This window comes from Aurantimonas sp. Leaf443, assembly GCF_001425575.1.
Taxonomy (GTDB): Bacteria; Pseudomonadota; Alphaproteobacteria; order Rhizobiales; family Rhizobiaceae; genus Leaf443.
Map to the genome: position 1 here is coordinate 615,021 of NZ_LMRD01000006.1, position 57,075 is coordinate 672,095.

Genomic DNA, 57,075 nt, shown 5'->3' on the forward strand with positions numbered 1-57,075 from the left:
GTGGCGCGCGAGGCCGCCGCGCTCGCCGCCGAAGTCTCCGGCGAGATCCGCCTCGGCTGCTTCCATACGCTGGCCGCCTTCTATATGGCCGGGCTCGTGCGCTCGCATCTCGACGCCTATCCCGGCGTGCGCATCCGGGCGCAGGAACTGGGGCTCGCCCCGCTCGCCGACGCGCTGCGCGAGGGCAGCCTCGATGCCGGGCTGACCTACGATCTCGGCGGCGACCTTCGCGGGCTGGACCTGACGGAACTCGCCGCCATCCGCCCGTCGGTCGTCGTGGCGGCGGATCATCCCGTGGCGCGCCTGCCCTCGGTCTCGCTCAACGATCTCGGACGCGAGCCCTATGTCATGTTCGACGGGCCGGGCAGCCGCGGCTATTTCGAGGCGCTCCTCGCCGAGCACGCGATCGACCCGCCCGTCGCCTATGTCTCGACCTCGCTGGAGGCCGTGCGCAGCGCGGTCGGCAACGGGTTCGGCTTCACGCTCCTCGTCATGCATCCCGATTCGAACCTCAGCTACGACCGCAAGCCGCTCGCCGTCGTGCCGATCCGCGACGCCGTGCGCCCCCTGCGCATCGTCCTCGCCACGCGGGGCGGAGCGGCGCAGAGCGCGCTCGCCAGGCGCTTTGCGATCCACGCGCGCCAGCATTTCGAAAGCCGGCACGGATAGGCGCGCCGGCGCATCGCCGCCTGCCGCTCCCGCGCGCGGATCGCCATGCGCCGATTGCGTCCTGCGGAGCGCGCGGTCTAGAAGTCGGGTCCAATGCCGCGCCGAGGCTCCGGGAGGGAGCCGAGGCGGCGGCCTGTCTCGGGAGGACGGTGCATGGGCCTTGCCACGATGAAGGGGCCGGGGATCTTCCTCGCCCAGTTCGCAGGCGACGACGCGCCGTTCGATTCCTTCGACGCCATCTGCCGCTGGGCGGCCTCGCTCGGCTACAAGGGCGTGCAGATCCCGACCTGGGACGCGCGGCTCTTCGATCTCGACAAGGCCGCGGCCTCCAAGACCTATTGCGATGAGATCGCGGGCATCGCGAGCGGGCACGGCCTCTCCATCACCGAACTCTCGACGCATCTGCAGGGCCAGCTCGTCGCCGTGCACCCCGCCTACGACGCGGCCTTCGACGGTTTCGCGGCTCCCGCCGTGCGCGGCGATCCGAAGGCCCGGCAGGAATGGGCGAGCGAGCAGGTGAAGGCGGCGCTCACCGCCTCTCTGCATCTCGGGCTGGAGGCGCATGCCACCTTCTCCGGCGCGCTCGCCTGGCCCTATGTCTACCCCTGGCCGCAGCGTCCCGCCGGTCTCGTGGAGGCGGCCTTCGACGAGCTCGCGCGCCGCTGGCGCCCGATCCTCGACCATGCCGAGGAGGTGGGCGTCGACATCGCCTACGAAATCCATCCCGGCGAGGACCTCCATGACGGAGCCTCCTACGAGATGTTCCTGGACCGCGTCGGCCATCACGAGCGGGCCAATCTTCTCTACGACCCCTCGCATTTCGTGCTGCAGCAGCTCGACTACCTGCAATATATCGACATCTATCATGAGCGGATCCGCGCCTTCCACGTGAAGGACGCCGAGTTCAACCCGACCGGCCGGCAGGGCGTCTACGGGGGGTTCCAGTCCTGGGTCGACCGGGCCGGGCGCTTCCGCTCGCTGGGCGACGGGCAGGTCGACTTCTCCGCCGTCTTCTCCAAGCTCACGCAATACGGCTATCGCGGCTGGGCCGTGCTCGAATGGGAATGCGCGCTGAAGCATCCGGAGGACGGCGCGCGCGAGGGCGCCCCCTTCATCGACGCCCATATCATCCGCGTCACCGAACGCGCCTTCGACGACTTCGCGGGCGCCGGCGTCGATGCGGCCGCCAACCGGCGGATGCTGGGACTGGACTGACGTTTCGAGTAGCCAGAGGGAGGGCAGAGACATGGCCAACGAGGCAGGCGGCGTCGCGCCGCGCATCCGGCTCGGCATGGTGGGCGGCGGGCAGGGCGCCTTCATCGGGGGTGTCCATCGCATCGCCGCCCGCCTCGACGACCGCTACGATCTCGTGGCCGGCGCCTTCTCCTCGAACCCCGAACGCGCCAAGGCCTCGGCCGCCGATCTCCGCATCGACCCCGCGCGCGCCTATGCCGATTTCGCCGAGATGGCGCGGGCCGAGAGCCGGCGCCCGGACGGGATCGAGGCCGTCTCGATCGTCACGCCCAACCATGTCCACGCCCCGGCGGCCAAGGCCTTCCTGGAAGCGGGCATCCACGTCATCTGCGACAAGCCGCTCTGCGTGACGCTGGAGGAGGCGCGCGCGCTCGTCGCCCTGCAGGCGAGCACCGGGCGCATCTTCGCCGTCACCCACAACTATACCGGCTATCCGCTGGTGCGGCAGGCCCGCGCCATGGTCGCGGCCGGCGAACTCGGCCGCATCCGCCTCGTGCAGGTGGAGTATCCGCAGGACTGGCTGACCGAGCGCGCCGAGACCGGCGGCTCGAAGCAGGCCGAATGGCGCACCGATCCCGCGCGCACCGGCGCCGGCGGCGCGATCGGCGATATCGGCACCCACGCGCACAACCTCGCCGGGTTCGTCACGGGTCTGCGCACGAGCGAGCTTCTGGCGCAGCTGACGAGTTTCGTGGAGGGGCGCCCGGTGGACGACGACGCCCAGCTTCTCCTGCGCTACGAGGGCGGCGCGCGCGGCATGCTCTGGGCGAGCCAGGTCGCCGTCGGCCACGAGAACGGGCTGAAGCTGCGCGTCTTCGGCGAGAAGGGCGGTCTCGAATGGCTGCAGGCGGAGCCGAACCACCTCTGGTTCACGCCCTTCGGCAAGCCCAAGCAGCTTCTGACGCGCGGCGGGGCCGGCGCATGGGGCGAGGCGGCGCGCGTCACGCGGATCCCGAACGGCCACCCGGAAGGTTACCTGGAGGCCTTCGCCACGATCTACAGCGAGATCGCCCAGGCGATCGAAGCCAGGCGCTCGGGCGTGCCGCTCGATCCCGCCGTGACCTTCCCGACCGTCGCGGACGGTTTCGAGGGCATGGCCTTCATCGCGGCGGCCGTGCGCTCCTCGCAGGCCGGCAACGTGTGGACGCCGGTCGAGACCGCCTGAGAGGCGGCCCGCGACCTTTCCACCGCCCGCACCGTATCCGATCTTGACGGCCGCCCCGGGGCGGCCGTATATCGCCGCATCGTTCGGTGGATCGCATCCCCGACGGGCGCGTAGCTCAGCGGGAGAGCACCTCGTTCACACCGAGGGGGTCACAGGTTCGATCCCTGTCGCGCCCACCATTCCTACCGGAACAGTCCTCGACGGATCCGGGCGCCTGCAGAGGCGCATGACTGCTCTCGCGGCCTGTTTCCGGCGCGCCATCCGCTCTTCGAATCGTCCGTTTGCCGCGAAGTCTCCGGTCGATTGCCGTCCGGCACCGTGCTACGCATCGCCCGCGCAACGGAGGGCGACGATGCGGCTCGAGATCGAGCGGAAATTCCTGGTGACCGGCGACGGGTGGAGCCGACACATCGTGTCGCGGCATATCCTGCGCGACGGACTGATCAGCCAGACGGATCGCGGCAAGGTGCGCGTGCGGATCGACGCCGAGCGGGCCTGGCTGACCGTGAAGGGCGCGCGTTCGGGAATTGCCCGAGCCGAATACGAATACGAAATCCCGCTCGAGGACGCGGAGGAGATGCTGCGCAACGTCTGTCGCGGCCAGTTGATCGAGAAGACGCGCTTCTGCGTCCTGGACGCCGGACATCTCTGGACGATCGACCGTTTTCATGGCCGGCTGGAAGGCGTGGTCTGGGCGGAGATCGAGCTGCAGGCGGCCGACGAGGTCTTCGAGCGGCCGGACTGGGTCGGCGAGGAAGTGACGGCGGACCCGCGGTTCCGGCAGACGAACCTTCTCGACCTGTGCGCCAGCGGACCGCTTTCCATCACGATGGAGACGCTGTTTTCCGCAGCTTCCGACACGGCGGGGCATTCGGCGGCACCGCTCGGCGTCCTGCACGCGGCAAAGTTCTGACAGGCCTCGTCACGGTGCCTCGACCGTCGTGACGGACCGCCCCGCAGTGACCGGAGGAGCGATCCGGCCGCGACGCTCCCCCGATTCGTGCGGCGATGGTCAGCCCGTGTAGTCTTCGCCGTTCTCGTTCAGCGGCCGATCCTCGGCCTGCTGGCGGACGGCTTCCTCCAGATCGTTGAGCCCGTCCTCGGTCTCGCCGTAGCCGGACATATCGTCCGCCTCCGTGATCTCGCTCATCGGCTGCGTCGCGATATCGACGGTCACGTCCTCGTCGTCGGCGAGCGTCTCGGGCTCCACATCGGCCGGATCGCGTTCGGCCTCGGTCGTCGCGCTCTCCAGGAGGGCGCGATCTTCGGGGCTGAGCGGGCTGTCGTCGGCGAAACGGCCGGCATGGCCGGAGACGGGATCGCGCTGCTCGGGAAATTCCTTGGGCATCTTGGCTCCGTTCGGATCTGTCAGCGACGCGGGGCGCGCTTGGTCTTGGCGAGTGTCGCTCCCGGTGCTTCCGCGCCCACCGACTCGCTCTCCTCGACGTCGCGGGCATTGTCCCAGCTCGGGCCGCGGGCCGCGTCGCCCTCGTCGGTCAGGCCGGGGAACTCGCCCTGGTTCTCGAAGGCGATGGCAGGCTCGACCGGATCGTCGACCGTCTCGGCGAGCGGCTGGAGCGTGTCGGAGAAGCTCTCCTTGATCGCGACGATCTCCTTGGCCTGTTCCCAATGGCTCTGGCTGCGGCCCTCCGGGCGCCCTTCGGCTTCCCAGAGCTCGTGCGCCTTCGCGCGGATCTTCTCGTCGTCGTCCATCACCGTCTCCTCTTTCGCTCGGTGGCCGACAGGGTCCGTCGCCTTCGATCGTGGCAGATGAACACGGGGGCCGGGCCGGAGGTTCCTGCGCTGGCAGGACGGTCGGTCGCCCGGTCAGCCGGCAGAGGTCCGCCGGCCGGTGCCCGCTTCCGCCAGCAGCCGGTCGAGAAGGGCGGCGTCCAGTTGGTCGTAATGGGCGATGATCGTCGTTGCCCGCTCGCGCGCCCGCGGTTCGGGGTCGTAGCCGAAGTCGAGAAGGATGGAGGGCACGCCGGCATTGGCGGCGGCGTCTATGTCGGTGGACGTGTCGCCGATCATCACGCTGCGCTCCCTTGCGCCCCGGGCGCGATCGATCGTGCCGAGGAGATGGCCGGCGTCCGGCTTGCGCGTGGCGAACGTGTCGGCGCCGCAGACGGCCTCGAACCGATGCGACAGGCCGAGCGCCGCGATCAGCTTCACGGCGAAGCGCTCGTATTTGTTGGTGCAGATGGCGAGGCGCCAACCGGCCGCCTCCAGCCGGTCCATGGCCTGGAGCACGCCGGGAAAGGGGCGCGAGTCCACCGCGATGTTCTCGGCGTAATGCTCGAGGAAGCGGGCGACCTCGCGGTCCAGCGCCGCGCCCTCGATCGTGCGCCCGTCCCATTCGTAGGCTTTCGCGAGCATGACGCGCGAGCCGTGGCCGGCATGCGGGCGCACGCGCTCAAGCGGCAGCGCGCCCATGCCGGCGCTCGCCAGGCAATGGTTGAGGCTGGCGCACAGGTCGGGCGCGGTGTCGACGAGCGTGCCGTCGAGATCGAAGACGGCGACGGGGGGCAGCATGGGCACTCCTTTGGCGCACGAGGGCGCCCCTTCCTGCGCCGCCGCCGCGACCTCCGTCAACGCGGCGTCGGGCCGCCGTCATCGACAGGATGCGCGTTTCTCGGCTAAAGCGGGCGACGAGACCGGGAGACGAGGACAGCACGACCATGGCCGATGCCGCGGAACTGAAGACCATGGCGGCCCGGGCCGCGCTCGAGCGCGTCGAGACCGGCATGAAGCTCGGCATCGGCACGGGCTCGACGGCCGAAGCCTTCGTCAAGCTCCTCGCCGAGAAGGTGAAGGCCGGCCTTTCGATCACCGGCGTCGCCACCTCCGACCGCACGGAGAAGCTGTGCCGGGCGCTCGGCGTGCCGACCGCGACGCTGGAGCAGCTTCCCATGCTCGATCTCACCATCGACGGGGCCGACGAGGTGGACGGGCAGCTCCGCCTCATCAAGGGCGGCGGCGGGGCGCTCCTGCGCGAGAAGATCGTGGCGACCGCCTCCAAGCGCATGATCGTGATCGCCGACGCGACGAAGAAGGTGGACACGCTGGGCGCCTTCCCGCTGCCCATCGAGATCAACGGCTTCGGCATGATGGCGACCTATCTCGCCATCCGCGGCGCCGCCGGACGGCTCGGCCTGCCCGACACCGTCACCCTGCGCCGGGCGGGCGAAAGCCCCTTCATCACCGACAGCGGCCATCTCATCCTCGACGCATCTTTTGGCCGCATTCCGGAGCCAGAAGCGCTCTCGCGCGCGCTTCACGACATCCCGGGCGTGGTCGAGCACGGGTTGTTCCTCGGCATCGCCCAGGAGGCGATCCTGGCGGGCGAAGACGGGGTCGAGACGATGGTCGCGCCTTGAGCGGCGGAGCCGAGATCGCCTCGGCCGCTTGCCAGAGCCCCCGCCCATCCAATAGTGACCGGTGCGGCCGTATCCGACGCGGCGCAGTCAGCAATGGAGACCGACGTTCCATGATCTTGTGCGAATCGACGCGCCGCGGGTTCTTCGCTGCCGCGACCATCGCGATGATGGCGATCGCGCCGGCGGCGGCGCAGGACATCAGCGCCTCGCATCTCGCCGCCGCCCGTCAGGCCGTCTCCGCGATCGACGCGACCGAGCAGTTCGACTCGATCCTTCTGAACTCCGCCACCCAGATCAAGGCGGAGCTGATCGTGAACAACCCGAACCTGCAGAACGAGATCTCCAACATGGTCGACGACAAGGCGCTGGCGCTCGCCCCGCGCCGCGCCGACCTCGAGAACGAGGTCGCGCGCGTCTACGCCAAGCTCTTCACCGAGCAGGAGCTGACGGAGATCGCCCAGTTCTACTCTTCCGAGGCCGGCAAGAAGCTCATCAAGCAGGGCCCCGCCGCCACGCGCGAGATGGTGCAGGCCGCCGACATCTGGTCCACGGGCATCATGCGCGACCTGCGCTCGCAGACGCTGACCGCCATGCGCGAACTGACGGCCGGCACCGAGAATGCCGAGCCGACCGGCGCCGCCGCCCCGGCCAGCGGCAACGCCACGCAGTGACGGGCGCGCCGCAGCGCCTGTAAAGCAGGGACGGGGCGGTCGGATCGGCCGCCCTTTTTCGTGTCGCGAGGGAAGGGACATCTCGTGAGCCAGTACGACTACGACCTCTTCGTCATCGGCGGCGGCTCGGGCGGCGTGCGCGCCGCGCGGCGCGCCGCGCTCCTGGGCAAGCGCGTGGCCATCGCCGAGGAGTTCCGCTACGGCGGCACCTGCGTCATCCGCGGCTGCGTGCCCAAGAAGCTCCTCGTCTACGCCTCGCAGTTCTCCGAGGCCTTCGAGGACGCGCGCGGCTACGGCTGGACGGTGGGCGAGACGAGCTTCAGCTGGGAAGAGCTCATCGCCAACAAGGACCGCGAGATCGACCGTCTGGAGCGCGTCTACCGCACCAATCTCGACAAGGCCGGCGTCCACACGCTGGAGAGCCGGGCCGTCCTCGAGGGGCCGCACGAGATCCGCATTCTCGCCACCGGCAAGCTCGTGACGGCGGACCGGATCGTCATCGCCGTCGGCGGGCGGGCGAACCCCCATCCCGGGCTCGAGGGCGCGCAGCACTGCATCACCTCCAACGAGGCCTTCCACCTGAAACGTCTGCCCAAGTCGATCGTGATCCTCGGCGGCGGCTATATCGCGGTCGAGTTCGCCAACATCTTCCTCGGCCTCGGCTGCAAGGTCACGCTCGTCTATCGCGGCAACGAGATCCTGCAGGGCTTCGACGACGATCTGCGCCACGAACTGCATCAGGCCATGGTCAAGAAGGGCATGTCCGTGCGCTGCCGCGACACGCTGTCGAAGGTCGTCCAGAAGCCGGACGGTCGCTTCGAGGCCCATTGCCAGAGCGGCGACATCCTCGACGCGGACGAGGTGATGCTCGCCATCGGGCGCAAGGCCAACACCGAGAATCTCGGCTGCGCGGCCGCGGGCGTCGATCTCGACGATCGCGGCGGCGTGGTGGTGGACGACTATTCGCGCAGCTCCGTCCCCAACATCTACGCCATCGGCGACGTGACGCACCGCGTGCAGCTGACACCGGTCGCCATCCACGAGGCCATGTGCTTCGTGGAGACCGAGTTCCGCAACAACCCGACCAAGCCCGACTACGACACGATCCCGACCGCGGTCTTCTCGCAGCCCGAGATCGGCACCGTCGGACTCACCGAGGCGCAGGCCGCCAAGGCCTACGAGGAGGTCGAGATCTATCGCGCGAGCTTCAAGCCCATGCGCCACACGCTGTCGGGCCGCGACGAGCGCACCTTGATGAAGCTCGTCGTGGACGCCGCCTCGCAGGTCGTCGTCGGCGCCCACATTCTGGGCCCGGACGCGGGCGAACTCGCGCAGGTTCTCGGCATCTGCGTGAAGGCCGGGCTCACCAAGGCGCAGTACGACGCCACGATGGCCGTTCACCCCACCGCCTCGGAGGAGCTTGTGACCATGTACGAGCCGACCTACCGGCTGAAGCGCGGCGAGAAGATCGCCGCCTGACGCCTGACGCGCGGCCCCATGCCGTTTTGCGCCCCGGCCGGCTTGATCGGGGCGCGGCAAGGGCTCTAAGCCCTTGCCCATGGATATTCACCAAGATCATCCCGACCTTGCCGAACTTGCGCGCGAGGGCCGCGTCGTCGCCTATTTCGGCTATGGATCGCTCGTCAACAAGCGGACGCTGCGCACCAAGTTCCTGGGGATCCGCCGCGCGAGCCTCGTCGGCTGGCGCCGCCTCTGGCTGCCGCGCATCGCCAACGCGGATATGGCGCTCCTGTCCGTGCGGCCGGACGAGACGGGCGAACTCCAGGGCGTCGTCGTCTACGACCTCGCCGACCACCTGCCGGCCGTCGACGAGCGCGAGGCGGGCTATGCCCGGCGCGTGGTCGAGCTCGACCGGCTGACGATCGAGCGCGCGCCGGTGAAGGACGTGCCGCTCTATGTCTACGAGGCGCTGCGCGACGACGAGACGGCGGCCGACACGGGCGCGGCCATCCTGCAATCCTATCTCGATGCGGTGATGCAGGGCTTCCTGACGCTTTACGGAGAGCCGGGCGTGGAGCGTTTCGTGGAGGAGACCGAGGGATTCGAGACGCGCCTCCTGACGGACCGGGGCGCGGCGCGCTATCCGCGCGCCGTCGATCTCACCGCCGAGGAAGCCGGGCTCTTCGACAGGCTGGTGAGCCGGCGGGGCGCGGCGTTCGTCGCCGACCTCTGATCCCGTCGGCGAAGATGACAAATGCGCGCCGCGGTGCTTTAAGGCGCCCATCCGCAAGGGATCGAACGCCTTTTCGATGACCCTTGCCGGAAACGATCGAGACGATCGCGATCAGGAGGACGGCCGGCGACCCGGCCGGGAGTGATGCCATGGCGAAGGACTGGAACCCGTCGAGCTGGCGCTCGAAGCCCATCGAGCAGGTGCCGGACTATCCGGATCCCGCGATGCTGGCCGAGACCGAGAAGAAGCTCGCGAGCTTTCCCCCGCTCGTCTTCGCGGGCGAGGCGCGCAAGCTGACGCGCGCGCTCGGCGAAGTCGCCGAAGGCCGCGGCTTCGTGCTGCAGGGCGGCGACTGCGCCGAGAGCTTCGCCGAGCACGGCGCCGACAACATCCGCGACTTCTTCCGCGCCTTCCTGCAGATGGCCGTCGTCCTCACCTTCGCGGCCGCCCAGCCCGTGGTGAAGATCGGCCGCATCGCCGGCCAGTTCGCCAAGCCGCGCTCCTCGGGCACCGAGACGCGCGGCGGCGTGACGCTGCCGGCCTATCGCGGCGACATCGTCAACGGCATCGAGTTCGACGAGGCCTCCCGCATCCCGAATCCGGAGCGCCAGCTCGAGGCCTACCGCCAGTCGGCCGCGACGCTGAACCTCCTGCGCGCCTTCGCGCAGGGCGGCTACGCCAATCTCGACAACGTGCACCAGTGGATGCTCGGCTTCGTTTCCGGCAGCCCCGAGGCCGAGCGCTACAGCGCGCTCGCCGACCGCATTTCCGAGACGATGAACTTCATGCGGGCCATCGGTATCGACGCCGAGACGCATCCGAGCCTGCGCGAGACGGATTTCTTCACGAGCCACGAGGCGCTGCTTCTCGGCTACGAGGAGGCGATGACGCGCGTCGATTCCACGTCCGGCGACTGGTATGCCACGTCCGGCCACATGATCTGGATCGGCGACCGCACGCGCCAGGAGGCCAACGCCCATCTGGAATATTGCCGCGGCATCAAGAACCCGGTCGGTCTCAAATGCGGCCCCTCGATGGACGCCGACGGGCTGCTGCGCCTCATCGACATCCTGAACCCGGAGAACAAGGCCGGTCGCCTGACGCTCATCACCCGCTTCGGCCACGACAAGGTGGAGGCCCATCTGCCGCGGCTCATCCGGGCGGTGGAGCGCGAGGGGCGCAAGGTCGTCTGGTCCTGCGACCCGATGCACGGCAACACGATCACGCTCAACCACTACAAGACCCGGCCCTTCGACCGCATTCTCTCGGAGGTGAAGTCCTTCTTCGACGTGCATCGCGCCGAGGGCACGCATGCGGGCGGCATCCATGTCGAGATGACCGGCAAGGACGTGACGGAATGCACGGGCGGCGCGCGCGAGGTGACGGCGGACGACCTGTCGGACCGCTACCACACCCATTGCGATCCCCGGCTCAACGCCAATCAGGCGCTGGAACTCGCCTTCCTCGTCGCCGAACTGGTGAAGAAGGACCACGCCGCGACGCCGCAGGCCCGCGCCGCCAACGGCTGAACGCCATGAAAACGGTGAACGATCCGTGCGATCGTTCACCGCTTCTGCCGGTCCCGAGGGGTCGCTAGGGTGAGGTCTCCAAGGAGCCCCGCCATGACGACCCAGCCGAGCCTCTTCATCTCCCACGGATCGCCGGATGTCGCGATCGCCGAGACGCGGGCCACCGTTTTCCTGCGGCGCCTCTCCGCCGAGATCGAACGGCCGGACGCGATCATCGTGGCCAGCGCCCATTTCGAGGCCCGCGATCACGTCCTCGTTTCCGGCGACGCCGAGCCCGAGACGATCCACGACTTCGGCGGCTTCGATCCGCGGCTCCACGAGATGCGCTATCCGGCGCCCGGTGCTCCCGGCCTTGCGGCAGAGGTGGCGCAGAGCCTTGCCGATCATGGCCAGCGCGCCGGCATCGCCCGCCGGCGCGGCTTCGACCACGGCACCTGGGTGCCGCTGATCCTTGCCTTTCCCGACGCCGACATTCCCGTCGTCCAGGTCTCCGTCGATCCCGGAAAGGGGCCCGAGCATCACCGGGCGGTGGGCGAGGCGCTGGCGCCCTTTCGCCGGCGCAACATGCTCGTCGTCGGCTCGGGCTCCTTCACGCATAATCTGCGCGAGGCCTTCGCGCGCATCCGTAGCGGCGAGCGCGAGGCGGCGACGCCGGACTGGGTTTCCGCCTTCTCGGACTGGATGACGCAGCGCCTCGTCGCGGGCGACCGCGAGGCGCTGGCCGCCTACCGCACGCGCGCGCCCTTCGCCCGCGAGAACCACCCGACCGACGAGCACCTGATGCCGCTCTATGTCGCGCTGGGCGCGGCCGGCGAGGGCGCGGGCGCGCGCAAGCTGCACGAGAGCCGAGATTTCGGCGTCCTGGCGATGGAGGCCTTCGCCTTCGCCTGAACGAGGTCAGGACCCGTAGCCGCGCGCCATGGCGGCGGCGAAAACCGGCAGGAGGGCGAAGAGCGCGATCTCCAGCCAGAGGATGCGCCGCAGGCGTTCGATCTCGGCGGGCTCGGGGCCTTCGCCCGTCTTCTTCCAGCGGGCGAAGGCGCGCGTCGGGGCGATCGAGAGAAGGCCGATGACGCCGAACGTGCCGATCTTGACCCAGAAGAAGAGATTGGCGCCGTAGGTGTCCCAGCCCTTTTCGGCATAGACCGCGCGCAGGAAGCCGATGGCGAGGATGGCGACCGCGAGCGCTCCGTAGCCGGCGTCGAGCGAGGAGAGGCGACGCGCGGCCACGCCGTCCATCCCGGGGCGCAGCGCCGCGAGTTCGGCCGCCAGCACGCCGGCCAGCGCGAAGACGGCGAGGTGATGGGCGACGGCGAGCGTCAGGTCGAACATCGGCGGGCTCCGGTCGGCGCGGCGAGCGTGAGGGGCCGCGCCCGGCGCGTCAAGCCGGGCGCCGTCAGTCCTCGGAGGGCTCGTCGCCGGTGCGGCGCCGTTCGAGGAAGGCCGGCCCCCACTGGCGCCACGCGAACCAGAGCGTCAGGCCGATGGCGATCACGACGAGAACGATGCCGACGCCGCGCTCCATCACCTCCAGGCGCGCGAAGACCGAGCCGATGGAATAGCCGAAGACGTAGCCGATCGTGGTGAAGATGCCGGCCCAGAGCCCCGCGCCGATGAAGTTCAGCCCGATGAAGCGCGGCACGGAGATGCGCGACATGCCGAGCGCGATGAGGCCGGGCACGCGCAGACCGTAGATGTAGCGGTTCACGATGACGAAGAAGGCCTGGTAGCGTTCGACCAGCCGGATCGCCTTGCTGAACTTCTCCTTCTCGCGCCAGCGCCTGACCCAGCGATGGTTGGAGGAGTAGCGCGCGAAGAGGAAGACGGCGAGATCGCCGAAGAAGGAACCGACGAAGGCGAGCGCGATCATCGCCTCGAGAGCGTAGGAGCCGCGATAGGCCAGGAATCCGCCGATGATCGCGAAGACCTCGCCTTCGAAGAACGTGCCGGCCAGAACGATGACGGGGCCGAACTGCGAGATGAGCCCAAGGATTTCGTACACGGCAACTCCACACGTCCGCGGGATCGCGGTCCCGGCGCCGGGGAACCGTTGTCTCGGGGGCTTCTGACGGCGCTTCTTGCAGAGTTTTGAGGCGTGAAAAAGGGGCTTTCGCCGGTTTCGCCGCCGCTCGCCCCAAAGAGGTCTCGCCTCCGGCAGGTTCTTCCCCGGCTCCCCCCCCGGGAGCTTGAGCGGAACCTGCCGAATCAGCGCGGGTCCGCCCCGTCCCCCCGGCCGAGCCGCGCCTCGATCCGGCCGAGCCGTTCGGCGATCTCGGCGAGGAGCATGCGTGTCGTGTCCGTCTCGTCGCGTCGCATGGCGTCCAGCTTGTCGTGCAGCGCCAGGATCTCGATCTCGGCCTTCAGGTTCACCTCGTAGTCGTGGCTCATGTCGCGCCGGTCGCGCTCGGCCGCGCGGTTCTGGCTCATCATGATGATCGGTGCCTGGATGGCGGCGACCATGGAGAGGATGAGGTTCAGGAAGATGAAGGGGTAGGGGTCGAAGGGCGGCCCCAGCACGGCCGTGACGTTGACGACGGCCCAGAGAACGAGAAAGGCGAGGAAGCACAGGATGAAGGTCCAGGAGCCGCCGATGCGCGCGATCTCGTCGGAGACGCGCTGGCCGAAGGTGGAGTCGGCGGCGATGCGTTCGGAGACGTCGGTGGCGATGGTCGTGCCGGCCCGGGCGCTGTCGAGGACGCGCCGCTCCTCCTGCCCGAGCGCGGCATAGGGACGCCCGAACCGGCGCCTTGCCTCCTCGTCGTGGACCTTCGTCGTCATGGCGCTTCTGGCCTCGGCTCGCCGGGGCAGGGCTCGCCTCCCGGCCATGGGGTTGTTAAGACGACCGCAACCCGTTCGGGGCGCTTTCGTCCCGTTCCCTCTACCAGACTTCGGAGTGGCGCGTGACGACACAAGGGCGCTTGCGACTGGCGATCGCGCAGTTGAACCCCGTGGTGGGCGATGTCTCCGGCAATCTCGCGCTGGCGCGGCGGGCCCGCGCCGAGGCCGCCGCCGCGGGCGCCGATCTCGTCCTGTTCACCGAACTCTTCCTCGCCGGCTATCCGCCGGAGGACCTCGTGCTGAAGCCCGGCTTCGTCTCGGCCTGCATGGCGGCGGTGGAGACGCTGGCGGGCGAGACGGCGGATGGCGGGCCGGGCGTCATCATCGGCGCGCCGCAGCGCACCAAGGACGGGCTCTTCAACGCCGTCGCCGTGCTCGACGCGGGCGAGGTGATCGCCTGGCGGGCCAAGGTGGACCTGCCGAACTACGGCGAGTTCGACGAGAAGCGCGTGTTTCAGGCCGGGCGGATGCCGGGGCCGGTGAGCTTTCGCGGCATCCGGCTCGGCATTCCCGTCTGCGAGGACATCTGGGGCGATCTCGGCGTCTGCGAGACGCTCGCCGAATCGGGCGCCGAGATCCTGCTCGTGCCGAACGGCTCGCCCTTCTACCGCGCCAAGATGGACGTGCGGCACCAGGTGGCGCTGCGCCAGGTGATCGAGACCGACCTGCCGCTCGTCTACGCCAACTATGCCGGCGCGCAGGACGAGCTCGTCTTCGACGGCGGCTCCTTCGCCTTCGACGCCGACCGTCAGCTCGTCTTCCAGCTGCCGCAGTTCGAGACCGGGCTTTTCTATTCGGACTGGCTGCGCGAGCCGGACGGCTGGACCTGCGCGACGCGCAGCTTCGCCGAGCTTCCCGACGGCGAGGAGGCCGTGTGGCGCGCCTGCGTCGTCGGCCTTCGCGACTATGTCGACAAGAACCGCTTCAAGTCCGTGGTGCTCGGCCTGTCCGGCGGCATCGATTCGGCGATCGTCGCCGCCATGGCGGTGGACGCGCTGGGGGCGGACCGCGTGCATTGCGTGATGCTGCCCTATCGCTACACGGCGACCGAGAGCCTGGAGGACGCGCAGGGCTGCGCGGCGGCGCTCGGCGTGCGCTACGACGTGGTGCCGATCGCCGAGCCCGTCGAGGGCTTCCTCTCCGCGCTGGCGCCGCTTCTCAAAGGAACGAGCGCCGACGTGACGGAGGAGAATCTCCAGAGCCGCACGCGCGGCACGATCCTGATGGCGATCTCCAACAAGTTCGGCGCCATGGTCCTGACCACCGGCAACAAGAGCGAGATGAGCGTCGGCTATGCCACGCTCTACGGCGACATGAACGGGGGCTTCAACCCGATCAAGGATCTCTACAAGACCGAGGTCTTCCGCCTCGCGCGCTGGCGCAACGAGAACCGGCCCGCCGGCTCGCTCGGGCCGGACGGCGTGGTCATCCCGCCGCGCATCATCGAGAAGCCGCCCTCGGCGGAACTGCGGCCGGACCAGAAGGACGAGGATTCCCTGCCGCCCTACGACGTGCTCGACGCGATCCTCGAGCATCTCGTGGAGAACGAGGGCGGCATCGACGACCTCACCGCGCGCGGCTTCGACCGCGACACGGTGCGCCATGTCGAGCGTCTTCTCTACATCGCCGAATACAAGCGCCGGCAGTCGGCGCCGGGCACCAAGATCACGCGCAAGAATTTCGGCCGCGACCGGCGCTATCCGATCGTCAACCGCTTCCGGCTCGGCGCATGAGCGGGATGGAGATCCCGCCGCTGCCGCAACTGGCGCAAGGGGCCGCGCTCGTCGGGCTCCTGTTCCTCCTGCGCCTCTACCTCGCGCTGCGGCGCATCGCGGGCGCTCGCGGCACGCGCGTCTCGTTCGCCGACGTGACGGCGGTGCGCGTGGAGAATGCCTTCGGCCGCGAGAACGAGCCTGATCGGCGCTACGCCGCGCGCCAGCTGGCCGTGGCGACGGTGCTCCTCGTCCTTGCGGCCATCCTCTACGCCGTCCTCCTCTTCGCCTGGCTGCGCGGCGCGCCGCTCGGCTGAGGCTCCGCCCGCGGGCAGGGCGATTGTCGGCGCCGCGCCGGTGACGTAAGCCGGGCCCATGACCGTCATCGTCCGCTTCGCCCCGTCGCCCACCGGCTATCTCCACATCGGCAACCTGCGCCCGGCGCTGTTCAACTGGCTCTACGCCCGGCGCTTCGACGGCCGCTTCCTGCTGCGGCTGGACGACACGGACCGCCAGCGCTCCCGTCGCGACTATGCCGAGGCCATCGCCGAAGACCTCGCCTGGATCGGCATCGCGCCGCACGCGGCCTTCGCCCAGTCCGACCGCCTCGCGCTCTACGACGCGGCGGCCGAGCGGCTGAAGGCGGCGGGCCATCTCTACCCCGCCTACGAGACGGCCGAGGAACTGGAGCTGAAGCGCAAGCGGCGCATGGCGCGGGGCCTGCCGCCGGTCTACGGCCGCGAGGCGCTGCGGCTGACGGCGCAGGACCATGCGCGCCTCGCCGCCGAGGGCCGGCGCCCGCACTGGCGCTTCCGCCTGCCGAACTTCGCGGCCGACCCGTTCTCGCCCGAACGCACGCAGATCCACTGGGACGACGTGGTGCGCGGCCGCCAGACCGTCGACCTCGCCTCCCTCTCAGACCCCGTGCTGGTGCGCGAGGACGGCACCTATCTCTACACGCTGCCCTCCGTCATCGACGACGGGGAGACCGGCGTCACCCATGTCCTTCGCGGCGACGACCACGTGACCAATACCGGCGTGCAGATCGCCCTGTTCCAGGCGCTCGGCCACGGCGTGCCGGCTTTCGGGCATTTCAATCTCCTGACGACGATCGACGGCGAGGGCCTTTCCAAGCGCACCGGCGCGCTCTCGCTGCGCAGCCTGCGCGAGGCCGGCTACGAGCCGATGGCCGTCGCCTCGCTCGCGATCCTCTCCGGCCTGCCCGGCTCGATCGAGGCCATGCCCGACCTCGACGCGCTGGAGAAACGCGTCGCCTTCGACCACGTCTCGGCTTCGAGCTCGAAGTTCGACCCCGCCGAGCTCGACCGTCTGAACGCGGCGCTCGTGCACGAGGCGCCGCTCGATGCCGTCGCGCCGCGCCTCGCCGCCATGGGCGTGCCGCCGGAGAGCGCCGCGGCCTTCTGGGACGCCGTGAAGGCCAATTGCGTCAAGGTGTCCGACGCGGCGGAATGGGCGGGGATCGTCTTCTCGGACGGGTTCCGCGCGCCCGAGCCCGCGCCGCAGGACGCGGCCGTGCTGCGGGCGGCGCTGGACCTCCTGCCGCAGGGCCCGTTCGACGGCGCGACGTGGAAGGCCTGGACCAATGCGGTGAAGGCGGCCACCGGCGCCAAGGGCCGCGCGCTCTTCATGCCGCTGCGCCTGGCGCTGACCGGCCTCGACCACGGCCCGGAACTCGCCGCCCTCCTGCCGCTCGTCGGGCGCGAGCGCACGGCGAAGCGGCTTCTCGCGCAGGGCGGCTGAGCCGCCGCGCGTCGGGGCGGCCGGAGCGCGCCTTCAGCCCTCCCGGTCGCCCTGCACCACCTGCGCGACCGCGATCGCCGCCATGTTGACGAGGCCGCGCGAGGTGACCGAGGGCGTGACGACATGCGCCGGGGAGGCGACGCCGAGGAGGATCGGGCCGACATGCAGCGAGTCGGTCATCGCCTTGACGACGTTCATCGTGATATTGGCCGCGTCGATGTCCGGGAAGACGAGGAGATTGGCCTCGCCCTTCAGCGTCGACTGCGGCATGGAGCGGTGGCGGATCGCCTCGTTCAGCGCGGCGTCGCCGTGCATCTCGCCGTCCATCTCGAGGCCGGGCGCGCTCTCGCGTAGGATCTTCACGGCCTTGCGCAGCTTGCGCGAGGCCTCGGTGTCGTCCGTGCCGAAGTTGGAATGCGAGACGAGGGCGGCCTTGGGCTCCAGCCCGAAGCGGCGGATCTCGGCGGCGGCGAGGATGGTCATCTCCGCGATCTCCTCGGGGCCGGGGCTGCGCTGCACATAGGTGTCGAGGAAGAACTTCGCGCCCTGCGTGGAGATGAGCAGGCTCATCGCCGTGAGCTTGTTGACGCCCGGCGCGACGCCGATCACCTGCATGATGTCGCGCACATGCGGCGAGTAGCGGCCCTCCAGCCCGCAGATCATCGCATCGGCATCGCCGCGCGAGACCGAGACCGCGCCGATGACGGTCGTGTTGGTGCGCACGATGGCGCGCGCCGTGTCCGGGTTCACGCCCTTGCGGCCGACCTTGGCGAAATAGTGGTCGACATAGTCGCGGTAGCGCGGGTCGTCCTCGGGATTGACGACCTCGAAATCGGTGCCGGGCCGGATGCGCAGGCCGTAGCGCTCCAGCCGGTTGGCGATGACGCTCGGGCGGCCGACGAGGATCGGCGCGCAGATCTTCTCCTCCATGAGGACCTGCGCGGCGCGCAGCACGCGCTCGTCCTCGCCGTCCGAGAAGATCACCCGCTTGCCGGAATTGGCGGCGATGCGGAAGATCGGCTTCATGATGAGGCCGGAGCGGAAGACGAAGCGGTTCAGCCGGTCGAGATAGGCCGGCATGTCCGTGATGGGGCGCGTGGCGATGCCCTCGGCCCGGGCGGCCTCGGCGACGGCGGGCGCGATCTTGAGGATCAGGCGCGGGTCGAACGGGGCGGGGATGAGATAGTCCGGTCCGAAGACGGGCGTCTCCGATCCGTAGGCCTTGGCCGCGACCTCCGACACTTCCTCGCGGGCGAGCGCGGCGATGGCGTCGACGCAGGCCTTCTTCATGCCTTCCGTGATCGCCGTTGCGCCGCAGTCGAGTGCGCCCCGGAAGATATAGGGGAAGCACAGGACGTTGTTGACCTGGTTGGGGAAGTCCGAGCGCCCCGTGCAGATCATCGCGTCGGGTCGCACCGCCTTGGCGAGGTCCGGCATGATCTCGGGCGTCGGGTTGGCGAGCGCCATGATCATCGGGCGCTCGGCCATCGATTTCAGGAGCTCCGGCTTCAGGATGCCGCCGGCCGACAGGCCGAGGAAGACGTCCGCGCCCTCGATGACCTCGCCCAGCGTGCGCTTGTCCGTCTCCTTGGCATAGACCGCCATCCAGCGGTCCATGCGCTTCTCGCGGCCCTTGTAGACCACGCCCTCGATGTCGGTGCAGGTGATGTTCTCGACCTTCGCGCCGAGCTCGACGAGGAGGTTGAGGCAGGCGAGGGCGGCGGCGCCGGCGCCGGAGGTGACGATCTTGGCGTCCTCCAGCTTCTTGCCGGCCAGCATCAGGCCGTTGCGGATGGCGGCCGCGACGATGATGGCGGTGCCGTGCTGGTCGTCGTGGAAGACGGGGATCGCCATGCGCTCGCGCAGGCGCGCCTCCACCTCGAAACACTCGGGCGCCTTGATGTCCTCGAGATTGATTCCGCCGAAGGTCGGCTCGAGCGCGGCGACGACCTCGCAGATCTTGTCGATCTCGCGCGCCTCGATCTCGATGTCGAACACGTCGATATCGGCGAATTTCTTGAAGAGGACGGCCTTGCCCTCCATCACCGGCTTGGAGGCCAGCGGGCCGATGTCGCCGAGCCCGAGCACGGCCGTGCCGTTGGAGATGACGGCCACGAGATTGGCGCGGCCGGTATAGAGGGCGGCGAGCGAGGGATCGCGCTCGATCTCGCGGCAGGGCGCGGCCACGCCCGGCGAATAGGCGAGCGCGAGATCGCGCTGGTTTCCGAGCGGCTTGATCGCCTGGATCGCGAGTTTTCCATGGCGCGGGTAGCGGTGGTAGAAGAGTGCCTGCTCGTCGAGATCTCCGGTCACCGGACGCTCGGCGTGGTTCTCCGTCTCCGACATGGTGTGCCCTCCCGATCGTCGCGGCTGCGCGGGGCGCGCGATCGAGATCGCCGCCTGACGGTTCGCTTCTTAGACGAAAGTCGTCGGCGGGCAAGCGGCGCGTCCCGTCCGTTCGCGCCGGCCGCCCGGGCCCGGCGTCACACGCCTGCAATGCGCCTCGGGCATTCCCATTGCCACCGGCCGAAGAGGATGGGCGACGGGAGATGGCGACCATGCACCAGCTCGCAACGACACGGCATTTCCGAACGTTGTTCATCTCGGACGTGCATCTCGGCTCGAAGGCGGCCCAGGCCGAGCTTCTGGTCGACTTCCTGCGCTATCACGACGCGGAGAAGATCTATCTCGTCGGCGACATCGTCGACGGATGGCGGCTGAAGCGCTCCTGGCACTGGCCGCGCATCCAGAACGACGTGGTGCAGAAGCTCCTGCGCAAGGCCCGCAAGGGCGCCACGATCATCTACATTCCCGGCAATCACGACGAGTTCCTGCGCGACTTTCCCGGCCAGCATTTCGGCGGCGTGGAGGTGAAGCTCGACGACGTGCACGAGATGGCCGACGGCCGCCGCTTCCTGGTGATGCATGGCGACGAGTTCGACGTCGTGGTGCGCAACGCCCGGCTCATCGCCTATCTCGGCGACTGGGCCTATGACGCGGCCATCGCCGTGAACCATCTGTTCAACCGGGTGCGGCGCCTTCTCGGCTTTCCCTACTGGTCCTTCTCCTCCTGGGCGAAGCTCAAGGTGAAGAACGCCGTCTCCTTCATCGGGGCCTTCGAGACGGCGCTCGCGGAGCAGGCGCGCCGGCAGGGCTGCGACGGCGTGATCTGCGGGCATATCCACCATGCCGAGATCGCGGTGCGCGGCGGCATCGAATACGTCAATACCGGCGACTGGGTGGAAAGCTGCACGGCGGTGGCCGAGCGCCACGACGGCACGCTCGAGCTCATCCGCTGGACCGAGCTCGCCGAGGCCCGCAGCCGGCCGGTCGGTCTCCTCGGCCAGGACGACGTGCTGCCGGCGCGCGTGGAGGCGGCATGAACCGCGTCTTCATCGCCACCGACGCCTGGGCGCCGCAGATCAACGGGGTCGTGAGGACGCTCGCGAGCCTGACGGACGAGCTCCGCCGGCGGGGCGACGTGGTGCGCATCGTCGCCCCGCAGGATTTCCGCACCTTCGCCTGCCCGACCTATCCCGAGATCCGCCTCGCTTTGGCCCATGCCAGACGCCTTTCGGCCGAGATCGAGGCCTTCGCGCCGACCGCGATCCACATCGCGACCGAGGGGCCGATCGGGCTGGCCGCGCGCCGCGCCGCGCTGCGGGCCGGCCTGCCGTTCACCACGAGCTTCCACACGCGCTTTCCCGAATATCTGCGCCAGCGCGCCCCGGTGCCGGAAAGCCTCACCTATGCCCTGCTGCGCCGCTTCCACGCGCCCGCCGCCGCGTGCCTCGTGCCGACGGAGGCCATGCGCCGCGAACTTGCCGGGCGCGGCTTCTCCAACCTCGTCACCTGGACGCGCGGCGTCGACCGGGCGTTGTTCCGGCCGGCCGAGCCGATCGGTCTCGATCTGCCGGGCCCCGTCTTCCTCACCGTCTCGCGCATCGCGCCCGAGAAGAATCTCGAGGCCTTCCTCGATCTCGACCTGCCCGGTTCCAAGCTCGTCGTCGGCGACGGGCCGCTCCTGCCGGAGCTGATGCGGCGCTACCCGAAGGTGCATTTCGCCGGCGCGCAGACCGGCGAGGCGCTGGCCCGCTACTATGCCAGCGGCGACGTCTTCGTCTTCCCCTCCAAGACCGACACGTTCGGCATCGTCCTCATCGAGGCCCTCGCCTGCGGCCTGCCGGTCGCCGCCTATCCCCAGCCGGGGCCGCTCGACGTGATCGCGGGGACGGGCGCCGGGCGCATCGACGCGGACCTGCGGCGCGCCTGCCTCGACGCGCTGAGCCTCGACCCGGCCGCCGCGCTGGCGCGTTCGCAGGCCTATAGCTGGGAGGCCTGCGCCGACATCTTCACCGCCGCCTCGCGCGCGAGCCTTGCCGGCGGCGGACGCACGCCGCGCTCCGGCGTGCTGCAACCCGCGCATGGCTGAACGCGGCGGTGCCGAACCGGCCCGCCGCCGGCCTTTGTGATCGCGAGGCGATCTGCTAGCCCGCGGCCTCGAAGCGGCGGCGGGGTTGGGGCATGACGGACGGAACGGGGGAGGCACGGGCGTTCGAGCGTCGCATGAAGCTCGTCTTCGCGGCGGATTTCATCACGCTCGGCCTGTTCAACCCGTTCTTTCCCGTCTGGCTCGCCCATCAGGGGCTCGACGCGGACGCGATCTCGCTGGTGCTCGGCCTGCAGATCGCGCTGCGGGCCTTGAGCGTTCCGCTCGTCCTCAAGCTCGCCGACGCCTCGCGCGAGCGCGCCTTCGTGCTGATGGGCTCGGCCTTCGGGGCGGCGCTCGTCGTCAACCTCCTCTTCGTCTCGTCCGGTCTTGCGGCCATCCTCGTCTCGACCGTCCTCCTCGCGCTCGTCTGGGCGCCGCTGATCCCGATCACCGACGCGGTGGCGCTCGCCGGGCAGCGCCGGCTCGGCGCCGACTACGGCCGCGCGCGGCTCTGGGGATCGATCGCCTTCATCGCCGCCAACGTGTCCGGCGGGCTCCTGATCGGGACGTTCGGGGCGGGCTCCATTCCGGCGCTGCTTCTCGCCGCCTTCGTGATCGCCGCCGCCTTCTCCTGCTTCACGCCGCGCCTCGGGCGGCCGAGGCGCGCGAGCGCGCTCGCTGACGCGGGGCCGGGCGAGCCCGCCGGACTGCCGAAGCTGCCCAAACTGCGGCGGCGCCTCGTGCCGGGCGCCGACATCGGCCGCCTCGTGCCGGCGATGGCGGCGCTGGCGCTCGTCCAGGCCAGCCACGCCATGCTCTACGGGTTCGGCGCCATTCTCTGGACAGGGCTCGGCTATGCGCCGCTGACGATCGGCATCTTCTGGGGCACGGGCGTCGTGGTCGAGATCGTGCTCTTCCGCTTCGGCAGCGGGCTGATCGCACGGTTCGGGCCGCGCGGCCTCCTCGTCGCGGGCGCGGCGGCGGGCGTCCTGCGCTGGAGCCTGATGACGGGGGATGCGGGCGTCGGAGGCTTCGTCGCCCTCCAGGCGCTGCACGGCTTCACCTTCGGCGCCTCCTGGCTCGCTTTGCAGGCGACGATCGCCGCCCATGTGCCGGAGGAGCGGCTCGGCGCCGCGCAGGGTCTGGGCTTCCTCTTCCAGACCGGCCTGATGGCCGGCGCGACGCTTCTCAGCGGGCCGGCCTACGAGGCCTTCGGGCAGGGCGCCTTCGCCGGCATGGCGCTGATCGCGGCCCTCGCGCTGCTCGTCGCGCCCTTCTACCCCCAGAGGGCGGATATCGGCGGGGCGACGCGCGAGTCGCGGTAGACGAGCCCGTTCGGCCGGTCCGCCCTGAGGAGGAGCGGGCCGTCGAGATCGACGAAGTCGGCCTCCTGCGCCAGAAGGAGAGCCGGCGCCATGGCGAGCGACGTGCCGACCATGCAGCCGACCATGACGCCGAAGCCGAGCGCGCGCGCGTCGCGCATCAGCGCGAGCCCTTCGGTGAGGCCGCCGGTCTTGTCGAGCTTGACGTTGACCACGTCGTAGCGGCCGACGAGCTTGGAGAGATCGCCGCCGACATGCACCGATTCGTCGGCGCAGACGGGGACCGGGTGCGGGATCGCGCCGAGCAGGGCATCGCGCCCGGCGGGCAGGGGCTGCTCGACGAGGCTCGCCCCGGCCCGGGCGGCGGCCAGCATGTTGGGCAGCAGGTTCGCCTCCGTCCAGCCCTCGTTGGCGTCGAGGATCAGCCGGGCGCGGGGGGCGGCGGCCCGCACGGCCCGAATGCGCGACGCGTCGTCCTCGCTGCCGAGCTTGATCTTGAGGAGCGTGCGATGGGCGACCTCGGCGGTTGCCGCCGCCATCTCCTCGGGCGTGCCGAGGCTGATCGTATAGGCCGTCTCCACCTCGGCGGGCGCATGTCCGCAGACCCGGCGCCAGACCGGCATGCCGCTCGTCTTGGCCTCGAGATCCCAGAGCGCGCAGTCGACGGCGTTGCGGGCGGCGCCCGGCGGCAGGAGCGTTGCGATCTCGTCGCGCCCCGCACCGGCCTCCAGCGCGCCGCGCACCGCCTCGATCGCATCCGTCACGCCTTCCAGGCTCTCGCCGTAGCGCGCGTAGGGCACGCATTCGCCCCGTCCGGTCGCGCCGCCCTCGCCGAGCGTGCAGGTGACGACGGCGGCTTCCGTCTTGGTGCCGCGCGCGATGCGGAACGGCTTTTCCAGCGCGAAGCGCTCGACTGTTACTGAAACACCACGTGACATCGGCGAACCCCGGCGCGGAAGGCCTTCGGGGCCCGGCGCGAATGACAAGATGTGAGTGGACGGTTAACGTCGGTGGAGAGTAGGGCTCCCCCTGCAACCCGATTCCGTACCCTTCGGCCGGTCGCCGTGGAAGGTCAAGACAGACAGAATGCTCGATCTCGCGACCGCTGACAGGAACGGCCCGGACGACAGACCGGAGGCCGCGGCCCCGACGTTCTCGGCCGAGAAGCGGGATGGCGCCGTCGTGCTCGTCGCCGGCGGCGACTGGCTGGCGCGCACGATCGGCTCCGTCGAGACGCTCCTCCAGGACACGCAGAAGGCCGATCTCGGTCGCTCGGTGACGATCGACATCGCCGATGTCACGCGGCTCGACACGTCCGGCGCCTATATGTTCGAGCGCCTGCGCCAGGGGCTGGAGACGGACGGGCGCCGCGTGGAGATCGAAGGCGTCGGCAAGACCGACGAGGCTCTCTTCGAGGTGGTGCGCAAGGCGCTCGAGAAGGAGCGGCCCGAGCCCAATCCCGACGAGACGGGTTTCGTGACGCGATTCCTCTCCGGCATCGGCGGCGGCGTCGTCGCGGCCAAGGACGAGGCCATGGTCGGCCTCAGCATCGTCGGCGGCGCGCTCTACGCCCTGAAGGACCGGGTCGTCGGCCGCACGCAGGCGCGCCCGGCCGCCATCGTCAGCCAGATGGACCGGATGGGCGTCCAGGCGGTGCCGATCATCGTCCTCATGACCTTCCTCATCGGCGGAATCATCGCCCAGCAGGGCGCCTTCCAGCTCCGGCGCTTCGGCGGCGAGCTCTACGCCGTCAATCTCGTGGGCATCCTCGTCCTGCGCGAGATCGGCGTGCTCCTCACCGCCATCATGGTGGCGGGCCGCACGGGCAGCGCCATCACGGCCGAGATCGGCTCGATGAAGATGCGCGAGGAGGTGGACGCCCTGCACGTGATGGGGCTCGGGCCGATCAGCGTCCTCGTCTTCCCGCGGCTGGTGGCGCTCATCATCGTGCTGCCGCTCCTCTCCTTCCTCGCCAATCTCACCGCGCTGCTCGGCGCCATGATGACGCTGCAGCTCTATTCGGGCATCTCGCCGGCCAACTTCCTGCAGGGCCTGCAGTCCTCGATCGACGTGTTCACGATCTTCGCCGGCCTCATCAAGGCCCCGTTCATGGCGCTCATCATCGGCATCGTGGCGGCGGCGGAGGGCATGCGCGTCGGCGGCAGCGCCGAGAGCCTCGGTGCCCGCGTGACGGCCTCGGTCGTCAAGTCGATCTTCCTCGTCATCCTCGTGGATGGCCTTTTCGCGATCCTCTATGCCTCTCTCGGACTCTAAGCCCACGGCGCGCGACGAAGCGCGCGGCCAGCACGACGTAATCATCGAGGCGCGCGACGTCACGGTGCGCTTCGGCTCGAAGGCGATCCTGGAAAATCTCAGCCTCGACGTGCGGCGCGGGGAGATTCTCGGCTTCGTCGGCCCGTCCGGCGCGGGCAAGTCGGTGCTGCTGCGCACGATCCTCGGCCTCAACCGCAAGCAGGGCGGCACGATCGAGGTCTTCGGCACGAATTACGAGACCGCGACCCAGGCCCGCCGTCTCGACGTGGAGCGGCGCTGGGGCGTCCTCTTCCAGCACGGCGCGCTCTTCTCCTCGCTGACGGTGCTGGAGAACATCGAGGTGCCGATGCGCGAGTATCTCGACATCTCGCCGGCGCTGCGCCACGAACTGGCGCGGTTGAAGCTCGATCTCGTCGGGCTGGCGCAGGACGCGGCGGGCAAGTTCCCGTCCGAACTCTCCGGCGGCATGATCAAGCGCGTGGCGCTCGCCCGCGCGCTGGCGCTCGACCCCGACATCGTCTTCCTCGACGAGCCGACCTCGGGCCTCGACCCGATCGGCGCCGCCGACTTCGACCAGCTCATCATGACGCTGCGCGATACGCTGGGGCTCACCGTCTACATGGTGACCCACGATCTCGACAGCCTCTTCCAGGCCTGCGACCGCATCGCCGTGCTCGGCGACCGCAAGGTTCTGGTGGAGGGACCGCTCGAGACCATGCTGACCTTCGATCACCCCTGGGTGAAATCCTACTTCCACGGGAAACGGGCCCGCACCATCGTGCCGCCCGAGACGACCCCCTCCACGTCGCAGGGAGCGAACTGATGGAAACCAAAGCCAACTACGTTCGCGTCGGCGCCCTCACGCTCGTCGTCATCGCGCTGTTCTTCGGCTTCTTCTACTGGGCGGTCTTCTCGTCCAAGGGCGACGACCGGGTGGCGCTGCTCGTGCGCATCGAAGGTTCGGTGACGGGCCTGCAGCAGGGCAGCCAGGTCCTGTTCAACGGCCTGCCGGTCGGCGGCGTGCGCTCGCTGCGCATCGACCCCAACAATCCGCGCGTCGTCATCGCCACGACCGAGATCGACCCGACGGTGCCGATCAAGGAATCGACGCAGGCCAATATCGGCTTCCAGGGCCTCACCGGCGTCGCCTTCATCGAGCTGCGCGGCGGCATCGCCGACCAGCCGGACATCCTGGCGCTGGCCGAGGAGCAGGGCACCGTGCCGGTGATCCGCGCCAACCCGTCCGATGTGACCGACATCCTGGCGACGGCCCGCAACATCGCCGAGCGCGCCGACAACATCCTCGGCCAGTTCGAGGGCCTCGTCGGGGCCGTCGGCCCCTCGGTGCGCACGACCGCCGAGAACGTCGCGCGCACGTCCGAGAATGTCGAGGTCTTCACGACGAGCCTGGCCGAGAACTCCGACAATATCCGCAGCTTCGTCGCCAGCCTCGGCCAGCTCTCGGTGACGGCCAACAACGTCGCGCAGGGTCTGCCGGCCACCGTGGCGCAGGCGCAGCGCATCCTCGAGGCGGTGGACCCGGCGGCCGTCGGCACGACCGTCGCCAACGTGCGGGCCGTGTCGCAGACGGTGCGCGAACAGGCCGACAAGATCTCGGGCATCGTCGATTCGGTGCGCACGGCCGCCAACGGCGTGGGCGCCGTCGGCGATGCCGTGCAGCGCAATGCCGCCGGCATCGACAGTTTCCTCGGCAATCTCGGCCCGCTCTCGGAAAGCGCCGACGCGCTGGTGAAGTCGATCGACACGCAGGCCGTGAACGAGACGGTCGCGAGCGTGCGCGAGGTCGCCAACGCGGTTCGGGCCAAGACGCCGCAGATCCAGTCGATCATCGAAGGCACGGACACGACCATCGCCACGCTGAAATCGACGCTCGACGGCTTCACGCAGACCCGCGCCCAGTTCGACACGCTTCTGGCGAGCGTCGATCCCGGCAAGGTCAACCGCGCGGTCGAGAACGTCTCGGCGGCGACCGACAACGTCGCCAAGGCGGCCGATTCGATCTCGAACATCGCCACCGACATCGGGGCGCGCCGCGAGGACATCGACCAGATCATCACCAATGCGGAACTGACGAGCCAGCGCCTCGCCAGTGCCTCGCAGCGCATCGACAGCGTGGTGACCTCGGTGAACAGCTTCCTCGGCGGCTCCGGCGACGGCACGACGCTCGGCACGGACGCCTCCACCACGCTGCGCGCGGTGCGCGACGCGGCCCGCTCGATCCAGTCGCAGATCGGTCCGATCGCCGCGAGCCTCAACCGGTTCTCCAGCCAGGGCCTGCGCGAGGTCCAGGGTCTGATCCAGAACGTCAACCGGACCGTGGACACGATCAACGGCGCCGTCACCGACTTCTCGGCCAATCCGAGCCGGCTGATCTATGGCGGCGAGAGCGGTCAGGTGAAGACGTTCGACGGCCGCACGCGCCGCTGATCCTTCGAACGGGCGGGCGCCGGACCCAAGGGTCGTGGCGCCCGCACAACACAGGCCGGGCGATCGCGCGCCCGCCCCGCCGGCTCCCTCGACGGGCGGCGCGCTCATGCCATCTTGGTGGAACGGCCGTTCGTGTCCGCGCGCGCGCGTCTTCCGCGACCGAAGGCGACCGCGGAGTTTTCGGTCGAGAAGCAAAGCCGCCGAACCGCCGTGCCCGAAGGGCCGGCGCACCGGGATGGGATCGCTCCGGGCGGCAAAGGCGATCCGTGCGTCATGCGTTTGAGAAAGTTTGGGACATGCGGGCATTTCTGAAGGCTGTCACCTTGGCGGGCGCCGCGTTGGCGGCCAGTTCCTGCGCCTCGACGCCCCCGGCCGACACCTACGAGATCCTGGCGCCGAGCTTCTCCGCCGGCGTTCCCGGCCGCAGCCGGGCGCAGCTCCTCATCGCCGAGCCGACCGCCATCAAGACGCTCGACAGCGAGAAGATCGCCATCAAGCCGACGCCGACGACGATCGAGTATCTGGCGCAGAGCCAGTGGAGCGACCGGCTGCCGCGCATGGTGCAGCTGCGCCTCGTGCAGGCCTTCCAGAACACCGGGCGCTTCGCCGCCGTCGGCGTGCCCGGCCAGGGCCTTGCGATCGACTACCAGCTGGTGATGGAGATCCGGAAATTCGAGGTGGCCGTGGCGCCGGCCTCCGGCGCGGTGATCGAGATCTCCGCCAAGGCGCTGAACGACAAGACCGGCAACGTCGTGCGCAGCCGCGTCTTCAGCGCCGCCGTGCCCATCACCGGCACCGGCAACGCCGCCTATGTCGCCGCGCTGAACCAGGCCTTCGACCGCATCTCCCGCGAGATGGTGACGTGGATGCTCGCGACGATCTGAGGCGACCGGGCCTCGCAACCCGACGGATTGTTCGAGGGCGGTGCCGAAAGGCGCCGCCCTTTTTCGTCTGGAACGGACGCCGGCCCCGGTGCGCGAGCCCGCTCCGGAAGAGCGGGGCAAGCGCCGATCCGGGGTCGCGACGGGTCCGCCCGTGGCGGTCGGGCCGTCCCGCGCAAGCTCCCATCCAAGCCGCGTCCCGGCGAGCGCGACGGCGGGCCGTGCGATATATCATGCCGGTCCGCTGACGAACCGATCCGCCGGAGCTGTCCATGCGGTGCGGCCAGGCGCTCGAACGCGTGCCGGGCAGTGGCCGGGACGCATCATTTCCGAACGCGCGGCGGGCTCGGATCCGGCGACGGCCGTCGCCGCAGGGACAGGCCCGTTCCATCTCGCCACCACGAAGAAGGGGCGACCGTCGCCGGCCGCCCCTTTTGCCTTTTCTCCATCGAACACCGGCGGTTGGCCGGTTTCTCTCGCCTCAGCTGTCGAAGCGTCCGGAGGCATGGGCGAGCATCGTGTAGACCTTGCCCGTGTCCGAGGTGAGATAGCCGCGGGAGATCGCGTTGTCCGTGTCGGTCCTGGCGACGTCCGCCAGAAGCTGCTCGAAATCGGCGATGTAGCGATCCACCGCGCCGCGGAACTCCATGTCGCGCTGGTACTTGCGGCGGATCTCGTCGAAGGTCTGCTGTCCCTTCATCGTGTAGAGCCGGCGGGTGAAGACGTTGCGCTCGCCGGCGCGGTAGCGGTCCCACAGCTCCACCGAGGCCCGGTGATCGATCGCGCGGGCGATGTCGACCGAGAGCGAGTTGAGCGATTCCACCACATGGTCCGCGCTGCGGGCGGCGGGAGCCGGCGCCGGTGCCGCGGGCGCCGGCATCTCGGCCTTGGCCGCGTCCTCGTCGCGCGAGGCGCGGCGCAGGAGGTCGGAGACCCAGCCGCCGCCGCGGCCGCCCGTCTCGCCCGGCTGGGCCGCCTCGTCCTCGACCGGGCGTGCCGGGCGAAGCGTGGAGGGCTGCTGCACCGCGGGTGCGGCGGGACGGGCCTCGCCTCGGGCGACGGATGGGGCCGGCTGCGACACCGGCTGCGCCGCCGCCGCCTGGGGCGCGGGATAGGCGGGACCGCGCGTGTCGAGCGCGAGATTGCCGTCGGAGAGGAAGGACGCGGCGATCTCCGCCTCGACTTCGTCCTCCACGCTGCTCAGCGGGGCGACGCGGGTCGAGACCCGGGGCGCGGCCGCCGCGGGAGCCCGACGCATGCCGACGTCGAGCGCGCGGCCGGACTGCGAGACGATCTCGGAGAGGTCCTTCAGCGCGCGGATCTGGTCGGAGACGGCGCGGCGCATGGCCTCGGTCGACTCGCGGGTCTCCTCCGGCAGTTCGAAGACGCCGCGCTTGATCTCGGCGCGGGCGCCGTCGAGCTCGCGACGGATGTCCGCGGCCGTGCGGCGCATCTCCTGCGTGGCGCCCTCGAAGCGCAGCGTGGCGTCCTCGATGACGGCCTGGATCGCCGCGCGCATGGCCTCGGCCGACTGGCGCGAGCGGCCTTCGGCCACGTCGAACTGGCTCTCGGCCTCCCCGACGACCGACTGAATCGCGCCGCGCATGATCTCCGCGGCCTGCCGCGACCGCTCCTCGGCGGATGCGAACTGCCCGTCGACATTGCCGGCGACGGTCTGGAAGGCGTCGCGCACCGTCTCGGCCGCCTGCCGCGAGCGGGCTTCCGCCGCTTCGAACCGATCCTCGACATCGCCGACGGCGGACTCGAGCACCGTGCGCATCGTCTCGGCCGCCTGGCGCGAGCGGGCCTCAGCCCGGTCGAGACGCCGGTCGGCTTCGCCGAGCGACTGGCCGACCTCGCTGGCGAGCAGCGTCGCCATCAGGCGCGAGCGCTCCTCGGTGCGATCGAACAGACCGCCGACGACCTCCTCCATCGAACGCATCAGCGCGCCGATCTCCTCGGACCGCTCGACGAGGCCGTTGGACAGGGCCTCGATCTCGGCATGGCCGGAGCCGAGCGCCGCGCGCAGGCCGTCTTCATTGGTCTCGATGAGACGCACGACTTCCGTCAGCGTCGCCCCGTGCTCCTGGAAGCGGTCGGCCATCGCCGCGACGCGCGAGAAGGCGGTCGTGGAGAGCTGGTCGAGCCTGGCGACGTTGGAGTCGAGGAGGCGCGAGGAGAGCGAGATCGAGTTGGAGGCCTGCTCCGCCCCTTCCGTGAAGCGCTGGCTGGTCTCGCCGAGCGCCACGTCGATGGCATTGAGATTGCCGGCCGCTTCCTCCACGAGGCCGCGCAGGGCATTGCCGCTCTGGGCGAGGCGACCGACGAGCGAGCCGACGTCGCGCGACAGCTGGTCGCGCATGTCGGCCACGGCGCCGATGGCGCTCGCCGCCTTGGAGTCGATCGCCGACAGGATCTCGTCGGAGCTGCGCGACAGGGCCTCCACCGTCTCGGCGGTGCGCTGCGAGAGCGCGGCGACGAAGGCGCCGTTCTCGCTGGACAGACGCTCCGCGGCACTGCGGGTCGAGAGGCTGATGCGCTCGGCGATCTCGGTCCCGCTGGTGCCGAGGCGCTCGACCATCGGCCGGGCCTCCTCGTCGATGAGGCGCGCGATCTCGGCGCTGCGGCTGGCGAGAACCTCGTTCAGCGCACGCGTCTTGGCCTCGACCTCCTCGGCCATGAGGCGGGTGCGGGTGGCGAGCGCGCGCTCGGTCTCGGACATGCGGGTCGAGATCTCCTCGCCGATCTGCCCGGCCGTCTCGACGATCTGGCCGCGGGCGCGGTCCGTCTCGACGCGGATGGCGGTGGACAGGCCGGCGAACTGGCTGGCGAGTTCCTCGCCGCGGCCGAGAACGCCGCGGTTCACCGCGTCCGCTTCAGTCGCCAGAAGGGTCGCGGCCTCCGCCACGCCCTCGCGCAGCCGCTCGGCGACACTGGCGATCTCGTCGCGCAGCGAGGTCGAGGCCGCGCCGATCTCGGTGCGGATGAGCTGCGTGGCGCCGGAAATCTCCTGCGGCAGGCCCGAGGATTCCAGGAGGGCGCTGAGCCGCTCGGAGACGGTGCCGAGCTCGGTGGCGAACTTGGAGGACCGCTCCTCGAGACTGGCCGCCACGCGCTCGGACTGCGACAGGAGCTGGTAGGACGCGCCGGAGAGGCGGCGGGCGAAGCTGTCGGTGTTCTCGGTGAGCGTGACGCGGGCGGCCTCGGTCGCCTCGCGCATCCGGGCCGTGGCGGTCTCGACCTCGCCGGCGACGAGGCTCGCCTCCTCGACGAAGTTGCCGCGCGAGGCCTCGCCGGCAAGACGCAGGCGTTCGGTCGCTTCCTCGAGCTGGGCCGAGAGAAGGCGCGTCTCCTCCGAGAGAAGGTCGCGCGCCTCTTCCGCGCCCGAGCGCAGGCGGTCGCCCACCATCGAGACGTTGGAGCCGAGATCGTCCGACAGGGCGGCGAGGCGGCCGGTGACGCCGTCGAGCTCTCCGCGCAGCGAGGCGGTGAGGGCGAGCAGGCCGTCCGACATGGCGAGGCGCTCGCCGCTGAGGCCGGTGCGGGCCGCTTCCGTCTCTGCGATCATGCGGTCCGAGATGTCGGCGAACTGGGCGAGGAAGCTCGCCGAGACCTCCGAGAGACGGCCGCGCAGCGCCTCGGCCTCGTTGCGCATCGCGAGCGAGGCGCCGCCGAGCTCGCCGGCGAAGGCCGAGCTCTGGTCGGCGAGGGCGAGGCGGGCCTCCTCGGCTTCCTGGCGCAGGATGCGCGACAGGTCGGCCACGCGGCGGGCCAGATCCTCCGCCTCGCTGGCGAAGTGGCCGCGCGATTCGGTGGACAGGGTGCGGATGACCTCCACCGCGTTGCGCACGGTCTCGGCGATGCGGTCGCCTTCGCCGGCGACCTGCCGGTTGAGCGAGCCCGTCTGGTCCTGCACCGCGAGCGAGGTCGCCTCGATGCGCTCTGCGAGCGTGGCGGCGAGATTGTCGAGACGCTCCGACAGGCGGTCGGCCTCGGCCGCGATGCGGCGGCTGGCCTCCTCGCCGGAGAGGGCGAAGGTGCGGTCGACGCCCGACAGGCTCTCGGCGAAGCGGCTGGACTCGCCGTTCAGGAGGTCGCGGGCGCGCCCGGCCTCCTCGGCCATCGCGGCCGAGGCCCGGCCGATCGTCTCGCGAAGGCTCTCGGCGATGGCCGCCGTGCGGCTGTTGAGGCTGCGCTCGACGGTGTCGAGGCCGCGGTCGAGGACGGTGGCGATGGCCTGCGTGCGCTCGCTGAGCGCCGAGGTGAGCGTGCTGGAGCCGCCGTCGAGCGCGGCGAGCAGCTCGTCGCGACGGTTCTCGAGCGAGATCGACACGTCGGTAACGCTCTGCTCGATGGCGCGCCGCACGTCGTCGGCGCGGTCGCCGATCGTGGCGGAGGCGGTGCGGGCCGCTTCCTCGACGATCGAGGTCAGCGCGTCGCGGCGCTCGTCCAGGGCGCCGGCAAGGCGGATGTCGGCGCTCAGGAGCGCGTCCGACAAGGTGCCGACCTTTTCGTCGAGCACCTGGGCGATGGCGTTGCGGCCGGCGTCGAACTCGCTGGAGATCGAGGCGACGCGCGTGTCGAGACCCGACAGGATCGAGCCCTCGTGGTCGCCGACGAGGCGGCGGATCTGTTCGAGGCGGCTGTCGAGCCCGTCGACCAGGACATTGTGCGCATCGTCCACGATGGCGCGCAGCGTCGAGGAGCGCGCGTCCAGCCCTTCGCCGACGCGCAGGATGCGCTCGCCGAGATCGCCGGAGAGAGCCTGTTGGCGCGCCTCGAGTTCGGAGGCGAGGGCATCGCGGCCCTCGGTGAGGACCCGGCGCATGGCGTCGAGGCGGCGGTCGAACTCGCCGGACATCTCGGTCTGCGCGTCGTCGGCCGTGCGGCGAAGATCGGCGCCGCGCGATTCGATGACGGTGGCAAGGCCCGCGAGGGCGCTCTCGATGGCCAGAAGCTGGCCGGCGGCGCTCCGCTCGATCTCGCTCGACAGGCGCTGCGTGCGCGTCTCGAACTCTCCGGCGATGCCCTGCGTGCGCTCCTCGATCTCGGCGCCGAGGCGCTCGCGGACGCGCTCGAACTCGGCGGCGACGCTCAACCCGGTGCCTTCCAGGCTCTGGCGCAGCGCGGCGACCTCGGTGTCGAACATCGAGCGGCCGCGGTCGAACTCGGACGCCACGCTCGGCCCGGCATTCTCCAGGATGTCGCGCAGGCGCTGCAGGTCCGTCTCCACCTGCCGGCGGTTGCGGTCGATCTCGGCGGCGACCGCGCTGCCCGAGCCGTCGAGGACGGTGCGCAGGGAATCGGCCTTCTCGTAGATCCCCGCGGCGATGCGCGAGACCGTCTCCTCGAACGAGCCGGCGAGCGATCCGAGCTGGTTCTCGATCGTGGCGTTCATCCGCTCTTCCAGGAGATCGGACGCACCGCGAAGGGCCTCGACGCGCTCGTCGAAGAGCATGCGGATGGAGGCTTCGTGCTGGCCGAGATCGGCGGCCAGGGTCTCCTGCGACGTGCCGAGCAGGGTGCGGCTGGCCTCGATACGGTCGGCGAGCTGGCCCGAGAGAGACGCGGCGCGCTGGTCGAACTCGCCGAGGAAGACGTTGGACCGTTCCTCCAGCCCGCCGATGAAGCGCACGGACTGCTTGTCGATCGACTGGGTGAACTTGCCGGCGCGGTCGGCCAGGATGCCGGCGATCGCCTCGATGCGGCGGTCGAGACCGTTGGCGAGCCCGTCGCCGCTTTCCTCCACCAGCGTCTCGATGGCCTGACGGCGCTCGTCGAGAATGGCGGCGAGGACCTGCGACTTCTCGTCGACGCGGCGCGAGAGATTGTCCTCGGCGCCGCCGAGCAGTTCCTCGAGGCGCGTGACCGTCGCTTCGATGGCGGTGGTGACGCTCGCGCCCTTCTCCTCGATGCTGCCGGAGAGCGCCTGCTGGGCATAGGCGAGCGCGGCCTCGATATCCTCGCTCTGCGTCGTCAGCGTGCGGGCGACCGATTCCATCCGCTGCGTCAGCGTGTCGGCGATGGACCGGGCGCCGGTGTCGACGATGCCTTCCATCTCCGAGCGGCGCACGGCCAGGAGCCCGTCGAGGCGAAGGATGGCCTCGCCGAGGGCGCGGTCGAAGGCGGCGGCCTTCTCGCCATAGGCCTCGAACCGGTTGTCGCTCGCCATGTCGAAGGCCAGCATGCGGTCGTCGAGCGTCACCGCGATACGGTCGGTGCGCTCCTCCAGCAGGCCGTCGAGGCCCGACAGTCGGTCGTCGATGACGGCCCGCAGGCTCTCGGTGCGCTCGTCGAGGACGGCGCGCGCGCGTTCCACGGCTTCGCCGGCGCGCTGCGAGACGGTCGTCTGGCCGATGTCGAACGCCTCGACGAGACCGCGGATCTGCGACTCGAGCGCCTCGCGCAGTTCGCCCGAGCGGCCCTGGACGAGTTCCGCGGCGCGCGTCGTGGAGAAGTCGATCGCGTCGGCCCGATCCTGCAGCGCGGCGACGAGGGCGGCGCCGCGATCGCCCATGGCGAATTCCAGCCGGTCGAGGCGGTGATCGAGTTCGCCGAGCGTCTGGCCGCCGGCATTGGTGAAGAATTCGGTGGCGCGTTCCGTGCGCGTCGTCAGGCATTCCTCGAGAAGCTGCAGGAAGGCGCGCGACTCGGTGTCGAGCCGGCCCGAACGCTCGTCGAGAAGCGCCGACAGAGCCGCGATGAAGGCCTGCTGGCGCTGCTCGATGTCGCTGCCGCGGTCATCCAGCGTGGCTTCGAGGCCGAGCAGGAAGCCCTGGCCGTCGCCGGCGAAGCGCACGGAGCGCTCGTCGAACAGGGCGTTCAGCTCGGTGAAGAAACTGCCATGGTCGGCGGAAAGACCGGCGAGCCGGTTGTCCAGCGCGTCCTTCAGTTCGCCCGACAGGCGGTCGGCGTCGAAGCGCAGCGTGTTGGTGCGATCCTCCAGAATGGCGGCGATCCGGTCGGCGGCCAGGCCGCTGACGCGCGACAGGGCCTCGATGCGGGCGTCGAGCGTCGTGGTGACACCGTTGAGGAGGCGGTGCGTGCCGTCGTCGAGGCGCGCGCTGCGTTCGTCGAGGATCGAGGCGAGGCGCGCCGCGGCGTCGCGGCTCGTGGCGGCGAGCGTGTCGATACGCCCGTCCAGCGCCTCGGAAACGCCGGACAAGAGGCGGTCGCCATGCGATTGGATGCGGGCATGCCGCTCGTCGAGAAGGGCTGCAAGGCGCGAGACGGCGCCGTCCACCTGGCCGGACAGGCCCTCGATGCGGCCGTCCAGCGCCGAGGAGACGTCGGACAGAAGCCGCTGGCCACTCGTCTCGATCGTCAGGCGTCGCTCGTCGAGCATGGTGCCGAGGCGGCCGAAGCTCTGGTCGGCCACGCCGTCGAGGGCGGCGACGCGCGCGTCGAGCGAGTCGGTGACGTCGGAGACGAGACGCTCGCCGCTGGCGTCGATCTGCGCGCGGCGCTCGTCGAGAACGGCGGCGAGACGGCTGGCGGCCATGTCGACCTCGCCGGACAGATCGGCGATGCGCTCGTCCATCGCGGAGGAGAGATCGGCGAGAACGCGCTGGCCGCTCACGTCGATCTGCTGGCGCTTGTCGTCGAGAAGGCCGGCGATGCGGCCGACGCCCGTCTCCACCGTGCCTTCGATGCCGGCGATGCGCCCGTCGAGGGCCGCGGCGATCTCCGTCAGGAGGCGCTGGCCGTTGGCGTCGAGACGTCCCGAACGCTCGTCGAGCGCCTCGGTCAGCTGCTGGATGAAGCGGCGGCCGTCCTCCTCGAAGGTGGAACCGCGGCCGGAAAGAAGGCCGGCGATCTCCTCGCCGGAGGCGCTGAGATTGCGCGCGATCTCGGCGCCGAGGCCGGACAGGCGGTCGACGAGCCCGTCGGCCGTGCGCTGCAGTTCGGCATTGCGGGCCTCCAGCTCGCGCACGGCGCGAGCGGTGGCCTCCTCGACCTGCGACCCGGCCTTGCCGGCGATCTCGTCCATCCGCCCGATCAGGGCTTCGCCATTGGCGGAGAGGCGGTCGGACGCGGCGCGCCCATGCTCGTCGAACAGCGTGACGAGGCTCTGGCTGCGCGCGGCGTAGTCGCGCTCCAGGCTCGCGCCACGCTCGTCGAGAAGCGCGTTGAACTTCTGCGAGGCGCCTTCGATCCGCTGCAGCACGCCGTCCGAGGTCTGGTCGACATCCTGGGCCAGCCGCTGATGCGAGCCGACGACGGCCGAGCGCAGGCGTTCGGCATGCGACAGCATGGCCTCGCGCTCGGCGCTGAGATCCGTCACCAGGGTGCGGATCTTCACCTCGTTGTCGGCATAGGCGCGCTCCAGCGCCGCCACCTCGTTCTGGACGATGTTCTCGAGTTCGGTGGAGCGGCCCAGCGCCTTCTCGAGGCCTTCGCCCAGCGAATCCATCTCGCGCCGCACGGCGTTGCCGACGGTGGCCACGCGCTCGGCGGCGATCGATTCCGGCTCGGCGAGGCGCAGCGCGACCTCGGCCATGGAGCGGCTGGCGAGCTTCAGGTCGGCGGCGCGAACGACGACGAGCGACAGGCCGACCATGAGGCCGGCGGGGAGGACGCCGAGCGCCAGGGCGAGGGCCGCGTCGACCTCGGGAACGCCCACGAGGCTCTGGCCTGCCGCGTTCATCGAATAGGCGCCGAAGCCGACCAGCGCCGCCCAGCCGAGGCCGAGGATGGTGCCGGCCATCAGCGGCCCGCGGCTCGCGCGGCGGCTCAGCAGCGCGTCCGCGACGACGGAGGCGCGACGGTCCTCGTCGTTGGCGGGCGGCTGGTTGAAGCTGCGCGGCAGTTCGGCGGCGGGCTTGCGCAGGCCAGGCATCGTGGTGCGGGCGGGCTCGTTGGCGGCCGCGAGCGGCGCGTCGAAGCCCCCAGCGCTCGGCTGCGCGAGCGACGGGCGGGCGAGGGACGCCTCGCCGGTGCCCGCGGCGGCGAGACCGGCGCCGGCGCCGATGCCCGCCGCCACCGCGGCGGCACCGAAGGACGGTGCGGTTTCGGACGCGAACGGCGCGGAGGCCGTGTCCTCCGCGCTCATCGAGGGCGAGGGATCGCTCGGCGCTGCGACCGGGGCGCCCGACATGTCCGCAGCGAGGTCGGTGTCCGCGGCGAAGAAAGCGGGGTCTCCGGCGGCGACGGGCGTCTCGTCCGTCGCCTGCATCGTCTCGGCGGAAACGGCCTCGCTCAGCGCCGCGTCGATGGCGCTCGCGTCGAGCTCGAACGGGTCGGCCGTGACCGTGCCGTCGGCCCGCAGCCAGTCGGCCGTCTCGGCGATCTGGCGCTCGAAATCCTCGAAGACGAAGTCGACCTCGCCGGCGCGGACCGGCAGTTCCTCCTCGAGGCTCGCCGTGGCGCGGCCGGCCATTTCCTCGGCCGTCGCGTCACCCTCGGCCGCATCGAAGTCGGCGCGCAGCGCCTCCTCGAGTTCGTTGACGGCGTCGTCGGTGAGCTGGTCGAAGGATTTGATCTTGGACATCGACGATCTGCCTCAACTCTCTGCCGCGGCCTGCGACCGTCCGGGCTTTCGCCCGGGTCGCAGATCCGACACGCCGAACACAATGGCGCGCCAAAACGGAGGATTCCTCGTTCATCATCGTAAATGCCGGCCAAGGCGAAAGAAACCGTAAAGCCGGCACATCCTTACAAGTTTAAACATAAGGTTAACGCGCGGCAGGAAATCGTCGTCTTTCGCCCGCCAGGGCCCGGATCCGCGCGGTTTCCGCCGTTCCCGGCAGCATCGCAGGAATCGCGGCACGAGGCGAATCCCAAACCATGCGGCGAGGCGCCATTCACCGAAGATTGGGAAGTTCGCGCGATGCTGCCGGCTTCCGGGTCGTGCATGACGCATCGGCCTCCGTCAGGATCGCCGAGACCGCCGATGGCCAGACCCGCTGCCGCCCAGACCTCCCATTCCGCCGCGGAGCGCGTCCGGCCCTCCACCGGGCGGCCCATCGATCTCGTCCATCTCGCCAACCAGACCTTCGGCGACCGGCTTCTGGAACGGGAGATCCTGGCGCTGTTCTGCGTACAGCTCTCCACGCTGCGCGCCCGCATGGAGATCGCCGGGCCGGCCGAACGCCTCTCGCTCGCCCATGCGCTGAAGGGCTCCTCGCGCAATGTCGGCGCCTTCGTCCTTGCCGAGCGCGCCGAGACGGTGGAGCTTCTGCCCCTGCACGAGCCCGCGATGACGGCGCTTCTCGAGGAACTCGACGAAGTGCGGGCCTTCGCCGATCGCCTCGCGCACTGACGGGCCCTGCCGGCGCGCCGCGATCGGGCGCCCATCGCCGCCGCGCGCGCATCCCTCGCGGCCCTTCACGGTTGACAACGCGCGAGGGACGTTCTCTCAACCGTTCGATCGCAGTTGCGGGCCGTTTCCTCGGTCCCCCAGATTCCGGACCCGGCAGGCATGACCAAGCTCATCTTCGTCACCCACGAGGGCACGCGCTACGAGATCGAGGCCGCCAACGGCTCGACGGCCATGGAGAACGCGGTGCGCAACGACGTGCCGGGGATCGAGGCCGAATGCGGCGGCGCCTGCGCCTGCGCGACCTGCCATGTCTATGTCGATGAGGCCTTCACCGCGCTCACCGGCGAGCCTGAGGCGATGGAAGAGGACATGCTCGACTTCGCCTTCGAGGTGAAGCCGACCTCGCGCCTCTCCTGCCAGATCAAGATCCGGCCCGAGCTCGACGGGCTCGTGCTGACCGTGCCCGAACGCCAGGCCTGATCGCCACGCCGTTTCGGACCTCGCATCGCGCCGGGAAACGCGCCGGCCGCCCCCGTCAGCGGACGGGGTAGCCCTCGATCGCCTTGGCCAGCGCCCGCGAGAGGCGGCGGTCGACGTCTCGGCCTTCCGCCGCGTCGAAGGCGAGCTGCTCGCGCTCGTGCGCGGCGAGATAGCGGCTCGTCACCTGGTTCACCCGCGCCTCCATCCTCTCGCAATCCGCCTCCGGGCGCAGGTTGCGGATGGCGCTCTCCATCTTCTTCAGCCAACGCTTGGCGATCGTGGCATGCTCGGCCTCGTGGCGGCGGATGTCCTTCTCCAGCGTCTGCCAGACGAGGACGACGTCGGGCGCCGTGCGCCGCGGCTGGACCCAGCGCGGCAGGGTGATCTTGAGATCGAGCGCGAGACGGGGCGTGCCGACGGCGCAGAGGCGGCCGACGCGCTTGTAGTCGACATGGCCGTCGAAGCGCACCTCGGTGGCGCCCGGATGGCGCGCGCCCGTGCCGGTGACGAGCGGGCCCTGGCGCGAGAGGCTGGCGTCGAGCTCGGCGAGCGTGCGGCCCTTCACCGGAAAATAGGTCGTGCTCTCGCGGACTGTGGCGGCCCCGGCGGGAAGCGCGGACAGGACGACGATTCCACTCGCCAGGAGGGCGATGAGGCTACGCATGGCGTCAGGACCTTCCAGGGCGAGGCGATGATGCGAGGCTATCTCATTGACTCGCGTAAACAAGGGCTTTCGCGCCACGGTGATCGCCCGGTTGTCGCAACGGTGCGCGCTGCGCTAAAGCGTGCCCATGGGCATGCGGCGCGTCCGGCGCCGACGCCTGGAGGAGGCGAGGTCGATGGACATTGTACTGCCGCGCGGCGGAACATGGCGGGTCGGCCATGGCCGCAGCCTCGATCTCGACGGGCCGGCCTGCATCATGGGCATCCTCAACGCGACGCCCGATTCGTTCTCGGACGGCGGGCGCTACGCCAGCGTGGAGGCGGCCGTGTCCGCCTCGCTGCGCATGGTGGAGGAGGGCGCCGCGATCGTCGATATCGGCGGGGAATCGACGCGGCCGGGTGCGGTGCCGGTGGATGCCGCCGAGGAACAGCGGCGCATCCTGCCGGTGATCGAGGCGCTCGCGGCGCGCTCCGATTGCCTCATCTCCGTCGACACCTACCGCTCGCAGACGGCGAGGCTGGCGCTGCAGGCCGGCGCCCATATCGTCAACGACATCTGGGGCGCGCAGAAGGACGAGGCGATCGCGCGCGTCGCGGCCGAGTTCGGCGCCGGCCTCTGCCTCATGCACAATGGGCGCGAGCGCCGGACGCTGCCGGACGTGATCGAGGACCAGCACGTTTTTCTCAAGCGCTCGCTCGAGATCGCGGCGGCCGCGGGCGTGGCCCGCGAGGCGATCGTTCTCGATCCCGGCTTCGGCTTCGCCAAGGACGGGCCGGAAAACATGCTCCTGCTCATGCGGCTGGACGAGCTGCGCGCGCTCGGCTTCCCCTTGCTCGTGGGAACCTCGCGCAAGCGCTTCGTGCGCGGCGCGATCGGGCGCGAGGACCCCGAGCCCGACGTCGCGACGGCCGCCACGAGCGTTCTCATGCGCGAGCGGGGCGCCGACATCTTCCGCGTCCACAACGTGCCGGCCAACCGCGACGCGCTCGCCATCGCCGACGCCATGCGCCGCGCCTTCCAGGGCGAGCGCTGGTGAGCGCACGGGCGGCCCTCGGCCTCGGCGGCAATCTCGGCGATCCCCGCGCCTCGATGGCCGCCGCCCTCCGGCGTCTCGACGCGCGGACGGACACGGCGGTCGTCCGCGTCTCGCGCCTCTATTCGACGCCGCCCTGGGGGCTGACGGACCAGCCGCGCTTCCTCAACGCCTGCGCCCTGGTGGAGACGGACCTCGCTCCGCTCGATCTGCTCGACCTCTGCCTTTCGACGGAGACGGCGCTGAAGCGGGAGCGGCGCGAGCGCTGGGGGCCGCGCACGATCGACATCGACCTCCTCGACCACGGCGGCAGCGCGATGGAGAGCGAGCGCCTCGTCCTGCCCCATCCCAGGATCCACGAACGCGCCTTCGTGCTCGTGCCGCTCGCCGACATCGCGCCGGACCTCTGCCTTCGCGGCCGCACCGTCTCCGCCTGGCTCGCGGAGACGGATACGGCCGGAATCCTTGCCGAGAGCGCGGACGGATCGTGGTGGTGCGGGGCGGGGGCGCCGGCCGGCTGAGCGGGACCGGCGGGCCGGGTCCTCGCGTTACTCGGCGGCGGCGCTGCGCCGGCCTTCGGTGCGCTTCAGGTTCATGCCGATGACGGGCACGAGCTCCCCGGCGACGCGCACGGAGACGGTGATCGCCAGCGTGTCTTCCTTGGTGATGCGCGCGACCATCGCGCCCTTCAGCTGCTTGCGGTCGAGGCCGACGACGATCTTGTCGCCTTCCACCGCGCCCGACACGATGTCGAGACCCTTGCCGGCGGCGCCGTCCTGGAAGGCGCCCTTGTAGCCGCTGCCGCTGCGGATGACGGCGGCCCTCATCGGCTGGGAAAACAGGCCGACGCGGCAGGCGCCGTCGAGATCGACGCCGACGGAGGCCTGCTGCTGGAGGCCCGCGAAGTCGCAGGTGAACTTGGTGCCCTTGTACTTGCCGGCGACGATCTCGCCGGGACCGCTCCACTTGCCGTAGACCTGGTTGAAGAAGGCCTCGTCGCCGGCGGCGCCGGCCGGCGCCGTGAACGGCAGGGCGGCGAGGAAGGCGAGGGCGAGACCTGCGACGTGCGTGCGGAGCATGGGAAGCCTTCCCGGCGATGCAAGTGGTTGTTTCGTGGCTCCTTTATCGGCGCGAAGGGTTAACCAAGCCTTTCCGAGAGGCTCTCCGTGCACGCGGCCGCACGCCGCATGGCAGGCCGGCCACAGGGCCCCGATGCGGATCAGCGCGCGCGGCGGGCGTCCGAAATCCTGGCGATGGCCGACAGGTCGGCGAGGAAATCGCCGATGGTCGGGCGCCGCGAGCGCAGGAACGGGATGGGCCGGCACAGATCCATCGCGGCAAGGCCGACGCGCGCCGTGAGGAGCCCGTTGACGACGCCTTCGCCCAGCCGCGCCGAGAGCTTGGAGGCGATGCCGTGGCCGACCACCTGCTGCACCAGGCTGTCGCCGATCGAGATCGTGCCGGTCACCGCGAGATGGGAGAGGACGTCGCGCGTCAGCCGCACGAGCCCGAGCGCGCCGGGCCGCGCGCCGTAGAGTTCGGCCATGCGGCGGATGAGGCGCACCGTCTCGAAGAGGACGAAGACGACGTCGACCAGCGCCTTGGGGCTCACGGCGGTGACGACCGAAACGCGCTTGGAGGAGGCGAGGACGAGCGCGCGGGCCTTCAGATCGAGCGGCGTCAGAAGTTCGCGCTCGGCCAGCGCCACGAGGTCGGCCCCGTCGATCACCTCCTCGTCGAGCTCGGCCATCCTGGCGCGGCCGAGGCCCGTTTCCGGCTTGGCGGACAGGAAGGAGACGAGCTTGGCGACCACGCGGCGAGCGGCGGAAGCGTCGTTCGTGTCGTAGGCGGCGAGCGCGTCGCGCCGCTCGGCCTCGATGGCCGAGAGGCGCATGAGCGCGACGGTCTCGCGCGCCACGACGCCGAGCGCGCCGGCAAGAAGCAGGAGGGACAGGCCGAGCGCCGTCCAGCCGAGCCACTCGTTGCGCGCGAACAGGTCCCGCACGAGGTCGTCGACGGCAAGGCCGATGCCGAGCGACAGGAGGGCACCGAGGGCGCCGACGAAGAGCTTGCCGAAGGAGAAGCCGCGGCGGCGGGCAAGGGCCGGTTCGGGCTCGAGCGCCTCGAGCGCCTCGGCCTCGATCGCCTCGTCCGCCTCGATCGTGACGAGGCTGAGATCCTCGATCGCGCGGGGCGGGCGCTGCGCCTCGCGAACCGGCGTCGCGTCCGGCCCGCGCGGCGGGGTCTGGCCGGGCAGCCGGTACGCGCCGGGGGTCCGGGAGGGGCGGTCCATGGGCTCGTCGCTCACGTCAGCTTGTCCCCGAGCAGGAATTCGAGCGCCCGGTCGAGCCGGATATGGGGCAGGGAGAGGGTGAGCCCCTCGGCGTCGCGCTCCAGCCGCGGCGGTTTGAAGCGCACGAAGTTCACCGCCTCGCGCGGCCGATGCCCCGCGCCGAAAAGGCGCCTGGGGTCGGCCGGCAGGTCGCCGGGGAAGATCGCGGTCTCGGTCCGCCCGTCGAAGCGCTCGCCCGCGATCGTCTCGCCTTCCATGGGCGTGCCCACGATCACGGGAAGGGTCTCGCCGCCATCCTCCACATTCGCCTCGCGCGTCGCCCGGATCGCGGCGAGCGCGAGGACGTCGGTCCTGGCGCCGGAGAACTTCGCGCGGGCGATCGCCTCGTCGAGGAGATGGCGCACGATCTGTTCCAGTCGGCGGTGGCTGTCGCGGTGGAGATGGTCGGCCTTGGTGGCCGCGACCAGGATGCGGTCGATGCGGCGCGAGAGCAGCGAACCGAGCCAGGAGGCGCGGCCGGGACGGAAGCAGGCGAGGATGTCGGCGAGCGCCGTCTTCAGGTCCTCCACCGCCTCGGGGCCGGCATTGATCGCCTGCAGGGCGTCGACGAGGAGGATCTGCCGGTCGAGCCGCACGAAATGCTCGCGGAAGAACGGTTTGACGACGACGGTCTTGTAGGCCTCGTAGCGCCGCGCGAGCACGGCGGCGAGCGAGCCCTTCGGGTAGGTCTCGGAGGGCTCGACGGGCAGGGGCGCGAAGGTGAGCGCGGGCGAGCCTTCGAGATCGCCGGGCATCAGGAAGCGGCCGGGCGGCAGGGTGGAGAGGGCGCTCGCATCCGCGCGGCAGGCGTTGAGATAGGCGGCGAAGGTGCGCGCCAGCCCCTGCGCGACCGGCTCGGACATCGGCGCCGACAGGTCCGCCCCGTCGAGCAGGGCCAGGAACGGCGCGGCCTGTTCGCGCCGCGAGGGGAGCCTCGCCCGCGCGATGGACTCGGCGGAGAAGGTGGCGAAGTCCTTCTCCAGCAGCGGCAGGTCGAGCAGCCACTCGCCGGGATAGTCGACGATGTCGATCGTCAGCCGTCCGGGGCCGAGAAGCCGCGACCAGGCGGAGGCCGACTCGAACTGCAGCGTGAGCCGCAATTCGGAGATGGCCCGGGTCGATTGCGGCCAGAGGCGCTCCTCCAGCACGGTGCGCACATGGTCCTCGTACTGGAAGCGCGGCACCGCGTCGTCGGGCTGTTCCTCCAGCCGCGCACGGGTGATGCGCCCGCCGGACTGGGCGGAGAAGAGCGGCAGGCGCCCGCCATGCAGGAGATTGTGCACGAGCGCGGTGATGAAGACGGTCTTGCCGGCGCGCGAGAGCCCGGTGACGCCGAGGCGCAGGGTGGGGCTGAAGAGGCCCGTGGTGCGGTCCGCGAGCGTGTCGAGGACGATGCGGGCCTCGTCGGCCATTGAGGTCATGGGATGCGTCATCCGGCGGCGGTTGCGGTCGTCGGCGATATAGGCGCCCGCGCCCCCTGTCGTAAGGGGCGGGCGAAGCGGGGCGGACGGTGGCGGTCGTCGGCCGGGCCCGGCGTCAGTCCTCGCCGCGATCGGGAACGAGAAGCGCGCGCAGCCGGCCCGCGCCCGGCACGATCTGCGCCAGACCAGGCTCGAAGGTGACGATCGCAAGCCCCGCGGTCGGGAAGCCGTAGCGCAGCGCCCGCAGGCTGTCGCCGTCGCCGGTTCCGCAGAGGGAGGAGACGAAATCCTCCACCATGGGATTGTGCCCGACGATGAGCACGCAGCCGCCGGAGGCCGCATTGGCCTCCGCATAGTAGGCCTCGATGCCGAGCGCGTAGAGATCGTCGCTGTGCCGTTCGGGGCAATCCGCGGGGAGAGCCGGTCGCAACCCGTCCAGCGTCTCGAGGGCGCGCGCGGCGGTGGAGCAGACCACGGCGGAGACGACGTACCCCCCGTCGGCGATGGCCCGGGCGGTGACTGGAACTTCGCGCCGGCCGCGATCGTCGAGCGGCCGCTGGTGATCGCGCTGCCCGGGCAGTGCCCAGGAAGAATGCGCGTGTCGCACGATCAGGAGGCAGTGACGGGAGGCGGCGTCGGACATGCGTTCTGGACTAGGTGAAAAGCGTTCGGCGGGCAATCGTCGGCGGGCCCGGTCGATGGCCGGTCCGGGGACTCTCCTGCGTCCTCGTGGGCCGGAAACGACGCCATGCCGGACCGGCCGACGACGCGCGATGTCCGGCAAGTCCGTTCAAAGCAAGTTCCGCACCAGTTCTCGCCTGCAAGCTTTTCGCGCAGGGTCGCGCCGATGGGAGTACATCGGCGGAGCTGTGATCGAGACTTTGTGAATGTCTAATGAATATAGAGCGTTACGTTTTCTGAGAGCGGTCGCCGGTACGGGTTGATCCCCGCTTGTTCGCAACGTGAAGCGTCGCTATAAGCCCCCTCGGCGGCAACGGAGATACGCAATGAGTGAGACTCTTAGCGGGGCAACGGCGTTGATCGAAGATGGGCCGTTCATGAACGATCGTCAGAAAGAGTATTTCCGCAAGAAACTTCTCGACTGGAAGGCGGAAATCCTGCGCGAGGCCCGCGACACGCTGGACGCACTCGCCAACGAGAACAGCAACCTGGCCGATGTCGCCGACCGCGCCTCCTCGGAGACCGACCGCGCCATCGAGCTGCGCGCGCGGGACCGGCAGCGCAAGCTGATCTCCAAGATCGACGCGGCGCTGGAGCGGATCGAGGACGGCACCTACGGGTTCTGCGAGGAGACCGGCGAGCCCATCAGCCTCAAGCGCCTCGATGCCCGCCCGATCGCCACCATGTCGCTCGAGGCGCAGGAGCGCCACGAGCGTCGCGAAAAGGTCTATCGGGACGAATAGTCCCGCCGTCGCACCCGCCGGGCCTTCGGCCGGGCGGACCGGCATCGACCGCGCACCGCGGCGGCGATGTCTTCGGTCAGGGCGATCGCGACCTGACCGACGGGCTGCAGGACGCAGCGGACTATCCGGCAGCGCGCCCGACGATGGGCGCGGAACCGGTCGGACCGGCCGCGATGCCGGGCGAGGCTTAAAGACGCGCGACTCTTTCCGCCTGTCCAAGGCCGGCCTCGTTGCAGTAGGCGCGCTCGCGCTTCCTTCGATACGATTTCAATCAGACGAAAGCCGCCATGGACGGATCCACGGCGGCTTTGGCATGTCCGGTCGGTCCGCGCCTCAGCGGCGCGGCGGGTCGATCATGTGGTCGAAGGTGAAGTCCCCGAGAAGCCGCTCCATCTCTTCCTCCAGCGTCAGCTTGCGCGGCTGAGGCGGTTCCGCGTCGACGGCCGGGCGCGGCGGCGGCGGCGGCGATGCGGGCGCGATGGTCGGCGCCGTGCGCTCGGCGGCGGAGGTTGGCGTATCGGAAGGACCGGCGGGAAGGGGCTTGCGCTCGCCCGCCTCGCTGACGGGAGCGGACCGCTCGGCGCTCACCGTTCCGAAGGACGGGGCGATGCGCTCGGCGGGCGGAACGCTCGTCTCGCGCCGTGGCTCGACGACCGGAGCGGGCGCGGCAGGCATGGCGCCGCGCGCCGGCGCGGCGGCCGGTGCGCCGATGCCCGGACCCGGCACATGCGGTGCGGCGGCCGGGCGCGGCGACGCGGGCTGCGAGAGCGTCGGCGCGTCGGTCGGAGCCCTGACGGGCGGCGCGACGGACGAGGATTTCGGCTCCGGCGCGATCTCCGGCGCCGTTGCCGCATCCTCGGCCGGGCGATTGCGGGCCGCGAGCGCGGCGAGGACGGATGCCGCCACGCCCTGGGGCTCGCTCGGCAGGGTCGGCACCGGCGCCGGGGCTTTCGCTGCGGCCGGGGCCGCGGGCGTCACGTCGCCATCGAAGAAGGAGTCGTTGCCGAAATCGGAGTCGAGTTCGGCGGAGAGGAAGTCTTCGAGGCTCGGCTCGTCCGCGCCAGGCTTTTCCTTCGGGCCGCCGGTCTCGGGGGCCGGGGGCGAGGGCATCTCGCTCGGACCCTTCCGGTTCTGGATCGCGCTCGCGAAGCTCGTCACCGACAGAGGCCGGCGTTCGCCCTCCGTGGAAGGCGTCGGCTCGCGCTTCTCGATCGAGATCGTCGGGGCGGTGAGGTCGGCGACCGAGCCGGCTCCGGCCGGATCCTGGTTCATCCGCGCGCGCAAGGCCGCGCGGTCCTCCTCGCCGTCATGGGGGTGGGGTTCGCTGGGTGCGTCGGCGGGAGGGGGCGGCGCGACGGGCTGGGGCGTCGCGGCCATGGGCGGCAGGGGCCTCGCCTCGACCGGCGTCGCGCGCGGCATGGGAGAGGAGGCGAGCGGCGGGGCGGCGGGGCGCGTCTCGGCGATGCGCTCTCCGGCCGTGCGCTCCTTGGCGGTGCGGGGCAGCGAAGGGTAATCGGCCGCAGCCGGCGTGGGCCGCAGGTCCGCCGGCCGCGGGGCCTCCAGGGCCGGCTTCGGGCGCAGCGCCGGCACGGGCGCAACGGTTTCGGCCGCAGCGGGCGTCTGCACAGGCGCGGCGCGCGCGACGGGCGTCTCGGCACGCGGGGCTTCAATGTTCGGCGTCTCGGGCTTCGACGCTTCGAGGGACGGGGCTTCGTCGCGCGCCAGGACCGGCTCGACGCGGCTGGTCTCCCGCTCGATCGGCGGCGCCTTCGCGGCCGGGGTCGGCGCGCCGTCGCGGTCGGCCGGATGATCGGCGCCCGGCGTCGGCAGGCGCGGCGTCAGCGGGGCGGCCGCGACGAGCGGCGCCGCCGTCACCGCCACCGGCACGGTCGGCGCTGCGGGCGTGTCCAGCCGGGCGGGCTGGGCGTCGCGCGCCTGCGGCATCGCGCCGCGCGCGACGGGCTGCGCCGTGCGGGGGCGCTGCACGGGCAGCGGCAGGGGCGGGCGATCGAGGCTCGGCACCGGCGCCGGCCCCTCGACCCGCGGCCGCGGCCGCTGGCGCGGCTGGGCGGAGGCGAGGCGCGGCTCGGCGGCATCGACGCGCTCGAGGCTTGCCGGCTCCGGCCGCCCGCGCGCCGCCAGGGGCTGGCGCTGGATCGTGCCTTCCACGACGAGATCGTTCTGCCCGCCGATGAGCACGAGATGCTCCACCTCGTCGCGGCGCACCAGGACGAGCTTGCGGCGCTGGTCGACCGACAGGACGTCGAGGATCGCAAGGCGCGGTGCCCGCGAGCGCAGGCTGGCGCCTCCCGTGCCGAAGGCCTTGCGGGCGAGCAGGATCACCACGATCGCCAGGGCGCAGACCGCCACCATGACGATCGCCACCCAGAGGATCGGCGCCATGCTCTCACCCGTCATTTCGCTGATCCATTGCGGCATGTTGGAACACCTTCAGCCTCGCGCGCCGGCGATGCGCATCGCCCGTCCGCCCTTCGACCCTTCCGGGTCATCGGAACGCAAGCGACGCGCGCAAGAACAGGACCGCGCCCGCGGGCCGGTCCGTTGTATCGCCTATCTGCAGATGGCAAGCATCGCAACAGTTTGACGGATCATACTGAGCCATTGGGTGCCCGTTCGGCACAAACCGGCTTTATCGGTGCGCGTATCGCTCCTTCCGGCGCTGCCGCACCCTCGCTTCCGGCGATGGTTTGATTCAAGATCGCGGGACGGCGCTGCAGGAACGAATCGCAATGAGTTTCACGACGTTGACGACGATGGACAAGCCTCTCATCGATCGCGCGGCGGGCGCTTCGCTCGCGCGGCGGCTGCTGCTTCTGGGCGGCGCGCTGATCCTCTTCGCCGCGGTCCTGGCGCTTGTCGGCCATGCCTATGGCGGCACGGCCGTCCTCGTCGTCTTCGGGCTCCTCGCCATCGTGGGCATGGCGGCGATCTTCGCCGGCGCGCTCGGCTTCCTGGAGCTGACCGGGCGCGTGGCGGACGGCGCCATCGCGCGCGTCGTCCTCGACAGCGCCGAGATCGGGGCGCTCGTCGCCGACCGGCGCGGCCGCATCCTCTACGCCAACCGGGCCTATGGCGAGCTCACCGGCGCGCGCACGGGCGCGGAGACGAAGACGCTGGAGCGGCTGCTCGCCCGCGAGCCCGAGGCCTCCGAGGCGATCTACCATCTCGCCAATCTCGCGCGCGAGAACCAGGCCGGCCAGCGCGAGTTCCGCCTCGGGCGGCCGCTGTCGGGCCTCGCCGGCCCGGAGGCGAGCCCCCGCTGGTACCGCGCGACCGTGCGTCCGCTCTCTACCGAAAGCCAGACCCTGCAGGCCTGGAGCATCGCCGACGTCACCGCCGACCGCCAGCTCCAGGAGACCTCCTTCAAGGAGCTCCAGCACGCGATCGACTATCTCGACAAGGCGCCCGCCGGCTTCTTCGCGGCCGACGGCGAGTGGCGTCTCGTCTATCTGAACGCGACGCTCGCCGGCTGGCTCGGCATCGACCTCGCCGAATTCCGCCCGCTCGGCCCCAGCCTCTACGATTTCCTGCCGCCCAACGCCCATTCGCGCCTCGCACTCAAGCCCGGCAGTGCGGACGAGGAGGGGCGCAGCATCATCGATCTCACCCTCTCGCCGCGCGGCGGCGGCGTCCTGCCGGTGCGGCTCCTCGTCAAGCCCGTCGCGGGCGAGGAGGGCGCGCCCGGCATGATGCGCGTCCTCGTGCTCTCGCGCGGCCTCGAGGCGGAAGCGGCGACGGACGGGCGCAATCTCGACGTCGGCTTCAGCCAGCTCTTCGATTCCTCGCCCATGGGCATCGCCGCCCTGGAACGCTCGGGGCGCGTGCGCCGCTGCAACCCCGCCTTCGCGCAGATCTTCGGCGCCGCGGTCGCCGAGGGCGAGGCCGCGCTCGGCACCGACATGGCGGCGAACGACCGCGAGGGCTTCTCCCACGCCCTGGAGGCGGCGATGGCCGGCCGGCCCGGCGCGCCCTTCGTCGATGTCGACATCACCGGCGCGCGGCCGCGCTCCGTGCGCCTCTATCTCTCCTCGATCCCGGCCCAGGGCGGCGAGGGCAAGGACGCCGCGATCCTCTACTGCGTCGACGTGACGGCGCAGCGCGCGCTGGAGGAGCAGGTCGCCAAGAGCCAGAAGATGCAGGCGGTGGGCAATCTCGCCGGCGGCATCGCGCACGACTTCAACAACGTCCTGACCATCATCACCGCGTCGGTGGACTTCCTCCTCCTCAACCACCGCACGGGGGATCCGTCCTTCCAGGATCTCCTCCTCATCAAGCAGAGCGCCAACCGCGCCGCCTCGCTCGTGCGCCAGCTCCTCGCCTATTCGCGCCGCCAGACGATGCGGCCGAAGATGCTGAACCTCACCGACGTGATCGCCGACATGCATCTTCTTCTGAAGCGGGTGTCCGGCGAGACGGTGAAGCTGGAGCGCCATCACGCCCGCGACCTGTGGCCGGTGATGGCCGATATCGGCCAGTTCGAGCAGGTCGTCACCAATCTCGTGCAGAACGCGCGCGACGCCATGCCGAAGGGCGGCACGATCTCAATCGCCACGCGCAATGTCGGCGCGGCGGAGGCGGCCGAGTTCCGCTATGCCGAGATGCCGGCGGGCGAATACGTTCTCGTCGAGGTGGCGGACAACGGCACGGGCATGCCGGCGGACGTGGCCGAGCGCATCTTCGAGCCCTTCTTCACCACAAAGGACATCGGCAAGGGCACGGGCCTCGGCCTCTCGATGGTCTACGGCATCGTGAAACAGTCGGGCGGCTTCATCTTCGTTGAGACCAAGCCCGACCAGGGCACGATGTTCCGCATCTTCCTGCCGCGCCACGTGCCCGCCGAGCAGCCGGCCACCCGGCCGGACGTCGCCCAGCCCGTGGACAACGCCAAGCGCGACCTCTCGGGCACCGCCTCCATCCTTCTCGTCGAGGACGAGGACAATGTGCGTGCGGTCAATGTGCGCGCGCTGCGCATGCGCGGCTACGAGGTGCACGAGGCCTCCTCCGGCCTCGACGCGCTGGAGGTGATGGAGGAGATCGGTGGCAAGGTGGATCTCGTCGTCTCCGACGTGATGATGCCCGAGATGGACGGCCCAACCCTCCTGACCGAGATGCGCAAGACGCGGCCCGACCTGAAGTTCGTCTTCGTTTCGGGCTATGCGGAGGACGCCTTCAAGAACCTGCCGGAGGGCGAGACGTTCGGCTTCCTCGCCAAGCCCTTCTCGCTGCGCGACCTCGCGGTGACGGTGAAGGAGATGCTGGACTCCTGAGGGGTTCAGCCGGCGGCCGCCTGCGCCTGCGCCACGGCGATGCGGGCGGCGAGCCGCGCGTTCGACTGGACCAGCGCGATGTTCGTCTCCAGCGAGCGTCCGCCGGACAGTTCGAAGATGCGCTGCAGGAGGAAGGGCGTCACCGCCTTGCCGGAGATGGCGCGGGTCTCGGCTTCCGCCAGCGCCGCCTCGATCCAGCCGCGCACCGTCTCGCCGGGGATCTCGTCGGCCGCCGGAACCGGGTTGGCGACGAGCAGTCCGCCTTCGATGTCGAGCGCCTCGCGCGCGGCCTGGAACGCGGCGATCTCGCCCGCGCTGTCGAGGCGCAGGGGCGCCGGCAGTCCGGAGGTGCGGGACCAGAAGGCCGGCAGATCGTCCGTGCCGTACCCGACGACCGGGACGCCTTTCGTTTCAAGCACTTCGAGCGTCTTCTTCAGATCGAGGATCGCCTTGGCGCCGGCGCAGACGACGATGACCGATGTGCGGGCGAGCTCCTCGAGATCGGCCGAGATGTCGAAGCTCTCCTCGGCGCCGCGATGCACGCCGCCGATTCCGCCCGTCGCGAAGACGCGGATGCCGGCGCGCGCCGCCGCGATCATCGTCGCGGCCACGGTCGTCGCACCGTTCCGGCCGGTGGCGAGCGCGAAGGCGAGATCGGCCCGCGAGAGCTTCATCGCGTCCTTCGTCTGCGCCAGTCCCTGCAGCTCGTCGTCGGTGAGCCCGATCTTCAATCGGCCGCCGAGCACCGCGATCGTCGCCGGCTCGGCGCCTTCCTCGCGCACGATGGCCTCCACCCGGCGCGCCATCTCCAGATTGCGCGGCCAGGGCATGCCGTGGGTGACGATGGTCGATTCCAGCGCGACCACCGGCCGGCCGGAGCCGAGGGCGCTTTCGACGGCGGGCGACAGATGCAGGACACGCGTCATTATTCGAACTCTCCGGGAAGCGTCTGGGGCGCGGCCATCGCGGCGAGCGCCCGTGATATCGCGGCCTGCGCGTTGGAACGCGGCAGGCCGTCGGCGCCGACCCTGAGCGAGGCGGCCGCGATGCCGCATCGCACGGCCTCGACCCAATCGAGGCCCTCGCAATAGTGGTGGAAGGCGACGCCGGCAAGCGTGTCGCCGGCCCCTGTCACGTCCTGCGCCGCCACGGCCGGCGGGCGCTGCAGGTGAATGGCGCCGCGATCGAGGATCAACGCGTCGCGCGGCCCGTCGGTCACCACGGCACGGCGCACGCCGAGTTCGGCGAGAAGTTCCACGACGAGCGAGGGCCGCGTTCCGGCGGAGGCTTCCACGAGGCTCGCCGCCTCCGCCAGCGAGACGAACAGGGCGGAGAGGCGCGGCAGGAGCGGCAGCAGGGCCCGGACCTTCGCCGGCGAGACGCCGATGGCGCCGATGGGACGCGGCGTCGCGGCCAGCGCGAGGCGCTCCAGCGTCTCGGATGGAAGGTTCGCGTCCACCAGGAGCGCGTCGCATGCGTCCAGGGCCTGGCGCAGCTGCCGGCGGGCGACGAGGCGCGGCTTCAGAAGCGCGTAGAGCGCCATGTCGGCGATGCCGGCGACGAGTTCGCCCTCGTGGTCGAGGATCGCGGTATAGGTCGGCGTCGCCCGGTCGAGCCAGGTGATCGCAAGGTCCCGCACGCCGAGGCGCGCGAGCGCCTCCTCCACCACGAGTCCCGTCGGGTCGCCGCCGCGCGCGCCGAAGAAGGAAACCGGGCGTCCGAGCGCTGCGAGGGCCAGCACCGCATTATAGGCCGTGCCTCCGACCGCTTCCTCCAGCCGCCCGGGATTGGAGGCCTGCGCGCGGTACGGCTGGTCGGAGCGGGCGCGGCGGTCGATATGGGCGGCGCCGCAGACGAGGATCGGCGAAAAGGCGTCGGCCCGGTCTTCGGCGTTCATCGTTTGTTAAACCTTGCAGCGTTCGAGCGCCGAATCGGAGCGACCCGGAAAGAGGGAACAGAACGGGAATATGCCTTGAAGAAAGAGAACAAAAAAGATACGTAGGAGTTCATTGCAGCCGTGGCCGACGCGTGGAATAAGGACCGGATACTATGGCTCAGAATTCCCTCCGTCTCGTCGAGGATAGCTCAGTGGATAAGACCAAGGCACTCGATGCGGCGCTGTCGCAGATCGAGCGCGCATTCGGCAAGGGTTCGATCATGCGTCTCGGGGCGACCGAGAAGCTGGATATCGAGACCGTCTCCACCGGATCGCTCGGGCTCGACATCGCGCTCGGCATCGGCGGCCTGCCCAAGGGCCGCGTCGTGGAGATCTACGGCCCGGAAAGCTCGGGCAAGACGACGCTCGCGCTGCATACGATCGCCGAGGCCCAGAAGGCCGGCGGCATCTGCGCCTTCGTCGATGCAGAGCACGCGCTCGATCCGGTCTATGCCCGCAAGCTCGGCGTCGAGATCGACAACCTCCTGATCTCGCAGCCCGACACGGGCGAGCAGGCGCTGGAGATCGTCGACACGCTGGTGCGCTCGGGCGCCATCGACGTCCTCGTCGTCGATTCGGTCGCCGCGCTGACGCCGCGCGCCGAGATCGAGGGCGAGATGGGCGACAGCCTGCCCGGCATGCAGGCGCGCCTGATGAGCCAGGCGCTGCGCAAGCTCACCGGCTCCATCTCGCGCTCCAAGTGCATGGTCATCTTCATCAACCAGATCCGTATGAAGATCGGCGTGATGTTCGGCTCGCCCGAGACGACGACGGGCGGCAACGCTCTGAAGTTCTACGCCTCCGTGCGCCTCGACATCCGCCGCATCGGCGCGATCAAGGACCGCGAGGAGGTGACCGGCAACCAGACGCGCGTCAAGGTGGTGAAGAACAAGCTCGCGCCGCCTTTCCGCGAGGTCGAGTTCGACATCATGTATGGCGAGGGCGTGTCGAAGGTCGGCGAGCTGATCGATCTCGGCGTGAAGTCGGGCATCGTCGAGAAGTCGGGCTCCTGGTTCTCCTATAACAGCCAGCGTCTCGGTCAGGGGCGCGAGAATGCCAAGACCTTCATCAAGGACCATCCGGAAGTCGCGGCCGAGATCGAGGCCGCGATCCGCTCCAATGCCGGGCTGATCGCCAGCCAGTTGCTCGAGGGCGCGCCCGAACCGGACGGCGAATGACCGAACCCGAAGGCCGGGCCGCTCGTCGGACCCGGCCTTTTTCTGTCCGGCTCTTGGAGCGCGCCGCGTTCCGGTGCGGCGCCGGGCGGGGCGGCGGCCTCCGCGATCGGCGGGGTGTCGCGGCGTGTCGTGACAATGGACACCCCATCGGGGGCTCGCTAAAAGCGCTCTCGTCGCGCGGCGAAAGGCCGTCGCGCGCGGTTTTTCGGCATTTCGAGGGCGGTGGCAATGAGTGGCGTAAACGAGATCCGGTCCGCGTTCCTCGATTATTTCGCGGCGAACGGCCACGAACGCGTCGCCTCGTCCCCGCTCGTGCCGCGCAACGACCCGACCCTGATGTTCACCAATGCCGGCATGGTGCAGTTCAAGAACGTCTTCACGGGCCTGGAGAAGCGTCTCTACGACCGTGCCGCGACGGCGCAGAAATGCGTGCGCGCCGGCGGCAAGCACAACGATCTCGACAATGTCGGCTATACCGCCCGTCATCACACCTTCTTCGAGATGCTCGGCAATTTCTCGTTCGGCGACTATTTCAAGGACCGGGCGATCGAACTTGCCTGGAACCTGATCACGCGCGAGTTCGGCCTGCCGAAGGACAAGCTCCTCGTCACCGTCTATTCGCAGGACGAGGACGCCGCCGCGCTCTGGCGCAAGATCGCCGGTCTCTCGGACGACCGCATCATCCGCATTCCGACCTCCGACAATTTCTGGTCGATGGGCGAGACCGGCCCTTGCGGACCCTGTTCGGAGATCTTCTTCGACCATGGCGACCACATCTGGGGCGGACCTCCGGGCAGCCCGGAGGAGGACGGCGACCGGTTCATCGAGATCTGGAACCTCGTCTTCATGCAGTTCGAGCAGCTCGGGCCGGACGAGCGCGTCAGCCTGCCCCGGCCGTCCATCGACACGGGCATGGGTCTCGAGCGCGTGGCGGCGGTGCTGCAGGGCGTGCACGACAATTACGACATCGACCTCTTCAAGGCGCTGATCGCGGCCGTGGAGAACGTCATCGGCTCGCGGGCCGAGGGCGAGCAGCGGGCGAGCCATCGCGTCATCGCCGATCACCTGCGGGCGACGGCCTTTCTCATCGCGGACGGCGTCCTGCCGTCCAACGAGGGGCGCGGCTACGTGCTGCGCCGGATCATGCGGCGCGCGATGCGCCACGCCAAGCTTCTGGGGGCGCGCGAACCGGTCCTCTACAAGCTTCTTCCGGTTCTGGTCTCGGAAATGGGCCGGGCCTATCCGGAACTCGGCCGCGCCGAGAGCCTGATCTCCGAGACGCTGAAGCTCGAGGAGAAGCGCTTCCTGCAGACGCTCGACCGCGGTCTGGCGCTTCTCACCGAGGCCACCGACGGGATGGAGGAGGGCGCCAAGCTCTCCGGCGAGACCGCCTTCAAGCTCTACGACACCTACGGATTCCCGCTCGACCTCACGCAGGACGCCCTGCGCTCGCGCGGCATCGACGTCGATCTCGACGCGTTCAAGACTGCGATGGAGCGCCAGAAGGCGGAGGCCCGCGCGAGCTGGGCGGGGTCCGGCGAGGCGTCGTCGGACGCGGTCTGGTATCCGATCCGCGACCGGGTCGGGGCCACCGAGTTTCTCGGCTACGACACGGAGAAGGCCGAAGGCGTCGTCGTGGCTCTCCTGCGCGAGGGAGCCGAGACCGCCGAGGCAGGCGAGGGCGAGGAGGTCTCGGTCATCGTCAACCAGACGCCGTTCTATGGCGAATCCGGCGGCCAGCTGGGCGATGCCGGCACGATGCGCGGCGAGGGTGTGACGGTCGAGGTTCTCGACACGCAGAAGGTCGCCAACGGGCTCTTCGTCCATCGCGCGCGGGTCGTCTCGGGCCGGTTGAAGATGGGCGCGGCGCTGGAACTCGAGGTCGATCACGCCCGCCGCAGCAGGATCCGCGCCAATCATTCCGCGACCCATCTCCTGCACGAGGCTTTGCGCGAGGTCCTGGGAACGCATGTCGCGCAGAAGGGCTCGATGGTCGGGCCGGACCGGCTGCGGTTCGATTTCTCCCACCCCAAGCCGATCGAGTTCAGCGAGCTGGAGACGGTCGAGCGTCTGGCCAACGCCGTCGTGCTGCAGAACGAGCCGGTCGAGACGCGGCTGATGGCCGTGGACGATGCGATCGCCCTCGGTGCCATGGCGCTGTTCGGCGAGAAATACGGCGACGAGGTCCGCGTCGTCTCGATGGGAACGGCGCAGGAGGGAGAGAAGGCCGGCCGGACCTACTCGCTCGAACTGTGCGGCGGCACGCATGTGAAGGCCACCGGCGATATCGGCCTCGTCCATGTCCTGTCGGAAAGCGCGGTCGGAGCCGGCGTGCGGCGTATCGAGGCGCTGACGGGCGCGGCCGCGCGCGATCACCTGCGCGAGCAGGAGGCGCGGGTGCGGCGCATGGCGCAGCTTCTCAAGGTCGGGCCGGGCGAGGCGGTCGAGCGGCTGGAGGCGGTGGTCGACGAGCGCCGACGCTTCGAGCGCGAGCTGGCCGAGGCGCGCAAGCGCCTAGCGATGGCCGGGCC

The 57,075-nt window shown here is 70.4% G+C and carries 46 protein-coding genes and 1 tRNA gene (2 of these 47 running past the window's edge); 30 read left to right on the forward strand and 17 right to left on the reverse strand.

Features of this window, described 5'->3' with window-relative positions; genetic code table 11:
- The 5 genes from ASG48_RS07560 to ASG48_RS07580 all read left to right on the forward strand — a co-directional run.
- Positions 1–669 carry the 3' portion of a LysR family transcriptional regulator gene (locus ASG48_RS07560; protein WP_055847437.1) on the forward strand. It extends 243 nt beyond the left edge of the window, so only the last 669 of its 912 coding nucleotides appear in the window; its start codon lies off the left edge, out of view; the stop codon is at positions 667–669.
- A gap of 153 nt (positions 670–822) precedes the next feature.
- A complete protein-coding gene (locus ASG48_RS07565; protein ID WP_055847440.1) occupies positions 823–1,884 on the forward strand; it encodes a sugar phosphate isomerase/epimerase in 1,062 nt (353 codons plus the stop codon).
- A 31-nt stretch (positions 1,885–1,915) separates the two neighbouring features.
- Positions 1,916–3,088, forward strand: a complete 1,173-nt coding sequence (locus tag ASG48_RS07570) for a Gfo/Idh/MocA family oxidoreductase (RefSeq protein WP_055847443.1) — start codon at positions 1,916–1,918, stop codon at positions 3,086–3,088.
- 104 nt (positions 3,089–3,192) lie between these two features.
- Positions 3,193–3,267: transfer RNA gene (locus tag ASG48_RS07575), tRNA-Val, on the forward strand.
- 173 nt (positions 3,268–3,440) lie between these two features.
- Entirely contained in the window at positions 3,441–4,001 is a 561-nt protein-coding gene (locus ASG48_RS07580) for a CYTH domain-containing protein (RefSeq protein WP_055847448.1), read from the forward strand.
- 99 nt (positions 4,002–4,100) lie between these two features.
- Here the strand turns inward: ASG48_RS07580 and ASG48_RS07585 are convergent, their stop codons facing one another.
- The 3 genes from ASG48_RS07585 to ASG48_RS07595 all read right to left on the reverse strand — a co-directional run bounded on the left by ASG48_RS07585 (position 4,101) and on the right by ASG48_RS07595 (position 5,620).
- The gene (locus ASG48_RS07585) at positions 4,101–4,436 is read right to left on the reverse strand and encodes a hypothetical protein (protein ID WP_055847451.1); all 336 of its coding nucleotides are present in this window, start codon (positions 4,434–4,436) and stop codon (positions 4,101–4,103) included.
- Positions 4,437–4,456: 20 nt separating this feature from the next.
- The gene (locus tag ASG48_RS07590; protein WP_055847454.1) at positions 4,457–4,801 is read right to left on the reverse strand and encodes a DUF2934 domain-containing protein; all 345 of its coding nucleotides are present in this window, start codon (positions 4,799–4,801) and stop codon (positions 4,457–4,459) included.
- 114 nt (positions 4,802–4,915) lie between these two features.
- Positions 4,916–5,620 carry an HAD family hydrolase gene (locus ASG48_RS07595; protein ID WP_082529305.1) on the reverse strand — a complete coding sequence of 235 codons (705 nt, stop codon included), beginning with the start codon at positions 5,618–5,620 and terminating at the stop codon, positions 4,916–4,918.
- Between the two features lie 146 nt (positions 5,621–5,766).
- Between ASG48_RS07595 and rpiA the strand changes: the two genes are divergently transcribed.
- The 6 genes from rpiA (at position 5,767) to ASG48_RS07625 (ending at position 11,750) form a co-directional block, all read left to right on the forward strand.
- Positions 5,767–6,465 carry a ribose-5-phosphate isomerase RpiA gene (gene rpiA, locus ASG48_RS07600; protein WP_055847459.1) on the forward strand — a complete coding sequence of 233 codons (699 nt, stop codon included), beginning with the start codon at positions 5,767–5,769 and terminating at the stop codon, positions 6,463–6,465.
- Between the two features lie 110 nt (positions 6,466–6,575).
- Complete coding sequence (locus ASG48_RS07605) at positions 6,576–7,136, forward strand: DUF2059 domain-containing protein (protein ID WP_055847462.1); 561 nt, start codon at positions 6,576–6,578, stop codon at positions 7,134–7,136.
- 84 nt (positions 7,137–7,220) lie between these two features.
- Entirely contained in the window at positions 7,221–8,615 is a 1,395-nt protein-coding gene (gene gor, locus ASG48_RS07610; protein WP_055847463.1) for a glutathione-disulfide reductase, read from the forward strand.
- A gap of 79 nt (positions 8,616–8,694) precedes the next feature.
- Positions 8,695–9,330 (forward strand): gamma-glutamylcyclotransferase family protein, encoded by a 636-nt coding sequence (locus tag ASG48_RS07615; protein WP_055847466.1) that lies wholly within the window; start codon positions 8,695–8,697, stop codon positions 9,328–9,330.
- A gap of 149 nt (positions 9,331–9,479) precedes the next feature.
- Positions 9,480–10,859: a 3-deoxy-7-phosphoheptulonate synthase class II gene (locus ASG48_RS07620; RefSeq protein ID WP_055847469.1), complete on the forward strand. Its 1,380-nt coding sequence runs from the start codon at positions 9,480–9,482 to the stop codon at positions 10,857–10,859.
- Between the two features lie 93 nt (positions 10,860–10,952).
- Positions 10,953–11,750 (forward strand): class III extradiol ring-cleavage dioxygenase, encoded by a 798-nt coding sequence (locus tag ASG48_RS07625; protein ID WP_055847471.1) that lies wholly within the window; start codon positions 10,953–10,955, stop codon positions 11,748–11,750.
- A 6-nt stretch (positions 11,751–11,756) separates the two neighbouring features.
- On the opposite strand, the gene ASG48_RS07630 is transcribed toward ASG48_RS07625, so the two are convergent.
- The 3 genes from ASG48_RS07630 to ASG48_RS07640 all read right to left on the reverse strand — a co-directional run bounded on the left by ASG48_RS07630 (position 11,757) and on the right by ASG48_RS07640 (position 13,637).
- Positions 11,757–12,191 (reverse strand): DUF2214 family protein, encoded by a 435-nt coding sequence (locus tag ASG48_RS07630; protein WP_055847473.1) that lies wholly within the window; start codon positions 12,189–12,191, stop codon positions 11,757–11,759.
- A 64-nt stretch (positions 12,192–12,255) separates the two neighbouring features.
- Entirely contained in the window at positions 12,256–12,861 is a 606-nt protein-coding gene (locus tag ASG48_RS07635; protein WP_055847476.1) for a DedA family protein, read from the reverse strand.
- Positions 12,862–13,064: 203 nt separating this feature from the next.
- A complete protein-coding gene (locus ASG48_RS07640) occupies positions 13,065–13,637 on the reverse strand; it encodes a DUF1003 domain-containing protein (RefSeq protein ID WP_055847478.1) in 573 nt (190 codons plus the stop codon).
- A 122-nt stretch (positions 13,638–13,759) separates the two neighbouring features.
- On the opposite strand from ASG48_RS07640, the gene ASG48_RS07645 reads away from it, so the two are divergent.
- From ASG48_RS07645 to gltX, 3 genes are read left to right on the forward strand one after another with little or no spacing between them, the layout of a single operon-like run.
- Positions 13,760–15,430, forward strand: coding sequence for an NAD+ synthase (locus ASG48_RS07645; protein WP_055847482.1), 1,671 nt, complete (start codon positions 13,760–13,762; stop codon positions 15,428–15,430).
- A complete protein-coding gene (locus tag ASG48_RS07650; protein ID WP_156381498.1) occupies positions 15,427–15,726 on the forward strand; it encodes a hypothetical protein in 300 nt (99 codons plus the stop codon). The genes ASG48_RS07645 and ASG48_RS07650 overlap by 4 nt, the downstream gene beginning before the upstream one ends.
- Positions 15,727–15,784: 58 nt before the next feature.
- A complete protein-coding gene (gene gltX / locus ASG48_RS07655) occupies positions 15,785–17,170 on the forward strand; it encodes a glutamate--tRNA ligase (RefSeq protein ID WP_055847487.1) in 1,386 nt (461 codons plus the stop codon).
- Positions 17,171–17,203: 33 nt separating this feature from the next.
- Here the strand turns inward: gltX and ASG48_RS07660 are convergent, their stop codons facing one another.
- A complete protein-coding gene (locus tag ASG48_RS07660; protein WP_055847489.1) occupies positions 17,204–19,516 on the reverse strand; it encodes an NADP-dependent malic enzyme in 2,313 nt (770 codons plus the stop codon).
- 203 nt (positions 19,517–19,719) lie between these two features.
- Here ASG48_RS07660 and ASG48_RS07665 point away from each other — a divergent pair, with 203 nt between their 5' ends.
- From ASG48_RS07665 to ASG48_RS07675, 3 genes are all read left to right on the forward strand, one after another.
- Positions 19,720–20,553 (forward strand): UDP-2,3-diacylglucosamine diphosphatase, encoded by an 834-nt coding sequence (locus ASG48_RS07665; RefSeq protein ID WP_156381499.1) that lies wholly within the window; start codon positions 19,720–19,722, stop codon positions 20,551–20,553.
- A complete protein-coding gene (locus tag ASG48_RS07670) occupies positions 20,550–21,602 on the forward strand; it encodes a glycosyltransferase family 1 protein (protein ID WP_055847493.1) in 1,053 nt (350 codons plus the stop codon). The genes ASG48_RS07665 and ASG48_RS07670 overlap by 4 nt, the downstream gene beginning before the upstream one ends.
- 92 nt (positions 21,603–21,694) lie before the next feature.
- On the forward strand, positions 21,695–22,927 hold the full coding sequence (locus tag ASG48_RS07675) for an MFS transporter (protein ID WP_082529306.1): 1,233 nt from the start codon (positions 21,695–21,697) through the stop codon (positions 22,925–22,927).
- Here ASG48_RS07675 and dgcA read toward each other — a convergent pair.
- Positions 22,879–23,862: an N-acetyl-D-Glu racemase DgcA gene (gene dgcA / locus ASG48_RS07680; RefSeq protein WP_055847497.1), complete on the reverse strand. Its 984-nt coding sequence runs from the start codon at positions 23,860–23,862 to the stop codon at positions 22,879–22,881. The two genes, ASG48_RS07675 and dgcA, sit on opposite strands and share 49 nt — an antisense overlap.
- A 148-nt stretch (positions 23,863–24,010) precedes the next feature.
- Here dgcA and ASG48_RS07685 point away from each other — a divergent pair, with 148 nt between their 5' ends.
- The 4 genes from ASG48_RS07685 to ASG48_RS07700 all read left to right on the forward strand — a co-directional run bounded on the left by ASG48_RS07685 (position 24,011) and on the right by ASG48_RS07700 (position 28,530).
- Positions 24,011–25,198: an ABC transporter permease gene (locus ASG48_RS07685; RefSeq protein ID WP_055847500.1), complete on the forward strand. Its 1,188-nt coding sequence runs from the start codon at positions 24,011–24,013 to the stop codon at positions 25,196–25,198.
- Positions 25,179–26,021 (forward strand): ABC transporter ATP-binding protein, encoded by an 843-nt coding sequence (locus ASG48_RS07690; RefSeq protein ID WP_055847503.1) that lies wholly within the window; start codon positions 25,179–25,181, stop codon positions 26,019–26,021. The genes ASG48_RS07685 and ASG48_RS07690 overlap by 20 nt, the downstream gene beginning before the upstream one ends.
- The gene (locus tag ASG48_RS07695; protein ID WP_055847506.1) at positions 26,021–27,646 is read left to right on the forward strand and encodes an MlaD family protein; all 1,626 of its coding nucleotides are present in this window, start codon (positions 26,021–26,023) and stop codon (positions 27,644–27,646) included. Before ASG48_RS07690 ends, ASG48_RS07695 begins: the two co-directional genes overlap by 1 nt.
- Positions 27,647–27,942: 296 nt before the next feature.
- Entirely contained in the window at positions 27,943–28,530 is a 588-nt protein-coding gene (locus tag ASG48_RS07700) for an ABC-type transport auxiliary lipoprotein family protein (protein WP_055847508.1), read from the forward strand.
- A 478-nt stretch (positions 28,531–29,008) separates the two neighbouring features.
- On the opposite strand, the gene ASG48_RS07705 is transcribed toward ASG48_RS07700, so the two are convergent.
- On the reverse strand, positions 29,009–38,017 hold the full coding sequence (locus ASG48_RS07705) for a hypothetical protein (RefSeq protein WP_055847512.1): 9,009 nt from the start codon (positions 38,015–38,017) through the stop codon (positions 29,009–29,011).
- A 402-nt stretch (positions 38,018–38,419) separates the two neighbouring features.
- Here ASG48_RS07705 and ASG48_RS18445 point away from each other — a divergent pair, with 402 nt between their 5' ends.
- Together ASG48_RS18445 and ASG48_RS07715 are read left to right on the forward strand one after the other, a co-directional pair.
- Positions 38,420–38,788, forward strand: a complete 369-nt coding sequence (locus ASG48_RS18445; RefSeq protein ID WP_055847515.1) for an Hpt domain-containing protein — start codon at positions 38,420–38,422, stop codon at positions 38,786–38,788.
- 159 nt (positions 38,789–38,947) lie between these two features.
- On the forward strand, positions 38,948–39,268 hold the full coding sequence (locus tag ASG48_RS07715) for a 2Fe-2S iron-sulfur cluster-binding protein (RefSeq protein WP_055847518.1): 321 nt from the start codon (positions 38,948–38,950) through the stop codon (positions 39,266–39,268).
- Positions 39,269–39,323: 55 nt separating this feature from the next.
- Here the strand turns inward: ASG48_RS07715 and ASG48_RS07720 are convergent, their stop codons facing one another.
- Positions 39,324–39,932, reverse strand: coding sequence for a DUF922 domain-containing protein (locus tag ASG48_RS07720; protein ID WP_055847520.1), 609 nt, complete (start codon positions 39,930–39,932; stop codon positions 39,324–39,326).
- A gap of 175 nt (positions 39,933–40,107) precedes the next feature.
- Between ASG48_RS07720 and folP the strand changes: the two genes are divergently transcribed.
- The gene (gene folP, locus ASG48_RS18750) at positions 40,108–40,968 is read left to right on the forward strand and encodes a dihydropteroate synthase (RefSeq protein WP_055847524.1); all 861 of its coding nucleotides are present in this window, start codon (positions 40,108–40,110) and stop codon (positions 40,966–40,968) included.
- A complete protein-coding gene (gene folK / locus ASG48_RS18755) occupies positions 40,965–41,486 on the forward strand; it encodes a 2-amino-4-hydroxy-6-hydroxymethyldihydropteridine diphosphokinase (protein ID WP_055847527.1) in 522 nt (173 codons plus the stop codon). The genes folP and folK overlap by 4 nt, the downstream gene beginning before the upstream one ends.
- 27 nt (positions 41,487–41,513) lie before the next feature.
- Here the strand turns inward: folK and ASG48_RS07735 are convergent, their stop codons facing one another.
- The 4 genes from ASG48_RS07735 to ASG48_RS07750 form a co-directional block, all read right to left on the reverse strand.
- Entirely contained in the window at positions 41,514–42,044 is a 531-nt protein-coding gene (locus tag ASG48_RS07735; protein WP_055847530.1) for a hypothetical protein, read from the reverse strand.
- A gap of 140 nt (positions 42,045–42,184) precedes the next feature.
- Entirely contained in the window at positions 42,185–43,258 is a 1,074-nt protein-coding gene (locus ASG48_RS07740; RefSeq protein ID WP_055847532.1) for a TIGR01620 family protein, read from the reverse strand.
- 11 nt (positions 43,259–43,269) lie between these two features.
- Entirely contained in the window at positions 43,270–44,718 is a 1,449-nt protein-coding gene (locus ASG48_RS07745) for a YcjX family protein (RefSeq protein ID WP_156381500.1), read from the reverse strand.
- A gap of 115 nt (positions 44,719–44,833) precedes the next feature.
- Positions 44,834–45,361, reverse strand: a complete 528-nt coding sequence (locus ASG48_RS07750) for a histidine phosphatase family protein (RefSeq protein WP_055847536.1) — start codon at positions 45,359–45,361, stop codon at positions 44,834–44,836.
- A gap of 364 nt (positions 45,362–45,725) precedes the next feature.
- Here ASG48_RS07750 and dksA point away from each other — a divergent pair, with 364 nt between their 5' ends.
- Positions 45,726–46,142: an RNA polymerase-binding protein DksA gene (gene dksA / locus ASG48_RS07755; protein ID WP_055847539.1), complete on the forward strand. Its 417-nt coding sequence runs from the start codon at positions 45,726–45,728 to the stop codon at positions 46,140–46,142.
- A gap of 333 nt (positions 46,143–46,475) precedes the next feature.
- Here the strand turns inward: dksA and ASG48_RS07760 are convergent, their stop codons facing one another.
- Positions 46,476–48,560, reverse strand: coding sequence for a flagellar biosynthetic protein FliO (locus tag ASG48_RS07760; protein ID WP_162243912.1), 2,085 nt, complete (start codon positions 48,558–48,560; stop codon positions 46,476–46,478).
- On the opposite strand from ASG48_RS07760, the gene ASG48_RS18450 reads away from it, so the two are divergent.
- Both ASG48_RS18450 and ASG48_RS07765 read left to right on the forward strand, forming a co-directional pair.
- Entirely contained in the window at positions 48,544–48,747 is a 204-nt protein-coding gene (locus tag ASG48_RS18450; protein WP_162243913.1) for a hypothetical protein, read from the forward strand. The genes ASG48_RS07760 and ASG48_RS18450 overlap by 17 nt on opposite strands.
- Positions 48,748–48,892: 145 nt before the next feature.
- Positions 48,893–51,430 (forward strand): PAS domain-containing protein, encoded by a 2,538-nt coding sequence (locus ASG48_RS07765; RefSeq protein WP_055847544.1) that lies wholly within the window; start codon positions 48,893–48,895, stop codon positions 51,428–51,430.
- Positions 51,431–51,435: 5 nt separating this feature from the next.
- On the opposite strand, the gene ASG48_RS07770 is transcribed toward ASG48_RS07765, so the two are convergent.
- Positions 51,436–52,356 carry a pseudouridine-5'-phosphate glycosidase gene (locus tag ASG48_RS07770; RefSeq protein WP_055847547.1) on the reverse strand — a complete coding sequence of 307 codons (921 nt, stop codon included), beginning with the start codon at positions 52,354–52,356 and terminating at the stop codon, positions 51,436–51,438.
- Positions 52,356–53,327, reverse strand: a complete 972-nt coding sequence (locus tag ASG48_RS07775) for a PfkB family carbohydrate kinase (protein WP_055847549.1) — start codon at positions 53,325–53,327, stop codon at positions 52,356–52,358. The genes ASG48_RS07770 and ASG48_RS07775 overlap by 1 nt, the downstream gene beginning before the upstream one ends.
- A 152-nt stretch (positions 53,328–53,479) precedes the next feature.
- Between ASG48_RS07775 and recA the strand changes: the two genes are divergently transcribed.
- Positions 53,480–54,544, forward strand: a complete 1,065-nt coding sequence (gene recA / locus ASG48_RS07780; protein WP_055847553.1) for a recombinase RecA — start codon at positions 53,480–53,482, stop codon at positions 54,542–54,544.
- 228 nt (positions 54,545–54,772) lie between these two features.
- Positions 54,773–57,075, forward strand: partial view of an alanine--tRNA ligase gene (alaS, locus tag ASG48_RS07785; protein ID WP_055847556.1) — the 5' portion only. It continues 361 nt past the right edge of the window; 2,303 of the gene's 2,664 nt are visible here — the first part of the coding sequence; the start codon lies at positions 54,773–54,775; its stop codon lies off the right edge, out of view.

Excerpts from the sequence above, each read along its gene's own strand:
- ASG48_RS07565 (WP_055847440.1), top strand. The coding sequence starts at position 823 with ATGGGCCTTGCCACGATGAAGGGGCCGGGGATCTTCCTCGCCCAGTTC.
- ASG48_RS07570 (WP_055847443.1), top strand. The coding sequence starts at position 1,916 with ATGGCCAACGAGGCAGGCGGCGTCGCGCCGCGCATCCGGCTCGGCATG.
- ASG48_RS07580 (WP_055847448.1), top strand. The coding sequence starts at position 3,441 with ATGCGGCTCGAGATCGAGCGGAAATTCCTGGTGACCGGCGACGGGTGG.
- ASG48_RS07585 (WP_055847451.1), bottom strand. The coding sequence starts at position 4,436 with ATGCCCAAGGAATTTCCCGAGCAGCGCGATCCCGTCTCCGGCCATGCC.
- ASG48_RS07590 (WP_055847454.1), bottom strand. The coding sequence starts at position 4,801 with ATGGACGACGACGAGAAGATCCGCGCGAAGGCGCACGAGCTCTGGGAA.
- ASG48_RS07595 (WP_082529305.1), bottom strand. The coding sequence starts at position 5,620 with ATGCTGCCCCCCGTCGCCGTCTTCGATCTCGACGGCACGCTCGTCGAC.
- rpiA (WP_055847459.1), top strand. The coding sequence starts at position 5,767 with ATGGCCGATGCCGCGGAACTGAAGACCATGGCGGCCCGGGCCGCGCTC.
- ASG48_RS07605 (WP_055847462.1), top strand. The coding sequence starts at position 6,576 with ATGATCTTGTGCGAATCGACGCGCCGCGGGTTCTTCGCTGCCGCGACC.
- ASG48_RS07615 (WP_055847466.1), top strand. The coding sequence starts at position 8,695 with ATGGATATTCACCAAGATCATCCCGACCTTGCCGAACTTGCGCGCGAG.
- ASG48_RS07620 (WP_055847469.1), top strand. The coding sequence starts at position 9,480 with ATGGCGAAGGACTGGAACCCGTCGAGCTGGCGCTCGAAGCCCATCGAG.
- ASG48_RS07625 (WP_055847471.1), top strand. The coding sequence starts at position 10,953 with ATGACGACCCAGCCGAGCCTCTTCATCTCCCACGGATCGCCGGATGTC.
- ASG48_RS07630 (WP_055847473.1), bottom strand. The coding sequence starts at position 12,191 with ATGTTCGACCTGACGCTCGCCGTCGCCCATCACCTCGCCGTCTTCGCG.
- ASG48_RS07640 (WP_055847478.1), bottom strand. The coding sequence starts at position 13,637 with ATGACGACGAAGGTCCACGACGAGGAGGCAAGGCGCCGGTTCGGGCGT.
- ASG48_RS07650 (WP_156381498.1), top strand. The coding sequence starts at position 15,427 with ATGAGCGGGATGGAGATCCCGCCGCTGCCGCAACTGGCGCAAGGGGCC.
- gltX (WP_055847487.1), top strand. The coding sequence starts at position 15,785 with ATGACCGTCATCGTCCGCTTCGCCCCGTCGCCCACCGGCTATCTCCAC.
- ASG48_RS07660 (WP_055847489.1), bottom strand. The coding sequence starts at position 19,516 with ATGTCGGAGACGGAGAACCACGCCGAGCGTCCGGTGACCGGAGATCTC.
- ASG48_RS07665 (WP_156381499.1), top strand. The coding sequence starts at position 19,720 with ATGGCGACCATGCACCAGCTCGCAACGACACGGCATTTCCGAACGTTG.
- ASG48_RS07670 (WP_055847493.1), top strand. The coding sequence starts at position 20,550 with ATGAACCGCGTCTTCATCGCCACCGACGCCTGGGCGCCGCAGATCAAC.
- ASG48_RS07675 (WP_082529306.1), top strand. The coding sequence starts at position 21,695 with ATGACGGACGGAACGGGGGAGGCACGGGCGTTCGAGCGTCGCATGAAG.
- dgcA (WP_055847497.1), bottom strand. The coding sequence starts at position 23,862 with ATGTCACGTGGTGTTTCAGTAACAGTCGAGCGCTTCGCGCTGGAAAAG.
- ASG48_RS07685 (WP_055847500.1), top strand. The coding sequence starts at position 24,011 with ATGCTCGATCTCGCGACCGCTGACAGGAACGGCCCGGACGACAGACCG.
- ASG48_RS07690 (WP_055847503.1), top strand. The coding sequence starts at position 25,179 with ATGCCTCTCTCGGACTCTAAGCCCACGGCGCGCGACGAAGCGCGCGGC.
- ASG48_RS07695 (WP_055847506.1), top strand. The coding sequence starts at position 26,021 with ATGGAAACCAAAGCCAACTACGTTCGCGTCGGCGCCCTCACGCTCGTC.
- ASG48_RS07700 (WP_055847508.1), top strand. The coding sequence starts at position 27,943 with ATGCGGGCATTTCTGAAGGCTGTCACCTTGGCGGGCGCCGCGTTGGCG.
- ASG48_RS07705 (WP_055847512.1), bottom strand. The coding sequence starts at position 38,017 with ATGTCCAAGATCAAATCCTTCGACCAGCTCACCGACGACGCCGTCAAC.
- ASG48_RS18445 (WP_055847515.1), top strand. The coding sequence starts at position 38,420 with ATGGCCAGACCCGCTGCCGCCCAGACCTCCCATTCCGCCGCGGAGCGC.
- ASG48_RS07715 (WP_055847518.1), top strand. The coding sequence starts at position 38,948 with ATGACCAAGCTCATCTTCGTCACCCACGAGGGCACGCGCTACGAGATC.
- ASG48_RS07720 (WP_055847520.1), bottom strand. The coding sequence starts at position 39,932 with ATGCGTAGCCTCATCGCCCTCCTGGCGAGTGGAATCGTCGTCCTGTCC.
- folP (WP_055847524.1), top strand. The coding sequence starts at position 40,108 with ATGGACATTGTACTGCCGCGCGGCGGAACATGGCGGGTCGGCCATGGC.
- ASG48_RS07735 (WP_055847530.1), bottom strand. The coding sequence starts at position 42,044 with ATGCTCCGCACGCACGTCGCAGGTCTCGCCCTCGCCTTCCTCGCCGCC.
- ASG48_RS07740 (WP_055847532.1), bottom strand. The coding sequence starts at position 43,258 with ATGGACCGCCCCTCCCGGACCCCCGGCGCGTACCGGCTGCCCGGCCAG.
- ASG48_RS07745 (WP_156381500.1), bottom strand. The coding sequence starts at position 44,718 with ATGACCTCAATGGCCGACGAGGCCCGCATCGTCCTCGACACGCTCGCG.
- ASG48_RS07750 (WP_055847536.1), bottom strand. The coding sequence starts at position 45,361 with ATGTCCGACGCCGCCTCCCGTCACTGCCTCCTGATCGTGCGACACGCG.
- dksA (WP_055847539.1), top strand. The coding sequence starts at position 45,726 with ATGAGTGAGACTCTTAGCGGGGCAACGGCGTTGATCGAAGATGGGCCG.
- ASG48_RS18450 (WP_162243913.1), top strand. The coding sequence starts at position 48,544 with ATGCTCTCACCCGTCATTTCGCTGATCCATTGCGGCATGTTGGAACAC.
- ASG48_RS07760 (WP_162243912.1), bottom strand. The coding sequence starts at position 48,560 with ATGACGGGTGAGAGCATGGCGCCGATCCTCTGGGTGGCGATCGTCATG.
- ASG48_RS07765 (WP_055847544.1), top strand. The coding sequence starts at position 48,893 with ATGAGTTTCACGACGTTGACGACGATGGACAAGCCTCTCATCGATCGC.
- ASG48_RS07770 (WP_055847547.1), bottom strand. The coding sequence starts at position 52,356 with ATGACGCGTGTCCTGCATCTGTCGCCCGCCGTCGAAAGCGCCCTCGGC.
- ASG48_RS07775 (WP_055847549.1), bottom strand. The coding sequence starts at position 53,327 with ATGAACGCCGAAGACCGGGCCGACGCCTTTTCGCCGATCCTCGTCTGC.
- recA (WP_055847553.1), top strand. The coding sequence starts at position 53,480 with ATGGCTCAGAATTCCCTCCGTCTCGTCGAGGATAGCTCAGTGGATAAG.